This is a genomic window from Pseudomonas sp. LPH60, assembly GCF_030718165.1.
Lineage (GTDB): Bacteria > Pseudomonadota > Gammaproteobacteria > Pseudomonadales > Pseudomonadaceae > Aquipseudomonas > Aquipseudomonas danubii.
On the sequence record NZ_JAVAJH010000012.1, the window covers coordinates 57672 to 115342 of the forward strand.

44 protein-coding genes and 2 pseudogenes (1 of these 46 only partly in view) are annotated in these 57671 nt (G+C 65.7%); 21 read left to right on the plus strand and 25 right to left on the minus strand.

Annotated features, from left to right (window positions below; genetic code table 11):
* On the minus strand, nt 1-6117 hold the 5' portion of the coding sequence (locus Q8O96_RS30220; RefSeq protein ID WP_305950019.1) for a non-ribosomal peptide synthetase. Its footprint begins 3180 nt before the window's first position; only the first 6117 of its 9297 coding nucleotides appear in the window; its start codon is at nt 6115-6117; its stop codon lies off the left edge, out of view.
* Nucleotides 6118-6291: 174 nt separating this feature from the next.
* Here Q8O96_RS30220 and Q8O96_RS30225 point away from each other — a divergent pair, with 174 nt between their 5' ends.
* Nucleotides 6292-7260: a siderophore-interacting protein gene (locus Q8O96_RS30225; protein WP_305950020.1), complete on the plus strand. Its 969-nt coding sequence runs from the start codon at nt 6292-6294 to the stop codon at nt 7258-7260.
* Nucleotides 7261-7437: 177 nt separating this feature from the next.
* On the opposite strand, the gene Q8O96_RS30230 is transcribed toward Q8O96_RS30225, so the two are convergent.
* The 4 genes and pseudogenes from Q8O96_RS30230 to Q8O96_RS30240 all read right to left on the minus strand — a co-directional run bounded on the left by Q8O96_RS30230 (nt 7438) and on the right by Q8O96_RS30240 (nt 11350).
* A complete protein-coding gene (locus Q8O96_RS30230) occupies nt 7438-8178 on the minus strand; it encodes an alpha/beta fold hydrolase (RefSeq protein ID WP_250329997.1) in 741 nt (246 codons plus the stop codon).
* Between the two features lie 155 nt (nt 8179-8333).
* Nucleotides 8334-9197 carry a methyl-accepting chemotaxis protein gene (locus Q8O96_RS31405; RefSeq protein WP_371826215.1) on the minus strand — a complete coding sequence of 288 codons (864 nt, stop codon included), beginning with the start codon at nt 9195-9197 and terminating at the stop codon, nt 8334-8336.
* A pseudogene (locus tag Q8O96_RS31410) lies at nt 9189-9950 on the minus strand (MCP four helix bundle domain-containing protein); the annotation flags it as partial. The pseudogene Q8O96_RS31410 and the gene Q8O96_RS31405, both read right to left, overlap by 9 nt.
* A gap of 200 nt (nt 9951-10150) precedes the next feature.
* Complete coding sequence (locus Q8O96_RS30240; RefSeq protein ID WP_102861765.1) at nt 10151-11350, minus strand: MFS transporter; 1200 nt, start codon at nt 11348-11350, stop codon at nt 10151-10153.
* A 135-nt stretch (nt 11351-11485) separates the two neighbouring features.
* On the opposite strand from Q8O96_RS30240, the gene Q8O96_RS30245 reads away from it, so the two are divergent.
* The 9 genes from Q8O96_RS30245 (at nt 11486) to Q8O96_RS30285 (ending at nt 20225) form a co-directional block, all read left to right on the plus strand.
* The gene (locus Q8O96_RS30245) at nt 11486-12112 is read left to right on the plus strand and encodes a TetR/AcrR family transcriptional regulator (RefSeq protein ID WP_207166293.1); all 627 of its coding nucleotides are present in this window, start codon (nt 11486-11488) and stop codon (nt 12110-12112) included.
* A gap of 7 nt (nt 12113-12119) precedes the next feature.
* A complete protein-coding gene (locus tag Q8O96_RS30250) occupies nt 12120-13280 on the plus strand; it encodes a YiiX/YebB-like N1pC/P60 family cysteine hydrolase (protein ID WP_305950021.1) in 1161 nt (386 codons plus the stop codon).
* A gap of 65 nt (nt 13281-13345) precedes the next feature.
* A complete protein-coding gene (locus tag Q8O96_RS30255; protein WP_305950022.1) occupies nt 13346-13714 on the plus strand; it encodes a VOC family protein in 369 nt (122 codons plus the stop codon).
* A gap of 57 nt (nt 13715-13771) precedes the next feature.
* A complete protein-coding gene (locus tag Q8O96_RS30260; RefSeq protein ID WP_102861767.1) occupies nt 13772-14233 on the plus strand; it encodes a cysteine hydrolase family protein in 462 nt (153 codons plus the stop codon).
* Between the two features lie 115 nt (nt 14234-14348).
* Nucleotides 14349-14801: a hypothetical protein gene (locus Q8O96_RS30265; protein WP_207816279.1), complete on the plus strand. Its 453-nt coding sequence runs from the start codon at nt 14349-14351 to the stop codon at nt 14799-14801.
* A 57-nt stretch (nt 14802-14858) separates the two neighbouring features.
* A complete protein-coding gene (locus Q8O96_RS30270; RefSeq protein ID WP_305950023.1) occupies nt 14859-15764 on the plus strand; it encodes an alpha/beta fold hydrolase in 906 nt (301 codons plus the stop codon).
* A 76-nt stretch (nt 15765-15840) separates the two neighbouring features.
* Complete coding sequence (locus tag Q8O96_RS30275) at nt 15841-16314, plus strand: hypothetical protein (protein ID WP_102861770.1); 474 nt, start codon at nt 15841-15843, stop codon at nt 16312-16314.
* Between the two features lie 15 nt (nt 16315-16329).
* Nucleotides 16330-17772 carry a TIGR01777 family oxidoreductase gene (locus tag Q8O96_RS30280; RefSeq protein WP_102861771.1) on the plus strand — a complete coding sequence of 481 codons (1443 nt, stop codon included), beginning with the start codon at nt 16330-16332 and terminating at the stop codon, nt 17770-17772.
* Nucleotides 17773-17786: 14 nt separating this feature from the next.
* A complete protein-coding gene (locus tag Q8O96_RS30285) occupies nt 17787-20225 on the plus strand; it encodes an alpha/beta hydrolase (protein ID WP_305950024.1) in 2439 nt (812 codons plus the stop codon).
* Between the two features lie 15 nt (nt 20226-20240).
* Here Q8O96_RS30285 and Q8O96_RS30290 read toward each other — a convergent pair whose 3' ends face one another.
* Entirely contained in the window at nt 20241-21224 is a 984-nt protein-coding gene (locus tag Q8O96_RS30290; protein ID WP_115580571.1) for a GlxA family transcriptional regulator, read from the minus strand.
* A gap of 92 nt (nt 21225-21316) precedes the next feature.
* Here Q8O96_RS30290 and inhA point away from each other — a divergent pair, with 92 nt between their 5' ends.
* Entirely contained in the window at nt 21317-22003 is a 687-nt protein-coding gene (gene inhA, locus Q8O96_RS30295) for an isonitrile hydratase (protein WP_102861774.1), read from the plus strand.
* A gap of 21 nt (nt 22004-22024) precedes the next feature.
* Here inhA and Q8O96_RS30300 read toward each other — a convergent pair whose 3' ends face one another.
* Nucleotides 22025-22369: an antibiotic biosynthesis monooxygenase gene (locus Q8O96_RS30300; RefSeq protein WP_102861775.1), complete on the minus strand. Its 345-nt coding sequence runs from the start codon at nt 22367-22369 to the stop codon at nt 22025-22027.
* Between the two features lie 25 nt (nt 22370-22394).
* Nucleotides 22395-23027: a LysE family translocator gene (locus Q8O96_RS30305; protein WP_102861776.1), complete on the minus strand. Its 633-nt coding sequence runs from the start codon at nt 23025-23027 to the stop codon at nt 22395-22397.
* An 87-nt stretch (nt 23028-23114) separates the two neighbouring features.
* Here Q8O96_RS30305 and Q8O96_RS30310 point away from each other — a divergent pair, with 87 nt between their 5' ends.
* Complete coding sequence (locus Q8O96_RS30310; protein WP_305950025.1) at nt 23115-24440, plus strand: PLP-dependent aminotransferase family protein; 1326 nt, start codon at nt 23115-23117, stop codon at nt 24438-24440.
* Between the two features lie 369 nt (nt 24441-24809).
* On the opposite strand, the gene Q8O96_RS30315 is transcribed toward Q8O96_RS30310, so the two are convergent.
* Nucleotides 24810-25613, minus strand: coding sequence for an aminoglycoside phosphotransferase family protein (locus tag Q8O96_RS30315; RefSeq protein ID WP_305950026.1), 804 nt, complete (start codon nt 25611-25613; stop codon nt 24810-24812).
* A gap of 79 nt (nt 25614-25692) precedes the next feature.
* Entirely contained in the window at nt 25693-26151 is a 459-nt protein-coding gene (locus tag Q8O96_RS30320) for an SRPBCC family protein (RefSeq protein ID WP_305950027.1), read from the minus strand.
* A gap of 194 nt (nt 26152-26345) precedes the next feature.
* Here Q8O96_RS30320 and Q8O96_RS30325 point away from each other — a divergent pair.
* The 3 genes and pseudogenes from Q8O96_RS30325 to Q8O96_RS30335 all read left to right on the plus strand — a co-directional run.
* Nucleotides 26346-27167: pseudogene (locus Q8O96_RS30325) on the plus strand (ADP-ribosylglycohydrolase family protein); the annotation flags it as partial.
* 51 nt (nt 27168-27218) lie between these two features.
* On the plus strand, nt 27219-27668 hold the full coding sequence (locus Q8O96_RS30330) for a GFA family protein (protein ID WP_308412655.1): 450 nt from the start codon (nt 27219-27221) through the stop codon (nt 27666-27668).
* A gap of 36 nt (nt 27669-27704) precedes the next feature.
* Nucleotides 27705-28103 carry a lysozyme inhibitor LprI family protein gene (locus tag Q8O96_RS30335; protein WP_305950028.1) on the plus strand — a complete coding sequence of 133 codons (399 nt, stop codon included), beginning with the start codon at nt 27705-27707 and terminating at the stop codon, nt 28101-28103.
* 104 nt (nt 28104-28207) lie between these two features.
* Here the strand turns inward: Q8O96_RS30335 and peaD are convergent, their stop codons facing one another.
* The 4 genes from peaD to peaA form a co-directional block, all read right to left on the minus strand.
* Nucleotides 28208-29326 (minus strand): quinohemoprotein amine dehydrogenase subunit beta, encoded by a 1119-nt coding sequence (gene peaD, locus Q8O96_RS30340; RefSeq protein ID WP_102861804.1) that lies wholly within the window; start codon nt 29324-29326, stop codon nt 28208-28210.
* A gap of 23 nt (nt 29327-29349) precedes the next feature.
* Entirely contained in the window at nt 29350-29673 is a 324-nt protein-coding gene (gene qhpC, locus Q8O96_RS30345) for a quinohemoprotein amine dehydrogenase subunit gamma (protein ID WP_102861784.1), read from the minus strand.
* 1 nt (nt 29674) lies between these two features.
* A complete protein-coding gene (peaB, locus tag Q8O96_RS30350) occupies nt 29675-31108 on the minus strand; it encodes a quinohemoprotein amine dehydrogenase maturation protein (protein WP_207166302.1) in 1434 nt (477 codons plus the stop codon).
* Nucleotides 31109-31187: 79 nt separating this feature from the next.
* Entirely contained in the window at nt 31188-32768 is a 1581-nt protein-coding gene (gene peaA / locus Q8O96_RS30355; RefSeq protein ID WP_305950029.1) for a quinohemoprotein amine dehydrogenase subunit alpha, read from the minus strand.
* Nucleotides 32769-33148: 380 nt separating this feature from the next.
* Here peaA and Q8O96_RS30360 point away from each other — a divergent pair, with 380 nt between their 5' ends.
* Nucleotides 33149-34804: a WG repeat-containing protein gene (locus Q8O96_RS30360; protein WP_207166304.1), complete on the plus strand. Its 1656-nt coding sequence runs from the start codon at nt 33149-33151 to the stop codon at nt 34802-34804.
* Between the two features lie 101 nt (nt 34805-34905).
* Nucleotides 34906-35571, plus strand: a complete 666-nt coding sequence (locus Q8O96_RS30365) for an HAD family phosphatase (RefSeq protein ID WP_102861788.1) — start codon at nt 34906-34908, stop codon at nt 35569-35571.
* Between the two features lie 514 nt (nt 35572-36085).
* Here the strand turns inward: Q8O96_RS30365 and Q8O96_RS30370 are convergent.
* Nucleotides 36086-37801 carry a 2-isopropylmalate synthase gene (locus tag Q8O96_RS30370; RefSeq protein WP_115580580.1) on the minus strand — a complete coding sequence of 572 codons (1716 nt, stop codon included), beginning with the start codon at nt 37799-37801 and terminating at the stop codon, nt 36086-36088.
* 338 nt (nt 37802-38139) lie between these two features.
* Between Q8O96_RS30370 and Q8O96_RS30375 the strand changes: the two genes are divergently transcribed.
* Nucleotides 38140-38907, plus strand: a complete 768-nt coding sequence (locus Q8O96_RS30375) for a helix-turn-helix transcriptional regulator (RefSeq protein ID WP_102861806.1) — start codon at nt 38140-38142, stop codon at nt 38905-38907.
* Nucleotides 38908-38911: 4 nt separating this feature from the next.
* On the opposite strand, the gene Q8O96_RS30380 is transcribed toward Q8O96_RS30375, so the two are convergent.
* Genes Q8O96_RS30380 through Q8O96_RS30390 form a run of 3 tightly spaced genes read right to left on the minus strand, consistent with a single transcriptional unit; the run spans nt 38912 to nt 43078 of the window.
* The gene (locus Q8O96_RS30380; protein WP_305950030.1) at nt 38912-40501 is read right to left on the minus strand and encodes a DHA2 family efflux MFS transporter permease subunit; all 1590 of its coding nucleotides are present in this window, start codon (nt 40499-40501) and stop codon (nt 38912-38914) included.
* Nucleotides 40494-41603: an HlyD family secretion protein gene (locus Q8O96_RS30385; RefSeq protein WP_102861790.1), complete on the minus strand. Its 1110-nt coding sequence runs from the start codon at nt 41601-41603 to the stop codon at nt 40494-40496. The genes Q8O96_RS30380 and Q8O96_RS30385 overlap by 8 nt, the downstream gene beginning before the upstream one ends.
* Entirely contained in the window at nt 41600-43078 is a 1479-nt protein-coding gene (locus Q8O96_RS30390; RefSeq protein WP_305950031.1) for an efflux transporter outer membrane subunit, read from the minus strand. Before Q8O96_RS30390 ends, Q8O96_RS30385 begins: the two co-directional genes overlap by 4 nt.
* Before the next feature lie 320 nt (nt 43079-43398).
* Here Q8O96_RS30390 and Q8O96_RS30395 point away from each other — a divergent pair, with 320 nt between their 5' ends.
* Both Q8O96_RS30395 and Q8O96_RS30400 read left to right on the plus strand, forming a co-directional pair.
* Nucleotides 43399-44889 carry an aldehyde dehydrogenase gene (locus Q8O96_RS30395; RefSeq protein ID WP_305950032.1) on the plus strand — a complete coding sequence of 497 codons (1491 nt, stop codon included), beginning with the start codon at nt 43399-43401 and terminating at the stop codon, nt 44887-44889.
* Nucleotides 44890-45081: 192 nt separating this feature from the next.
* Nucleotides 45082-46965 carry an amidohydrolase gene (locus tag Q8O96_RS30400; RefSeq protein WP_102861793.1) on the plus strand — a complete coding sequence of 628 codons (1884 nt, stop codon included), beginning with the start codon at nt 45082-45084 and terminating at the stop codon, nt 46963-46965.
* A gap of 51 nt (nt 46966-47016) precedes the next feature.
* Here the strand turns inward: Q8O96_RS30400 and Q8O96_RS30405 are convergent, their stop codons facing one another.
* The 7 genes from Q8O96_RS30405 to Q8O96_RS30435 form a co-directional block, all read right to left on the minus strand.
* The gene (locus tag Q8O96_RS30405; protein ID WP_305950033.1) at nt 47017-48336 is read right to left on the minus strand and encodes an NAD(P)/FAD-dependent oxidoreductase; all 1320 of its coding nucleotides are present in this window, start codon (nt 48334-48336) and stop codon (nt 47017-47019) included.
* Entirely contained in the window at nt 48330-49004 is a 675-nt protein-coding gene (locus Q8O96_RS30410) for a S8 family serine peptidase (protein WP_305950034.1), read from the minus strand. The genes Q8O96_RS30405 and Q8O96_RS30410 overlap by 7 nt, the downstream gene beginning before the upstream one ends.
* The gene (locus tag Q8O96_RS30415) at nt 48994-50712 is read right to left on the minus strand and encodes an ABC transporter ATP-binding protein (protein ID WP_305950035.1); all 1719 of its coding nucleotides are present in this window, start codon (nt 50710-50712) and stop codon (nt 48994-48996) included. The genes Q8O96_RS30410 and Q8O96_RS30415 overlap by 11 nt, the downstream gene beginning before the upstream one ends.
* A complete protein-coding gene (locus Q8O96_RS30420) occupies nt 50712-52616 on the minus strand; it encodes a sigma-54-dependent Fis family transcriptional regulator (protein WP_305950036.1) in 1905 nt (634 codons plus the stop codon). The genes Q8O96_RS30415 and Q8O96_RS30420 overlap by 1 nt, the downstream gene beginning before the upstream one ends.
* Nucleotides 52617-52930: 314 nt before the next feature.
* Complete coding sequence (locus Q8O96_RS30425) at nt 52931-53956, minus strand: histone deacetylase family protein (RefSeq protein WP_305950037.1); 1026 nt, start codon at nt 53954-53956, stop codon at nt 52931-52933.
* Nucleotides 53957-53966: 10 nt separating this feature from the next.
* A complete protein-coding gene (locus Q8O96_RS30430; RefSeq protein ID WP_305950038.1) occupies nt 53967-55196 on the minus strand; it encodes a Zn-dependent hydrolase in 1230 nt (409 codons plus the stop codon).
* Nucleotides 55197-55215: 19 nt separating this feature from the next.
* Nucleotides 55216-56529 (minus strand): MFS transporter, encoded by a 1314-nt coding sequence (locus Q8O96_RS30435; RefSeq protein ID WP_102861800.1) that lies wholly within the window; start codon nt 56527-56529, stop codon nt 55216-55218.
* Between the two features lie 176 nt (nt 56530-56705).
* Here Q8O96_RS30435 and Q8O96_RS30440 point away from each other — a divergent pair, with 176 nt between their 5' ends.
* The gene (locus tag Q8O96_RS30440) at nt 56706-57641 is read left to right on the plus strand and encodes a LysR family transcriptional regulator (RefSeq protein WP_305950039.1); all 936 of its coding nucleotides are present in this window, start codon (nt 56706-56708) and stop codon (nt 57639-57641) included.
* Nucleotides 57642-57671 lie beyond the last annotated feature (30 nt).

Below are 57671 nucleotides of genomic sequence, written 5' to 3' on the forward strand. Positions count from 1 at the left end.
GGCCTGGGCGTTCAACTGGCCATAGTCCAGTTGCTCGCCATCGACCACCAGCGCCAGCGCCTCGGGCGTGGCCGCCGCCTGCGCGGCGATCCGCTGGTGCACCAGCGGCGCCTGGGCGGGCACCACCTCGGCCAGCTGGCTGTGCTGCAGCAAGTCCTGGCGCGCCTGTTCGCTCAACAACTGCAAGCCCCCCAGGGCCGCGTCGGGATCGGCCATGAACTGCAGCAGCAAATGCCGCAACTGGACACAGAAGCCCTGGACCTGATCGGCACTGAAACGACTGCGGTCATAGCTGAAGTCCAGGCTCAGGTGCTCGCCCAACTCGATGCCCAGGGTCAGCGGATAGCTGGTCTGCTCGTGGTTGGCCAGGCCGGAGAACTGCAGCCCGGCCGGAGCCCCCTCCTTGAGGGCCTGGGCCACGGGGAAGTTCTCGAACACCAGCAGGCTGTCGAACAAGGGGGCGCCCTGGTGCCCGGCCCAACCCTGGATCTCGTAGAGCGGCACGTGCTCGTGTTCGCGCAAGCCCAGATTGAGCGCCTGCATCTGCTCAAGCCATTGCCCCACGCTGCACTGCGAACGTGGCTGGCAAATGATCGGCAAGGTATTGATGAACAGCCCCAACTGCTGCTCGATACCCGGCAGCGGCGCCGAACGCCCCGCCACGGTGGCACCGAAGATCACGCACTGCTGCGCGCAATAACGCTGCAGCAACAGCGCCCAGGCGGCTTGCAGCACAGTGTTCAGGGTGACCTTCTGCTGCCGGGCAAAGCTGCCCAGGCGTTGTGTCAGCGCCTGGTCGAACCCTTCCAGGTGCTGCCCATGGCCGCTGCCCGACACCGGCTTGCGCACCCCGTCGGCGAGCAAGGTCGGCGAGTCCATGGCGTGCAGGCGCTCGCTCCAGAACTGTTGTGCAGCCGGGGCCGACTGCTGCTGCAACCAGCCCAGGTAGTCGCGATAGCGGCCTTGGGGCGCCGGCAAGCGAGCGCCGCCGTACAACTGGATCACTTCGGCCAGCAGGCTGGCATTGCTCCAGCCATCGAGCAGCAGGTGGTGGCAGGTGTAGATCAGGTGCCAGTGGTTGTCGGCGATGGGCACCAGCAGCAGGCGCAGCAAGGGCGCCCGATCCAGCTCGAACCCCCGGGAACGCTCTTGCGCGGCCAGTAGATCGAGATCCGCCGGGGCCGATGCCAGTACCTGCAACGGCACCTTGACCCGGTTCCTGACCAACTGATGGGCGCTGTCCAGCCCTTCCCAGTGCACGCTGCTGCGCAGGATAGGGTGGCGATCCAGGGCACTCTGCCAGGCATCGGCAAAGCGCTGGGGATCAAGGCCGTGGATGTCCAGGCGCAACTGGTTGATGTAGGCCTGTTCCTGGGACTCGTAGAGGGTATGGAACAGCATGCCCTGCTGCATCGGCGTCAGCGGATACAGGTCCTCGATGGCAACCGCCGGCACCGGCAGCGCGTCGAGCTGTTGCTGGGAGATCCGTGCCAGCGGGAAGTCCGAAGGCGTAGCTTGGGCCTGATCCAGCCCACAGCAGTGCTCGATCAGCAGGCGCAGCTCGGCGAGGTAGTCATCGGCCAGCCGCTGGATGCTGGAGTCGCTGAACATTTCCTCGCTGTAGCCCCACTGCAACGCCAGTTCGCCGCCATAGACCTGGCCTTCCAGGGTCAGCCAGTTGGCCAGGGGTGCCTGTGGGTCCTGAGCCTGCCCGCTGCTCTGGCTGGCCGGCGTCCACAACGCCTGCTCATCGAACTGGCGATCGAACTGGCCCAGGTAGTTGAAGGTGATCCGTGGCTGCGGCAATGCCGCCAGCGCCTGACGCTGGGCCGGGCTGCCCAGGTAGCGCAGCAAGCCGTAGCCCAGCCCCTTGCCGGGGATCGCGCGCAGTTGCTCCTTGATCCCCTTGATTGCAGCCCCAGCTTGCTCGGCCGGCTGCAGGCGCACCGGGTACAGGCTGGTGAACCAGCCCAGGGTGCGGGTCAGGTCCAGATCGTCGAACAGGTCCTCGCGACCATGCCCTTCCAACTGGATCAGGGCCGAAGCCTGCCCGGTCCAGCGGCACAGTACGCGAGCCAGGGCGGTCAACAGCAGGTCGTTGACCTGGGTGCGATAGGCGCTCACAGCCTGTTGCAGCAGTTTGCGGGTCAGCCCCACATCCAGTCGCGACTCGATCTTGCGGCCATGACGGTTCTGCAGGCCGCCCGCTGGGTTGTCACAGGGCAAGTCGCCGGCTCCGCTCTGCTGCGCCAGCCAGTACGGCAGTTCGGTCTCGCGCTGCGGCGCATGCTCCCGCAAGCGCCGGGCCCAGGCCTGATAGGCACTGGTCTTGGGTGGCAGTTGCACCGTCTGAGCCTCCGCCAACTGCCGGTAGGCCTGTTGCAGGTCCTCCAGCAGCACCCGCCAGGACACCCCATCCACCACCAGGTGGTGGATCACCAGCAACAGTTGCTGGCGACCCGACTCGTGCTCCACCAGGACCGCGCGTACCAGGGGGCCGGCTTGCAGGTCCAGGCTGCGCTGGGCCTCGTCGCACACTGCCGCCAGGGCCTGGTCATGCTCGACCCGGCACTGCCACAGGTCGAAGTGGCTGGCAGGCTCGGCATAGGCCTGCTGCCAACCCTGCTGCGTGCCGACAAAGCGCAGGCGCAAGGCATCGTGATGATTGACCACCTGCAACAACGCCACCTGCAACAGCGCTGGCTGCAAGGGCTGGCGCGGGTCCAGCAGCAACGACTGGTTCCAGTGCCCCGGTCGAGGCACCTCCTGAGCCAGGAACCAGTGCTGTACCGGGGTCAACGGCACCTCACCGGTCACTGGTCCCTGGTCGATCTGCGGCTGATCGTCGAGGACCGCGACCTGGGCCAGGCTGCGCACGCTCTGGTACTGGAACAGGTCCCGGGGCGCCAGACGGACCCCGGCCTGACGGGCGCGACTGACCACCTGGATCGAGATGATCGAATCACCGCCAAGCTCGAAAAAGTTATCGTCCAGGCCTACCTGAGCGAGCCCCAGCACATCGCACCAGATGCCCGCCAGGGCCTTCTGCATGGCGTTCTCCGGGGCCACATAGGCCAGTTGCGGCGCCGTCTCGGGCAGCGGCAAGGCCTTGCGGTCGAGCTTGCCGTTGGCGGTCACCGGCAAGCGATCCAGGGCCAGCAGGTGATGGGGCACCATGTACTCCGGCAGGCTGCTGACCAGCCAGGCCTTGAGTTCGTCGGTCCACCCCTGGGCCTGGGCGCCCTCTTGCAACACCAGATACGCCACCAGGTGCTTGGCGTTCTGCACCAGCACCACGGCCTCGCGCACGCTCGGGTGCTGCATCAGCCGGGCTTCGATTTCACCCAGCTCGATACGCAGGCCCCGCAGCTTGACCTGATGGTCCAGGCGGCCCAGGTATTCGATCACCCCATCGGCCCGCTGGCGCACCCGGTCGCCGGTGCGATACAGCCGCGCCCCCTGGTGGAAGGGGCAAGGTACAAAGCGCTCGGCGGTCAGGGCCGGGCGCCGGTGATAACAGCGAGCCAGCCCGAGGCCGCCCAGATAGAGCTCACCGGCAACACCCGCCGGTACCGGTTGCAACTGGGCATCCAGGACATGGGTACGCAGGTTGGCGATCGGCTGGCCAATCGGCACGCTGCTTGCGCCTTCGTCGACACAGGTCCAGTGGGTGACGTCGATCGCCGCCTCGGTCGGGCCGTAGAGGTTGTACAGGCCAGCGCCCGGCAATCGGGCGAAGACCTGCTGCTGGGCATCCAGGGGCAAGGCCTCGCCACTGCAAACGATGCGTTTGAGGCTGGCGCAGGCCGACACGCCCTGCTCATGGATGAAGGCCTGGAGCATCGAGGGCACAAAGTGCAGGGTGCTGATGCCGTGGTCGATGATGGTGTCGATCAGGCGCGCCGGCTCACGGTGGGCCCCCGGGGCCGCCACCACCAGCCGGGCACCGGTCATCAGCGGCCAGAAAAATTCCCAGACCGAGACGTCGAAGCTGAACGGGGTTTTCTGCAGCACCGCGTCACTGGCGTCCAGGCCATAGGCCTGCTGCATCCAGTACAGACGGTTGACCAGCGCCGCGTGGCTGTTGCCAGCCCCCTTGGGCTTGCCGGTGGAACCCGAGGTGTAGATCACATAGGCCAGGTTCAGCGGGTCGACCGGCGTCTCCAGCGGGCCGCTGTCATAAGCCAGCAGCGCGTCCTGATCCTGGTCCAGGAGGATGACCTTGAGCGCCTCTGCATCGGCTTGGAAATCCAGCAGCGGCAGCAGCGAACGCTGGCTCAGCAAGAGGCGGATGCCGCTGTCCTCGATCATGTAGGCCAAGCGGTCCCGGGGGTATTCCGGGTCCAGGGGCACGTAGGCGCCACCGGCCTTGTGGATCGCCAGCAGGCCCACGACCATTTCGATGGAGCGTTCGATGCAGATGCCCACCAGCACATCCGCCGCCACACCCAGTTCACGCAGCAAGCGGGCCAGCCGGTTGGCTCGGGCATCCAGTTCGGCGTAGCTCAGTTGCTGCTCGCCGAACACCAAGGCGCAGGCGTCGGGGGTACGCCGGACCTGAGCTTCGATCAGTTGCGGCATGCTCAACCCGGTGGGGTAAGCCTGCGCCGTGGCGTTCCAATCGTGCACCAGGGTCTGGCGCTCCCGGGCATCGAGCATCGGCAACTCGCCGATGCGCTGCTCGGCATCCTCCAGCATGCCTTGCAGCAGTGCGGTCCAATGCCGCGCCATGCGTGCGATGGTGTCAGCGTCAAACAGGTCTTCGGCGTAGGTCAGGGCGGCGTGCAGCTTGCCGGACTTCTCGTAGGTGTCCAGGGTCAGGTCGAACTGGGTGGTGCGGCTCTGCCATTGCACCAGGCTCAGCTCCAGCCCGGACGCTGTCTGTACCGTGCTGATATCCGCCACCTGGGGCTGGTGGTTGTACATCACCTGGAACAGCGGTGTGTGGCTCAGGTTGCGCTCCAGCTTCAAGGCTTCAACCAGTTGCTCGAACGGCAGGTCCTGATGAGCCTGGGCACCCAGCGCCGCCTCTTTGACGGCCTGCAGCAGTTCGCTGACCCGGATCTGGCCGGTGAGCTGGGTGCGCAGCACCTGAGTGTTGACGAAAAAGCCGATCAGGCCTTCGACCTCGGCGCGGTTGCGGTTGGCGATGGGTACGCCGACGCGAATGTCGTCCTGGCCGCTGTAACGGTGCAGCAGCACATTGAAGGCGCCGAGCAACAGCATGAACAGGGTCACATTGTGCTGTTTGGCCAAAGCCCGCAGTTGCTCGGCCAACTCCGGCGCCACGGCGAAGTCATAGCGGGTGCCACGGTAGCTGGGCATCGCCGGGCGTCCATGGTCAGTGGGCAGTTCCAGCACCGGATGCTCGCTCCCCAACTGCGCCTGCCAGTACTCCAGCTGCCGTGCCTGCTCCCCTGCCTCCAGCCAGCGCCGCTGCCACAAGGCATAGTCGCTGTACTGGATTGGCAACGCCGGCAGTTGCGGCTGATCGCCCCGTTCGAAGGCGTCGTAGCAACGGATGAACTCGTCGATCAGCACGTTCATCGACCAGCCGTCAGAGACGATATGGTGCAAGGTCAGGAGCAACACGTGCTCCTCGGCGGCCAGCCTGATCAGCTTGACCCGCAGCAACGGACCGGTTGCCAGGTCGAACGGCAGCAGCGACTGCTGCTGCGCCTGTGCCGCCACCGCCTGCTCCTGTTCCGATGCATCGGTTGCACTCAGATCCAGGTATTGCACGGCCAGCTCGACCTCTGCCGCAGCCTGTTCCAGGCGATCATCGGCGTGGCGCTTGAACACCGTGCGCAGGGTCTCGTGGCGCGCCACCAGGGCGGCGAATGCCTGCTCCAGCGCCTGGTGATTCAGCGCCCCCGTCAGACGCACCGCCCCCGGCAGGTTGTAGGCGCCACTCTCGGGGTCCAGCTGCCACAGGAACCACATGCGCCGCTGGGCGTAGGACAGTTCCTGACGGTCCTCCACGGCCACGTCGGCAGGGATTGGAAACAACGAAAAGTCGATATTTTCCGCCCGCAGACTATCGAGGAACAACCGGCGCTTCTCCAGCGGCAGCTCGATAAATCGGCGTGCAAGTTTCAGGGACTTTTCAGCGTTCATCTGGATTCATCCGTACATGTTGGGTATCGAGCGTTGGCTCGGCTATCCCTACGAAACGGATGGGCCTGGTGAAAAATTAACCCCCTGCGCGACAGGCAGATCAGGGCTTGCACGGTAAATTCCAGCGCTTGCGGCTCGTCAAATCAGGACCTTCCCCTTAATAAGGTCGCGATCATGTCCTCAGCCACTTCCCTGGCCAGCTCACTGGCAAATGGCTTGCGCAAGCTGGTAGGTGCCGGCGCCCAACAACCCCGGAGCTACCGGCTGATCAACGTCGAACTCAAGCAACGCATCGACCTCAGCCCCTCCATGACCCGCCTGGTGTTCGGCGGCGAGGACATCGCCCAGGCCCGCACCCTGGCCCCGGACCAGCGCATCAAGCTGCTGTTTCCCGGGGCCGACGGCACGCCTGCGCAATTGCCGGTGGAAGGCGACTGGCAAGCGGCCCGGCGCCAGTTGCCGGCCGAGCAGCAGCCACCGATGCGCACTTACACCATTCGTGCCTTGCGCATGCAGCCGGCAGAGATGGATGTGGATTTCGTGCTGCACGGGGTCAACGGCCCGGCCTCTGCCTGGGCCACCCACGCCCGGCCCGGCGACCGCCTGCAGATGGTGGTGCCGAACAAGGCCTACAGCGGCGACCCCGGCGGTTATGAGTGGCTGCCGCCGGCGGGGATTGGCAAGGTGCTGCTGATGGGCGATGAAACCGCCCTGCCCGCCATCGCCGGGATTCTGGAGGAGTTGCAGGATTACCCGGATTACCCGGACGTGCAGGTGTTCATCGAGGTGCCCTGCGAAAGCGACTGCATCGACCTGCGCTGCCATCCGCAGACCCGGGTCAACTGGCTGCCTCGGGACGTGCTCAATGCCCAACACGGTGAAACCCTGATCCATGCCGCCCGGGAGCTGGCCGAGCTGCCGCCGGCCAATAGCGGCCGACGGCAGCTCAAGGTTTCCGAGCGCCACGACGCGCAACGGCTCTGGGACACCGCAGCGCCAGCAGACAACCATTTCTATGCCTGGATAGCCGGCGAGTCGGCGACGGTGATGAGCATCCGCCGCCATCTGATCAACGAGCGCGGCCAGGAACGGCGCAACCTGACCCTGATGGGGTACTGGCGCCTGGGTATGTCCCTGGGTTGAGCCCACCAACCACCCCCTTTTCCCTATAGCCGCTGCCGAGCCCGCGAAGCTGCGCAAAGGCCCGAAGGCCCTTGCTTGGCGATCGCCAGTCGAACCTTTGGAGCCCTCAGGTTTTTTGCGTCCCTGCGGGCCGTGCGCAGCCTGCGGCAGCGGCTACAGGGAGCATGTCTGTAGCCGCTAGGAAAGCGCGGCTACCGGTTGCAGGTGGCGCCGGCGGTGCACTTCCAGGTGGCCCTTGATCAGGCTCAGCACCTTGGTTTCCTGTTCGTGGATGAAGAAGTGCCCGCCCGCGAGCATGTCCACGGAAAAGCTGCCGCAGGTTTCCTGGCTCCAGCCAATCAGTTGTTCGCTGGTGGCGCGGTCGGTCGTGCCCCCCAGCACATGCACCGGGCAATTGAGCAACGGGCGCTGCAGCGGGCGAAAACGCCCGCACAGCAGGAAGTCGGCCCGCAGGATCGGCAAGGTCAGGCTCATCAGTTCCTGGTTGGCCAGCACCTCTTCGCTGGTGCCATTGAGGGTGCGCAACTGCTCGATCAGCTGTTGGTCAGTCTTGGTCTCGGCAAACCCTCGGTCGTATTCGCTGCGCAAGGTCGGTGCCGCTGTCCCGGAAGCGAACAGCGCCACCGGTTCCGGACACCCCAGGGCGCGCAGGGCGTGGGCCAGCTCACAGGCCAGCAAGGCCCCCAGGCTGTGGCCGAACAGGGCATAGGGCGCGCGCAACGTGCTCTGGAGTTCCCGGGCAAGCTGCATCGCCAGCACCCGCATGTCGGTGTGCAGGGGCTCGGTGTAACGGGCGCCGCGCCCGGGCAGTTCCACGGGTGTCAGGTGCAGCCACTGAGGCAGCTTGCGCCGCCAGCGGCTGTAGACCATGGCGCTGGCGCCGGAATACGGCAGGCACAGCAGGTTCAATTGGGTCACGGTTTATCCCTCGACAGATGATCTGTTAAGGAAACGCAGTGCAAGGCGGAGAAATTAGGACGCGCTCGCCCCCGGCAAGCGGACGGCAACCCATGGGCCGGCGCTAACCGGTTGTCTGCGACGCCGCGTAAGCGTGGCGAGCCGGTCCAAGGTGCTCATAGCTGGAAGCGCTGGACCTGGCCATGCAGGTCTCCCGCCAGGCTCGCCAACTGGTCGCTGACGCTGGAAGTCTGTGCCGCGCTGTCGACGTTGTGTGCCGCCACGTCGCGAATCGCCAGCAGATTCTGATCGACTTCCCGGGAAACCTGCGCCTGTTGCTCTGCGGTGCTGGCAATTGCCTGGTTCATTTCGTTGATCTGAACGATGCGCTCGGCAATCTGCGCCAGCACCCCGTCAGCCTCCAACGCCTTCGCATTACTGCGCTCGACATACTCATTGTTCGCGACCATCGCCTGCACCGCCTCACGGCTGGTGGCCTGAACGGAGGTGATCATGCCTTCGATTTCCGCAGTGGAGCTCTGGGTGCGTTGCGCCAGCGCTCGGACTTCGTCGGCGACGACGGCAAACCCTCGCCCCTGCTCGCCTGCCCGGGCAGCCTCGATGGCCGCATTGAGGGCCAGCAGGTTGATCTGTTCGGCAATGGCGCGAATCACTTCCAGCACTCGGCTGATGGACAACACTTCATCGGCCAGCCGCGTGATGGTGCCCGAGGTCGTCTGCAACCGCTGTCCCAGCTGTTCGATGGTGAGGCAGGTCTGCCCCACCTGTTCACGCCCTGAACGGGCCTCGCGCTGCGCATCACGGGTGGAGTCGAAGGTCAGGTTGGCGTTGCGAGCGACCTGATCCACCGCCAGGGACATCTGGTTGACCGCTTTCGCGGCCAGCTCGATTTCCTGGTTCTGCTGGCTGATGCCCTGTTTGTTGCTGGTCGCGGTCACACGCAGCCCCTGGGCTTGCTTGTGCAATTGCGTAGCGCTGGCCTGAATCGCCTGCAAGGTATCGCGCAAGGTGTTCTGCATGCTCTGCAGCGACAGCTGAACCTGACTGATCTCGTCGCGACCGGCGACCTTCACCGGCTCACGCAAATCCCCCGAGGCGGTGCGGGCCACCGTCTTTTGCAGGCCATCCAAACGCTGGGTAATGCTGCGGCTGAGCAACCACGCAAAGCCGCCACCGCCACACAGGAGAATCAGCAGCAGTCCCCAGGTGAACAGCACATTGTTCTCGTAGACCCGCTTGCCCTGTTCGTAACTGCGAGACGACTCCTGCAGTTGCACGGCAATCAGTTGATTGAAGTCCTCTGACAGCGGATCAATCACCGGATACAGTTCCTGGGCGGTGAACAGCGCCAAGCCGGCCTTGTCTTCGCTGCCGAGCAAGGTCTTGAGCTTCTGCAATGGCTGCTTGGCCTGGACCATCAAGGGCTCGATGCGCTCGATCAGGCGCACCTCTTCATCGATCAGCAACGTGGCCTTGTAGGCCTTCCAGATGTCCGCGATCTGCTGCTCGGCCTCCTCCACCTGCTGCCGAGCTTCCTTGAATGACAAGCTGCCATTGCGGGCCTTGTGGCTGCTGTCGACGATATTCACCGCGTACAGATCAGCCACCTGCTTCAAGTCCCGCAAGGGCACCACACGATCCAGATAGACGCTGTTGAGCCGCCCCAGGACCCCCTCTACCCCCAGCAGACCCGAAACCCCTATCGCCAGGCTGCCCACCAGCATCAGAACGATAAGAACGATGAGCCGTGCTCGTATGCTGAAATAGTTCATGTGCAATCCCCGGCCAGAAAAAACGCGGCCGCGACGCACAGGTCAGGCAACGTGGGGCAAGTATGGTCGGGAAATACCCCCCTCGCCTGGCCGGATGAACGCACCGTCCACGCTCAGGCGCACGCCAGCAGGAGGCGCCCGCTCAGGCCGCACGCTTGCTGGTGGTTTTGAGGCGACGTCGGATTCAGCTGACGTCGGACTCAGGTGGCATCCGGCTCAGGGGCATCGCGCATCAGGCGTCGATAGCTCTGCAACGCCGCCCCCAGCACCACCGCGCCGCCGCCCAGGGCCAGCCAGAAGCCGCTGCGGGCGCCGAAATGGTCCACCAGGAACCCGGACCCCGCTGCCCCCAGGGCCACGCCAATGCTCAGGCCGGTGACCAGCCAGGTCAGGCCCTCGGTGAGCTTGGCCGGGGGCACGATGCGCTCCACCAGGGCCATGGCGACAATCAGGGTCGGGGAGAAAAACAGCCCGGCGACGAACACCGCCAGGGACAGGCCAAAGACATTGCTCGCCCAGAGCAGCGGCAAGGTGGCCAGGGCCGTGGCGATACCGCCGTACATGAACAGCCGGGGCAAGGGCGTAGCCAGTTTCAGCGCGCCGAAGGCAATGCCCGCCAGGCACGAGCCGATGGCGTACACCGAGAGCACGATGCTCGCCGCCGCCGGCTGCCCCTGGTGCTGGGCAAAGGCCACGCTGACCACATCCACCACGCCGACTATGGTGCCCATGGCCACCATCAACAGGATCAACAGGCGGATTTCAGCGGAGCGAATGATCGAGCCCGCATGCCCCTCCTCGTGGGGGTGCACCGGCGGCTCGGTGCTTTTCTGCATGACGAACACACTGACCCCCAGGGCCAGCATCAACAGCGCGGCCAGGGGCCCGGCCTCGGGGAACAGCCCCACGCACAGGCCCACCGACACCGGGGGACCGATGATGAAGCAGACCTCATCGAGCACCGACTCCAGGGCGTAGGCGGTCTGCAACTGCGGCTGGCCACGGTACAGCTCGGTCCAGCGGGCGCGGACCATGGCCGACATGCTGGGCATGCAACCGGCCAGGGCGGCGCAGATGAACAGAGTCCAGTGCGGGGCCTGCAAACGCGTGCACAGCAGCAGCGCCAGCAAGGCACCGCCTCCAAGGCCCGCGGCCAGGGGCAGCACCCTGCCCTGGCCGAAGCGGTCCACCCAGCGGGACACCTGGGGCGCGCAGAAGGCCGTGGCCAAGGCAAAGGTGGCCGCCACGGAACCGGCCAGGGCATAACCGCCATGGAGCTGCGCGAGCATGGTGATCAGGCCGATGCCGGTCATGGAGATCGGCATGCGCGCGATCATGCCGGCCAGGACGAACGCCCGACTGCCGGGGGCCTTGAACAGTTCGCGATAGGGGTTTGCCATTTACAACGACTCCTTGGGGGGCTGCAACTTGCCACAAAGTGCTCGCGCAGTAAAAATACATACGCCGCGTATGTCAAAAATCATGTAAACATACGCCGCGTATGTCAACCCACCCTTTGTTGGAGAACTGTGTTCATGAGCCGCCGCCCTCGCGCCGAGATGATCGAAGCCACCCGCGCCAGGCTGATTGCCAGCGCGCGCCAGGCCTTTGCCCGCCTGGGCTATGCCAAGACGTCCATGGACGACCTGACCGCCGAAGCCGGACTGACCCGCGGCGCGCTGTATCACCACTTCGGCGACAAGCAGGGGTTGCTGGCGGCGGTGGTGGAACAGATCGACGGGGAAATGGATCAACGCCTGGAGGCCATCTCCAGCGAGGTTGCCGATCCCTGGGAGGCTTTCTGCCAGCGTTGCCAGGCCTATCTGGAGATGGCGCTGGAGCCGGAAATCCAGCGCATCGTCCTGCAAGACGCACGGGCGGTGCTGGGGGACGTCACCCAGGCCGGCGAGGATCAGTGCATCGACACCCTTGGTGCCCTGCTGAGCCGGCTGATCCAGGAGCAGGTGATCGAACCGGCGTCGCCCCAGGCCCTGGCGCGATTGATCAACGGCAGCCTGGTGGAGGCCGCACTGTGGATTGCCAATGCACCGCAACCGGCACAGAAACTCGAAGAAAGCCGGATGGGCCTGCAACTGATCCTGCGGGGCTTGCGCCGCGACAATCGCTCGCCGAGCGCTGACACCACGCCTGCCTCGGAGTGACAGAACCATGGACAGCTTGACCCGACGCCCTGCCCAACCAGCCTCCTGCTGTTTTCTCCTCGATGTCTCGAAACTGCAGGTGGGCGACATTCTGCTCAGCCGCAACGATGCACTGCAAAGCAACCTGATCCGTTCCGCCACCGGCTCCGGATTCAGCCACGCGGCGCTGTTCGTACACGACGGGGGCGTACTGATCGAGGCCATCAAGACCGGGGTTAAGCTGAGTTCGATGCTGGGACGCGCCGCTCTCACCCGGGCCAGCATCAAGGTGCTCAGACTCAAGGAACAGATAATCCTGGACAAGGCCCGACTGGCCAGCGTCGCCAAGTCCCATGTTCACAAACGCTACTCGCTCAAAGGCGCGCTACTGACCCAGATCGCCACTGCTCGCGCCCCAACCGCCGATGAAGACCGGCTCTTCTGCTCGCAGTTGATCGCCTCCGCTTTTGCCCAGTGCGGGGTCCCCCTGAGCGGGCAACCTGCGCACTTGATGACCCCGGGAGACCTCGAACGCAGCGATCTGCTGGTTGATGTCACCGACTCGGTGATCATCCACAGCCAGGTCGCCGACCTGCTGTCAGTGAGTTTTATCGAACAGCACCAGGAACAGGACCTGAGCGACTTCTTTCACCAACTGAACATGAACATCGCCACGCTCACCCAACAGGCCTGCCCCTTTATCAAGCCGCTGAAACTGCGCTCACTGACGGATATCTGCGTGGCTCTGAAAATGGGCGACATGCTGTTCGCCCCCCAGCAACTCGACGAACTGGCCCAGGCCTTCAGCGAAGCCGTTGGCGACCGCCTGGAACACTTTCACCTGCGCTTTTGCAGCGAGCACCAAGGCTCGTTCCAACAGCCGCAGTTGATGCGGCTGTTTATCGACGATCCGCGTACCACCCGGGAACAACTGCTGGCCCAGCTGGACTTTCTGCAACACGCCGTCCATGCGCACCGCGCCAGCATCCGGGTCCGTCGGCAGCAGATTGAGGAGTCCCGGCAACTGGACCTGAAGCTGGCCGGCCATCCCTCATTTGCCATCGTCCGCAAGGTCGAGGACTTCTTTGCCCTGGCACTGGAAACGGAGCAGGCCCTGTTGCAGTCGGCCAGTTCCGGCGCCGAGCTGATTCGCCAGCATCTGTCCAACAGCGAGGCGCCCAGCCACTGACATGGCCGGCGGATCGAGCGCATCCGCTGAATACCCAAACCTCTTTATCTGATGGAGCAGGTCCCATGCCCGACTCTCCGATCATCGCCGTGATGATCCACGCCGCCGACTGGCGCGCCGCCACCCTGTGGTACGCCCAGGCCTTTCCCAACGCTCGCCGGGTGCTGCACGAGCCGGATGATTTCGGCCATTTGCAGCTCGATGGCTTGTCCCTGGAAATCGTCCCCAGCGACGCCAAGGTGGGCCAGGGCCCGGCGGGCACAGTGGTGTACTGGCAGGTCAGCGACCTGTCCGCCGAGGTGCAACGCCTGGTGGCCCTGGGCGGGCACCTGTATCGCGGCCCCCTGGCCATCGAAGGCGGTGAATGGATCTGCCAGGTGCAGGACCCCTGGGGCAACTGCATCGGCCTGCGCCAGCCAGCGACGCTCGCCTGACGTGTTAACTGGCGGCACACTGACGAGCTTTTCACCCGAGCCCCAAGGAGAAACGGCATGCATCAGGTGCTGCTGATCATTGATGTGCAACCCTGTTTCAACCCACCGCCATGGCTGGTGGAAGGCATCAACGCACTGCTGGGACAGATGCCCTCGGTGGCCACGGTGGAACGCCATGATGAAAGCCGCACGCCCTTCGCCCGGCAACTGGGCTGGCAACCGGCGGCGGACGACCAGAGCCTGGTGGCCGCCGATAAGGTTTTCATCAAGCACGGCTATGGGCCAACGGCAGAGATACTCGACTACCTGAAAAGCCTCTGTCCCGAACGCGTGCTGGTGTGTGGCATCCAGACCGACACCTGCGTGCTGGCCGCCGGCTTTGCCCTGTTCGATGCCGGATTGCAGCCGACCCTGCTTACCGACCTGACGGTGGGTTCATCCCTGGACCGCAGCGGCGGCCTGGGTATTGACCTGTGGCGACATCACTTCAAGCACCTGATCCGCAGCGACGAACTGTAGAAGCCGGCGTGCCGGCGAAGGCAGTGTGAGGCCATCGATACGCCAGGTGCCAAGCAGCGCTAGACTCCGCGCCTGCGCGCCGTTCGCCTACCAAAACGCAAGTGACTCCCCACCCATGAAAAAAATTGTCGCCCTGCTTGCCCTGTTGTTCTGCAACCCCGCCTTGTGCGCCTCGTTCAGCGATTCGCCCGAAGCGCTGGTCCGGCAATTCATTGCCGACTATCAGCAGTGGAGCGACAGGGCCAGCGCCCGCCAAGCGGACAACGCGCCCCTGCAATCGATGGATCTGGCACAGCAGGAGTACGCCCAGTTGCTGACCAAGTTCTGCCTGCCGGGCTTTCAGGGCCAGCCCATTGCCTTCAGTTCCCCGGCCAGCCACGGCACGGCGTACGAGCAGATCCTCTCCAGCAGCCGAACCGCGGATCGCGCGCTAGTGAAAACCCGGGCAATCAGCCCCGGCGAGGGCTTTGCTGCCGATTACCACTACCACCTGATCTTCAGCGGCCAGCGCTGGTACCTCAGCGAGGTGTTCTACGTCGACCAGGACGGCCAGTACGAGTCGCTCTAGATCAGCCGTAACCGTTTTGAGCTAGGGTGTTTCAAGTCACCGAACCCCGGAGCCACCATGCCCAGCTCAGCCACCCTGCATCAGGTCACGACCCCCAGCCTGCACCTTGCCTATGAAGCACACGGCCCGACCACTGGCGAGCCGGTGATCCTGCTCCACGGTTTTCCCTACGACGTGCGGGCCTACGACGAGATCGCCCCGCCCCTGGCCGAGCGCGGCTATCGGGTCATCGTTCCCTACCTGCGGGGCTACGGCCCGACGCGCTTTGTCAGCGAGCAGATCATGCGCTCCGGGCAGCAGGCCGCCCTGGCCCGGGACCTGCTGGATCTGATGGATGCACTGCAGTTGCCCCAAGCCACCCTCGCTGGCTACGACTGGGGCGGTCGCGCCGCCTGCATCGTCGCCGCCCTGTGGCCGCAGCGGGTCAAGGGCCTGATGAGCGCCGACGGCTACAACATCCAGGACATCCCCGGGGCCTGCGAACCCAGGGCGCCAGAGACCGAGCACCGGTTGTGGTACCAGTACTACTTCAACACCCAGCGCGGGGTGGATGGGCTGACGGCCAACCGTCGGGCCTTCTGCGAGCTGTTGTGGCGCCAGTGGTCGCCGACCTGGAAGCAGGGACCGCAGTGCTATGGCCTGAGCGCGCCGTCCTTCGACAACCCGGACTTTGTCGAAGTGGTGATCCATTCCTACCGCCATCGCTTCGGCTACGTACCCGGCGACCCCAGCCTGGAAAGCATCGAGCAGGCGTTGCAGGCACAACCGCCGATCCAGGTGCCGACCATCGCCCTCTGTGGCGCCGACGACGGGGTCGGCCCGGCCACCGAGCCGGACCCCGATATCGGCCTGTTCAGCGGGCCCTATCAGCGCAGTATCCTGCCCGGTGTCGGCCATAACCTGCCCCAGGAAGCCCCGCAAGCCACCCTCGACGCGCTGCTGGAGTTGCTCCAGAACGCCTGAGAAGAGCTGCAGGCTGCACGCCATGCCGGGGAAAAATCGGTACACTTCGCGCCTTTGATCCCCCACAGGACATGGAATGTTACCCGCCACGACTTCCCCCCGGCCCGGCCTGCGCCGGGCCCTGGTGCTTTGGCTCTACGCTGTCGGCGCCGGCCATCTGCTGGCCGGACTGCTGCTGACCTGGGCCGGCCACAGCGGCCTGTTCAACGACTACCTGGCCAGTATCGAACAGGCCTTCTGGGGCGCCGCCGCACCGGCGCCGGCCCGGGCCCAGCAGGTCTGGTGGCTGGGCCTGTTCGGCGCCACCCTGCAAAGCTATTCGTTATACCTGCTGGGCCTGGTGCACCTGGGCAACCGCCTGCGGGCACCGGCGGCCTGGGCCTGGCTGATGGCCGGGATCGTGCTGTGGGCGCCCCAGGACATGTGGCTGTCGTGGCAGATGAACATGACCGCGCACCTGTGGATCGACAGCTTCGCCCTGCTGGTGCTGCTGCCACCGTTACTGTGGCTGCAGCGCCACGACCGCCGTACCTCTCGTCTTCCCTCGTAAAAGGACTTCACCATCGTGGCTGATTTGCCAATCCTGCAGTGGGCCATCGCCCTGTTGCTCGCCCAGGGCGTGCTCGGCGCCCTGGACACGATCTACCATCACGAACTCACCGTGGCCCTGCCGCAACGCCACGGCGCGCGCAAGGAGCTGGCGATCCATGCCCTGCGCTCGTGCTTCTACGGCGTACTGTTCATGGGCATTGCCCACCTGGCGTTCCAGGGCATCTGGGCGCTGGTGATCGCCGTGCTGTTCGCCCTGGAAATCGGCCTGACCCTGTGGGACTTCGTGGTCGAGGACCGCAGCCGCAAGCTGCCGGCCATCGAACGCATCATGCACACCGTGCTGGCGATCAATGCCGGGGCCTTCTTCGCCCTGTACGGCCTGCAACTGCTGGAGTGGTCGCGCCTGCCCAGCGCCTTGAGCCCTATCGATCTGGGTTGGCAAGGCTGGGCCCTGAGCCTGTTCGCCGTCGGTGTGACGGCCTCGGGGATTCGTGACGGCCTGGCGGCGTTGCGCTTGCAACGCCAGGGCCAGGGCGCCAATCCCTTTGCCGGCGGTGCCGGCAAACGGGTGCTGGTCACCGGTGGCACCGGCTTTATCGGTGAAACCCTGGTCAACCAACTGCTGGATGCCGGGCACACCGTCAGCGTGCTGGCCCGCGATCCGCTGCGCGCCGCCTACCTGTTCGACGGTCGTGCCCGCTGCCTGCGCTCGTTGAGCAAGCTGGGCCATGGCGAGGCCTTCGACGTGATCATCAACCTGGCCGGCGCCCCGGTGGCCGGGCCGCGCTGGTCGGCCAAGCGCCAGGCGCAACTGTTGGCCAGCCGGGTCGGCACCACCGAGGCCCTGCTCAACTGGCTGCAACACGCACAGCACAAGCCGGAGCTGTGGATCCAGGCGTCGGCCATCGGCTTCTACGGGGTGCGCGACGCCAGCCAGAGCCTGGATGAAAACGCCGAGCGCGGTGAAGGCTTCATGGCCGATCTGTGCGCGCGCTGGGAGTCCTCGGCGGAACCGGCCACCCGTTTCGGCGTGCGCCAGGTGGTGCTGCGCCTGGGCATCGTGTTCGGTCCCGGCGGCGCCTTGAAACCCCTGCTGCTGCCCTTCCATTTCGGCTTTGGCGGACGCATGGGCGATGGCCAGCAGATCATGAGCTGGGTGCACCGCGACGACGTGTTGCAGGTGATGGCCCGGGCGATGAACGACGCGTCCCTGTCCGGCACCTACAACATGGTGGCGCCGGAAGCGGTGAGCCAGGGCACCTTCGCCACCACCGTCGGCAAGGTGCTCAAGCGTCCGGTGTGGCTGCATGTGCCGGCCGCGCCGGTGCGGGCCCTGGCCGGAGAAATGGCCGAGCTGTTCTTCGACGGCCAGAAGGTGGTGCCCGCGCGCCTGCTGCAGGCCGGCTACCGCTTCCGTTACCCGACCCTGGACGCGGCCCTGCGCGACCTGACCTGAGCTGAGGAATGCCCATGAGCAAGCCCCTGTTGTACCTGCTGGCGGGCAATGGCAGCGCCGCCGACTGGTGGGACGATGCCCTGCCGCACTTTCAGCGCTATCAGGTGCAGCCGCTGGAACTGCCGGGCTTTGGCGACAATCCGCTGCCTCCTTGCAATGACCTCGGCGAATACGCCGAGGCCCTGCTGGGCATGACGGCGCCGGGCAACGCGATTGTCGCGGTGGGGGTCAGCGCGTTGATCGTGCTGCACGCCCTGCAACGCCGCCCCGGGCATTTCTCGCGCAGTGTGCTGCTGTCGCCGGTGGGGGCCTTTCTCTGGCAACGGCGCCTGCCGGCACTGATGTCGCCGCTGCCGGCGCGCCTGCTGATTCATGGCTTGCTCAGCCATAAACCGACCCTGTTCGCCGGCAAGTTCTCGCGCCAGCCATGGACCCAGGAGCAATACCAGCGCATGGGCTCGGGCTATGCCCGCTGCCGGGCGTTCGTGCCGCTGTGGGAACAGCTGCGGGCCGACACCGCGCTGCCACTGCTGGAGTGGATCAAGGACCCGGTGCACCTGGTCTGGGGCGACCAGGACCGGCTGCTGGGGATGGCCCAGGCTGCGGCCTGGTCGGCGATCCTGGCCCGGGCCGACCTGCGGATCAGCCTCAAGCCGGGCTGGGGCCATTACCCCTGGATCGATGCGCCGACGGCGTTCGTCGACTGGCTGGAGTCCGGCGACCCGGGTTTCGTCGCCCACACCAAGGGCGGCCGCCTGCGCCTGGCAGAACTGGCCGGCCAGCCGGTGCCCAGCGCCCTGTCCCTGGACAGCGCCGGCGACCCGCGCTTGCCGGCCCTGCTCGCCAGCCAGCCGCAGGCCTTATGGGCGGTACGCTCTTCCAGCTACGGCGAAGATCAGGCCGACTCGGCCAATGCCGGGCTGAGCACCACTTACCTGCGGGTCGCCAGCACGGACGTGCCTGCGCGTATCAGCGAGCTGCGGGACGCCGGCGTCGAGGAAGTGGTGGTGCAGCGCTTCATCCAGCCGACCCTGTCGGGGATCGCCTTCGTGCGTCATCTCGCGGTGGAGCTGGAGTGGGTCGAAGGCCATCTGGAAAGCCTCGCCGACGGTCAGGTCAGCCCCCAGCGGGCGGTGCTCTCGCGGCTGGGCAGTGCCTGGGAAAGTGGCCACTTCGCCAGCACCCAGGGACTCGACGCCGGTGCCTTGTGGGACTTCCTGCAAGGGGTGCTGAAGGTCTTCCACTATGTGCCCGGCGATGTGGAATGGGCCTGGGACGGTCAGCAACTGTGGCTGCTGCAGTACCGCCCCATCAGCGACTACGGCTGGCGCCGGCACCTGACCGCAGCCAATATCGCCGAAATCCTGCCGCCGCAACCCAGCCGCTTCGTCGAGTACGGCCAGCGCCGGGCAGCGGTGAGTATCCCGGCGATCATGGCCCGCTGGGACAGCCGGGTGCTGCAGGACAACGAACCCTTCACCGCGGTGTTCGGCGGGGCTTCCTACATCAACAACGACCTGTTCCTGGCGCGCCTGGCCGACTGGGGCCTGCCCTCCTCCAGCTACGCCGGGGAAGTCGGTGGCGCCACCCCGGAGCTGCCCCTGCGCCCGCTGCGGCTGCTGCGCTCGCTGCCGCGTTTCCTGCGCATGCAGCACGTTGCCCGAGGCCATCTGCTGACCCTGGAACGCGGCCTGCGGCGCTTCGATGACGAGTTGGCGCAGTTGCATCAGAGCGCTGCCAACGGCCAGCAACTGGCGGACTGGTTCAGCCGTTTCTATGTGTTCGTGGTGCAGGGCAACCTGTGCATCGCCACCGCCCTGGCCAGCAGCGGCGGCGCGCTGCTGGGGCGCCCGCCCACCGCCTACGACAACCTGGACCACAGCCCCCATCGCCTGCCCTGGGAAACCGACCCCGGCACCCCGCGCCCGCCCTGCACCGAGTTGCCGCTGCAGGCTTTCCCGCACTGGAGCCCGGCCATCACCCTGGCCCACCGCCTGGGTTTGCCGGGCATGCGCGGCTACTACCTGCAAGTGCGCGAGTGGTACCGGGACAACCTGATGCGGATCTTTTTCCGCCTGCACCACGCCGTGCCCGAGGCCGATCGCGGCTACTGGTTCGCCCCCCACGAGCAGCCGCGCAGCCGCGGCGGCAGCTTCTGGCAGGACGGCCGCGAAGGCAGCGAGCAGGCCGCGGGCTTCATGATCTATCCGGGGCAGGTCCAGGGCGTGCTGGGGGTCGATATCCTCCTGGAAGACACCCTCGATCCCGGGCGCCACGCTCACTACCAAGCGGCCCGGGCCGTGATCGCGCGCATGGGTGGGCGCCTGTCCCACGGCTCCACGCTACTGCGGGAACTGCGCAAGCCGTCGGCGGTGCTGCCGCAAGTGGACACGGCCTGGGTCGGCCGCGAAGTGCTGTATAGCGACGGCCAGCTGAGCCTGGTCGAAGGCTGAACCGCGCCCCCGGGCTCAGACCTGCTCGGTGCTGGCAAAACGTTCGCGATAGGCCTGGGGCGTCACCCCCAGGGCCCGCAGCAGGCTGCGGCGCAGGGTTTCTTCACTGCCAAAACCGCATTGGGCGGCGATGCGTTTGATCGGCAGGCCGGTGTCGGCCAGCAGGCGCCGGGCGGTTTCCACGCGGATCAGTTCGATGGCCCGGGCCGGGGTCTGGCCGGTGTCGGCGCGGTAGTGACGGACGAAGCTGCGCTCGCTCATGCCCGCCTGCTGGGCCAGGATCGGCAAGGTCAGCTCGCGACTGAGATTCTCGGCAATCCAGGCGTGCAAGCCATCGAAACGCCCGCCGCTGTTTTGCAGCGACAGGGTCACGCTGAACTGCGACTGGCCGCCCGGGCGCTTGAGAAACACCACCAGTTGCCGGGCCACATCCAGCGCCGCCTCGCGCCCCAGGTCGGCCTCCACCAGGGCCAGGGCCAGGTCGATACCGGCGGTGACTCCGGCCGAGGTCCACACCGGGCCATCGTTGATAAAGATCGGATTGGGCTCCACCCGCAGCTGCGGGTATTGCTCGGCCAGTTGATCGCAGCGGGTCCAGTGGGTCACCACCCGGCGCCCGTCCAGCCAGCCACTGGCGGCCAGCAAAAAAGCCCCGGTGCAGACCGAGGCCACCCGCCGCGAGGCCGTTGCGCGCTGGGCGACCCAGGCCACCAGCTGCGGGTCCCGAGCCGCCTCGTAGACGCCCCAACCGCCGGCAATGATCAAGGTGTCGCAGGCCACCTCCGGCGCCGGCAGGGCCTCGGCCAGCAGCGCCAGCCCCGATGAACTCAGGGTCGCCCCGCCCGGGTTGGCAATGACCCTGGGGTTGTAGGGCAAGGGCAAGCCCAGGCCACGGGCCCGGTCATTGGCCGAGGCAAACACCTGCAACGGGCCGGTGACATCCAGCAACTGGGCATTGGCGAAGGCCAGGACAAACACATTTTTCGCGGAGCTGGACATGATTGGCGTAAATCGAGGGCAGGTTGGCGTATGCGCCAAATCCTAGAACGCTAGAGTCAAGCCGTCCACCCCACCCACACAAGGAACAGGCCATGACAGTGCAGATAGGTTTTCTGTTGTTTCCAGAGGTTCAACAACTGGACCTGACCGGTCCCCACGACGTGCTGGCCTCGCTGCCCGACGTACAGCTGCACCTGCTCTGGAAGGAAACCGGGCCGGTGATCGCCAGCTCTGGCATGGTGCTGCAGGCCACCACCGGCTTTGCCGACTGCCCGCCCCTGGATGTGCTCTGCATTCCCGGGGGCGCCGGTGTCGGGCCCTTGATGGAAGATCCCCAGACCCTGGCGTTCATCCGTCGGCAAGCGGCCCGGGCGCGGTATGTGACCTCGGTGTGCACCGGCTCCCTGGTGCTTGGCGCCGCCGGCCTGCTGCAGGGCAAGCGCGCCACCACCCACTGGGCCTACCACGAACTGCTGGCGCCCCTGGGGGCGATCCCGGTGCGCGAGCGGGTGGTGCGTGACGGCAACCTGCTGACCGGCGGCGGCATTACCGCCGGCATCGACTTCGCCCTGACCCTGGCCGCCGAACTGTTCGACGCCGCCACCGCGCAGCGGGTGCAACTGCAACTGGAGTACGCCCCGGCGCCGCCGTTCGAGGCCGGCAGCCCGGACACCGCCCCGGCCAGCGTGGTGCAAGAGGCCCGCAGCCGGGCAGCGGATTCCCTGCACAAGCGCCGGGAGATTACCCTGCGGGCGGCTGCCCGACTGCAAGCCGGCTGAGCCGCGCAACGCCTCCTCCCTTCAGGCGCGGCGTACCTGCCCATGGCGATCATTGCTCAGCAACTGAGCAATGGCGCCGTCACCATAAGTGCGTTCGACTTTGGAAATCACCACCTGATAACCGGCGTACCAGCGCCGGTACTGGCGCTTGGCTTCCAGGTGCCTGGGGTGACGGGCAAAGGCCTGGATCGAAGCCTCATCCTCCCAGTAATAACTGGCATTGATCAGCGCCTGATCCGCGCTGGTCCAGGATTGGGCGCCGACAAAGCCCGGCAAGCTGATGGCAATTTCGTCGATCAGCGCGCTGAGGCGATGGAACTCCTCGTCCCGCTGGCCCGGCTTATAGATAAAGGCGGCGATGTACATGCTTGAACTCCGTTGAGGTGATAAGTCAGACCGGCCGGGCCAACAGTGCCAGGCGCAAAGCCAGCGCCAGCAACACCGCCGCCAGCAGCCAGGATTGCAGCCGGGCAAAACGTGCCGTCGTGCCGGAGAAGCTCCGTGTCAGGAGCGCGCCGAAGATCCCCAGGCTGGTGTGAAAGATTCCGCTGACCAGGGTCAGCAACAGTCCCAGGACAACCAGCTGCAAGGCGATGCTGCCGTGAGCCGGCCGGACGAATTGCGGCAGGAACACCATGAAGAACAACAACGCCTTGGGGTTCAGCAGGCTGTTGCACAGGGCCCGGACAAACACCGTGGACAGCGGCACCCGGACGGCATCGACGAGGTTCAAGGCGCCGTTACCCGCCAGGGCTTTCCAGGCCAGCCACAGCAGGTAGGCGACCCCGGCATAGCGGAGCAGATCGAACGCCGGTGGCCAGCTGGCTACCACGGCGGTGACGCCTGTGGCCGTGAGCAGGGTCAGGCCGATATCCGCCGCGCCAATCCCCAACCCCGACGCCACCCCACCGCGCCAGCCATAGGCCACGCCATGGCTGATGACAAAGGCCATGTTGGGCCCCGGCGACAGCAGCAACAGCAACACGGCGCCCAGGAAGATCGACAGAGTGGAAAGGTCCGGCATGTGCGCGCTCCTGCGCAAAAGCCGCTAGATTAGGCCCCCTATCTGATACAAACAAAAAAGTGTTCTAGATACACAAGGTGGCCGAGCATGCGCCGTACCCGCTACAAAACCATCGTCGATCACTTCGCCCAGCGCATCCGCGCCGGCCAGCTGTGCCCAGGCACCCAGCTACCGACGGTTCGGGCGCTGATGGCCAGCGAGCAGGTGGCACTGGCCACGGCGCTGCGGGTCTACCACGAGCTGGAAGCCATCGGCCTGGTGGTGGGCGAGCCCGGGCGCGGCACCTTTGTCCGCGACACCAGCCTGCCCCGGGGCATGGGCCTGGAACAGCACCCCGCCGGCGCCGCCTCGGTGGACTTGTCGTTCAACTACCCGTCCCTGCCCGGCCAGGCGGAAAGCCTGCGCGAGGGCCTGCGGACGATTGCCGCCTCCGGCGACCTGGATGCCCTGCTGCATTCCGCGCCCCAGGGTGGGCGTCCCCATGAGCGCCAGACCGCAGCGCGGCACCTGCGCAACCGCGAGATCCGCGTCGCCGCCGAGCAGGTACTGATCGTCAACGGCGCCCAGCAGGGGCTGGCGGTGAGCCTGCTGGCGCTGCTCCAGCCCGGGGATATCCTGGCGGTGGACGCCCTGACCTACCCGGGCCTCAAGACCCTGGCCCAGGTCCAGCGCCTGGACCTGGAACCACTGCCGCAACACAACGGCCAGATGGACCTCGACGCCCTGCAGGCCCTGTGCCGCCGGCGCCCGGTGCGGGCGCTGTACTGCATGCCGACCCTGCACAACCCGCTGGGCACAGTGATGCCCCTGGCCGAACGTCGACGCCTGGCGCAACTGGCCCGCGAGCATGACCTGCTGCTGATCGAGGACGGCGCCTACGCTTTCCTCGCCGAACCGGCACCGCCGCCGCTGCAGACCCTGGCCCCGGAGCGCACGCTGTACATTTCCGGGCTGTCGAAAAGTGTCGCTTCGGGATTGCGCCTGGGGTTTATCGTCGCGCCGCCGGAGATGATCCCGGCCCTGGAGCGGGCTATCCGCGTGTCGACCTGGAGCACCCCGTCGCTGACCGTGACCCTGGGCTGTCGCTGGATCGAGTCGGGGCTGGTGGACAGCCTGGAAGAGCAGAAGCGCAACGATGCCCGCAGCCGCCAGCAGCTGGCCAGGCGGGTACTCAAGGACTGCGATGTTCAGGCCTGGCCATCGTCGTATTTTCTCTGGCTCACATTGCCTGAAGGCTTGCGAGCCGAGGCCGTGGTGTCGGCCCTGGAGCATCAGGGGGTGACGGTGACTTCGGCAGAACCCTTCGCCACCACCGCTCACGTGCCCCAGGCTTTGCGGGTAGCCCTGGGCTCCATTGGCCTGCCGCTGCTGGAACAGGCCCTGGTAAAAGTCCGCAACGAAGTCACCCGCTGAGCGTGAGCACTCCGGGTTGCGGCCAGCACATCACCCGCCGAACTCAACCACTATTCGTAGGAGCCGGCTTGCCGGCGAAAGCGACCTGAACAGCCCCTTCGCCGGCAAGCCGACTGCAGGGTTTATCGAGGACTGCGGTACTGGAAAATGCAGACGAAAAAAAACCCGCCGAAGCGGGTTTTTTCCAAGACCATCATGACTTCCTGTCTGCAGCATCCGTGCTAATGGTCGATCTTCCTTGATCCTGAGCGCTTCCTGCGCTGCAGTTGTGGGAAAGAAGATTAAACACAAAGCCCGGTGCGCAGAAGGCGCATTGAATTACAGCGCGTGTAGGAAATTCGCTATAGCTCACTTACGCAAACCCCTAGCTCAACACGCCAGTGCCTGAATGGCCAAAGCCGCGACTTTGAGCTGGTGGCGGGCTCCGGCCTGGTGGTCATCCTGGAGGAACCAGGCGGCGGACAGGCCACTGAACGCCAGCACCCATTGCACCAGGCGTCGAGGATCGAGCTGCGCCGCCGCGGCGATCACCTGCACCTGCCGGGCAAAGCGCAGTGGATCAGTGGCACTGGGCAAATCCGGATTGCAGATCAGGTTGGCAAAGTCGAAGGTGCGCTCGCCGTATACGCGTTTTGGGTCAATCACCCGCCAGCCGCGCTCGCCGAAGTCCAGCACATTGTCGTGGTGCACATCGCCGTGCAGTACCACGAGGTCCCGAGGCGCGGCCAACAGTTGCTCGGCCATGGCCAGGCTATTGAGCAACAAGCCACCCTGCTGTTGCGCTGCCTCGCGCAGATCCTTGAACCAATGATCCAGGGGCAGCAACGCCGGCCAGGGTTGCGCACGTGGCGCATGCAGGCGCGCCAGCGTGGCGCAGACAATGTGGCTGACGGCGTCGTGCTCGCCCGCCAGGGCCATGCGCATCAATGAACGCGAGCCCAGCGCGCGTTCCATCAACAGCGCCTCATCCTCCTGGGCATAAACCTGCGCCGCGCCCTCCCCGGCCCACCAGGCCATCAGGCGGTTACCGCCCTGCTCGTCCTCATCCAGGGCGAGTTTCAGCATCGCTGGCGCGCCGTCTTCCAGGCGTACGGGCAGCAAACGGCTGCCCGGGGTGACGATGGCCTCGCCATCGGGCAGCAGACGCCAACGTTCGAGATAGGTTGCGAACAAAAGAACAGCTCCAAGCGGTAAGCGGCAAGTTTCAAACACCACGACTCGATCCGCAACGTGCCGCTTGCCGCAAACGACTTCAGCGCAGCTGCAAGTGATTTTCTATGTTGCTCATCTGCTCGTCCCAACCACGGCTGTTCATGCGAAAGGCCTTGAGCCGACGCTCGCTGGGAATGCCGTCGAAGCCCGATTCGACCACCCGCAGCAAGGTGCCGCCGCCATGGGGTTCCAGTTCGAACTGCACCAGGGTGGTGGGCTCCGCCGAGTAGTCATGGCCCGGGTCAACGGGGTAGGGATGCCAGCGAAAGGAAAACAGCTCTTCGGGCAGCATCTGCTCCACCTGCACATCCCAGGTCAGGTATTCATAACCTGGGTAAGTGACCGCCCCCCGGGTGCGTTGGCCGGGGGCGAAATGCTGGCCCTGCAGGGCCACGCCGAACCAGCGACCGAAGGTCTCGGCTTCACTCAGTGCCGCCCATACCTGCGCCGGACTGGCATGCAGCAGGATCTTGCGTTCGATGCGATCTGAAGAGTTCATGGATCACCTCCAGTGATGAGCACTAGCTCTGTACGGAAACTACCTGATCTTCGTTCGGCGGGTTTTCGTACAGACCTTAGACCTCTGTGAGTCCAGCGCAACCTTTATCTGGCCGAAGGCGCGACTGATCGTCCCCAACGAAAAATGCTACTGTCGCCGGCGCCACTGCACCTCTACTTTGCAAAGGATCTGCCATGCCCCTCTCCCTGATCGACCGCTACCGTGGCAGCCTGCTGGGCCTGGCCTGTGGCGACGCCGTCGGCACCAGCGTCGAATTCAAGCCCCGTGGCAGCTTCACGCCAGTCACCGATCTGCTGGGCGGCGGCCCCTTCAACCTCAAGGCCGGGCAGTGGACCGACGACACCTCCATGGCCCTGTGCCTGGGGGAAAGCCTGTTGCGCAAGGACGGCTTCGACCCGGCCGACCAGATGGGCCGCTACCTCAATTGGTGGCAATGGGGCTATTTGAGCGCCACCGGCGAGTGCTTCGATATCGGCATGACCGTGCGCCAGGCCCTGAGCGACTTCCAGGAACACGGCCAGCCCTTCGCCGGCGCAACCGACCCGCAAACCGCCGGCAATGGTTCGTTGATGCGCCTGGCGCCCGTGGTGCTGTTTCACTACCCCGACCTGGCCCGGGTCCGTGAATTTGCCGGCGCCAGTTCCCGCACCACCCACGGCGCCGCCGAAGCCGTCGAATGCTGCCAGTTGTTCGCCGGGCTGATTGCCAAGGCCCTGGGTGGCGCCAGCAGGGTGGAACTGCAACAGCTCGATGATCAGGCGTTCAGCCAGCCCAAGGTCGCGGCATTGGCCCAGGGCGGCTACCGGGAGAAAAGCCGCGAGCAGATTCGCGGCAGCGGCTACTGCGTCGACTCCCTGGAGGCCGCGCTGTGGTGCTTCCAGCACACGGACAGCTACGCCGAAGCGGTGCTCGCCGCCACTAACCTGGGGGATGACGCCGACACCACTGCCGCCATCGTCGGTCAGCTGGCCGGAGCCTTTTATGGGGTCCAGGGGATACCGCCGCACTGGCTGGCCCAACTGCACATGGGCGATGAGATCCAGGCCATGGCCGACGACCTGCTACAAGCCTCGCAACGCCACGCCTCTGCCCGACCACTCAACGGCAGTTGCCTGTGCCAGGGCGTGCAATATCAAGTGCAACGCCTGGACATGCCCATCGGTCACTGCCATTGCCGGACCTGCCGCAAGGCCCATGCCGCGGCCTTTGCCTCCACCGCCGGGGTGATGCGCGAGCACTTTCGCTGGACCCGGGGCCAGGAGCTGCTGAGGGCGTTCGAGTCCTCGCCGGGCAAGCTGCGGCACTTCTGCTCGGTCTGCGGCTCTCACTTGCTGGCGGAGCGGCCGGGCCAGCCCCACGTGATCCTGCGGGTGGCGACCCTGGACGATGATCCGGGGCAGACGCCACAGGTGCATATCTGGACCTCCCACGATGTGCCCTGGCTGGCCGACGAAGCGCTGGAGCGCTGGCCCGAGTGGCAACCCAGCCGCGGCTAGACTGTTTTTTCTCATTGACCGATTGCGAGACTTTCCATGCGTCCGATCCTGCTTCTGGCCCTTGCGCCGCTGCTGCTGGCTCCATTGGCCCAGGCCTACGACTGCAACAGCAGCACCCAGACCGATATGAACCTGTGCGCCAACGCCCTGAACAAGGCCGCGGACAAGGAGCTGAATACCCTTTACCAACAGATCAACCAGCGCCTGAAAGACCAGCCACACAGCAAAAAGCTGCTGGTCAGCGCCCAACGCGTCTGGCTGGCGTTCCGCGATGCCGAGTGCGGTTTTTCCACCTCGGGGGTGGAAGGTGGCAGCCTGTATCCGGTGGCCTACAGCAACTGCATCACGGCCTTGACCAAGACTCGGGTGGAAAGCTTCAAGCAATACCTGAAGTGCGAGGAAGGGGACTTGAGCTGCCCGGTACCCAGGCAATAGGTACGGGCTTGTCCGCAAAGCATCGGTGAGGACGCCCCACAGCGTGCGGGCCTGTTCGCCGGCCCGCCGGCTCCTACCACAGGAGCCGGCGGCGGGAGACGCAGTCAGCGGATGAAGATCTGCGCGGTGGTGATGGCCATGTCGCCCCCGGGCAAGGTGATCTTGCCGATCTGCTGCATGCTCTGCACATCGAAGATCGCTACGTCGTTGAAGGTCCCCGACAGGTAGATCTTGGTCCCCGCCCGGTTGAACGAGATGCAGTAGTAGGAGTGTTCCAGGGTTGCAGCCTGGAGCAGCTTCTTCTGCTTGATGTCGTACTTGGCCAAGCGGTTGAGCACGCCGAACATCAGGTTCGGGTCCTTGGGCGAACGCATGCCGCTGAAGTAGATTTCGGTCAGGGGGCCGAAGTCGGTGGTCTCGGTCTTGCCGGTCGCAAGGTCGACGCTGAACAGTCCGTACAGCGGCTCGGCGGTGGCCGGGTCCTGCTGCTTGTCCTTGAACTTCGCGGCGGTGTAGAGCAGCGAGAAGTCATGCCGGTAGGTTTGCTGGTTCCACACGTAGAGCACGTCCGGAGCGCTGTAGTTGGGACGTTGCCAATGGCGGCTGGGGATCAGCACCTCGAACTTGCCGGTCTTGACGTCAACCTTGTACAGGTCCGGCCCGGCCACATACAGGGTACCGTCATCGCCGCTCTGCATGATGGTCAGCTGGCGCGGCGCGGGGAAGCTGCGCACCGGCTTGGCATTGAGCCCGGCGTCGGTGGCGTAGACATCCAGCCGCGGTTCCTTGACCTCGTAGCGATCATTGAGCAGCAAGGTCGGGTTGGCCACGGTGTACAGCTCCTTGCCGTCGTGGCTGACGGTGAAGGCGAACATCGAGCGCGCCTTCTCCCCCGGGTGCTGGGTGATGCTGGCGTGGAACACCTGCTTGCAGCTGTCGAGCTCGACGCCGTAGACATCCGCGTAGTGGTTGTTCAACACGTAGGCGATCTTGCGGTCCGGCGACAGCTGCACGGTGCCGGGGCCGAAGGCGTCGGGCATCTTGCAGGTCTTGTACAGGCTGTCGCTGGCCAGATCGATGACGTGCAGGTTGTTCGGGTAATTGGTGGTCACCATGTATTCGTGGCCACTGTTGAGGGCCAGGCCTTCATCGGCCAGAACGCTGAACGAGCAGGCGCCGAGAACCGCGAGTGCGACCAGGCCGCAGGCTTTGATGCTGTGCATGCTAGAATCCTTCTTCTTGTTCATCACTTGTCTTTCGGGAAGACAGTGCCGAGGTTGCGCCAGTTGTCGTTGGAGGCCTGGGCGTCCTTGTTCCAGTCGGGGTAGGTGCTCATCATGTCCGGCACCTGGGCCGGCCACCAGCACGGGTCGGAGCAGCCATAGAGGTCGGCCTCCATGGGCTGGCACAGGGACGAGACCCCGCCAAAGGCGTCGATTTCCCAGCCCGGGTCGGTGGTGGAAGCGCAACCGGCCACGGAGTTCATCGCCAGCACGTCTTCGATCCGGTCCTGGGCCGCAGCCTCGGTCAGTTTCTGAGCTTTGTTATTGATCGGCTTGAGATGTTTCATGTCAGTGGGCCTTGCGCGGAGTGATGTAACTGCTGATGAACGCAGGGTTGTGCGCCATGATCCGGCTGTAGACTTCGATGCCGAAATCCACCCAGTCACGCATCAGTTCGCAATAGTGATACGTCGGGTGCGCCGGGTCGCCGTAGCGGGCGTAGCTCTCGTGGTAGCAGCCACCGGAACACAGGTTGCGGATGCGGCAGCTGTCGCAACCTGTGTGGGTCCGGTCCAGGCGCTGGGACAGAAAGTCGTTGAGTTGCACCTGCTTGACCCCGCCGTCATGCACGTTGCCGAAGGTCGGCAAGGATGAGCCGGTGAAGCGGTGGCACAGGTTCAGTTCGCCCTTGTGGTCCACCGCCAGCATCTTCAGCCCGGCGCCGCAGGGCAGCGCCTTCTTGTGGCCTTCGTGGATGTCGGTGATCAACTGGTGCAGGTTGGAGAAACCGATATTGCGGTGCTCCAGCGCCGCCTCCAGATAACGCCGCCCCAGGCGCTTCATGCTGGCGAAGACCTCGATCAACTCCTCGCTGCTGAGGTTGAAGCTGCTGATGTCGCCCGAGGTCACCGGGGCGAATCCCACCTCGGCAAACCCCAGCTCGTTGAACAAGTGGTCCCAGATGGTCTCAAGGTCGGTGACCCCGGTGGTCAGGGTCACCCGCGCCCCCACCGGGCGGCTGTTGTAACGCGCCAGGAGCATCTGCGCCTTGCGCCGCACCACGTCATAGGTGCCCTGCCCGCCCACGGTGATGCGGTTGCGATCGTGCACGGTCTTGGGCCCGTCGATGCTCACCGACAGCCCGAAACGATGAGCGTTGAGGTAATCCACTACCTCCTCGGTCAGCAGGGTGGCGTTGGTGGTCATGACGAACTCGACGAACTTGCCGGCCGCGCTAAAACGCTGTTCGCAGTAGTCCACCATGGCCTCGATCAGCGGCCGGTTGCTCAGGGGCTCGCCGCCGAAGAACACCACGGTGTAGCGCTCTTCGTCCGGGGATTCCTGGAGCAGCATCTCCACCGAGGCGATGGCCGTGTCCAGGCCCATCTTCTTGCCTGCCGAGGGCTTGTCCAGGTCTTCCTTGTAGCAGTAGGTGCAGCTCAGGTTGCAGCCAGTGTTGACGTTGAGCACCACGGTATTGATTGCCGTGCGCTCGACCCGCTTGACGCCGATTTCCGGGGTCAGGGGCGAGCCGTCGCTGACCAGCTCCAGGGCGATCAGCTCGCGCAGGGTGTCGCTGACATCCAAGCCGTCGTAAGCGCCAGCCAGCTGTTGGATCAAGTCTTCCGGGGTACAGCCGGGCCCGCGCAGGGCATCGATGATGCTGCAGGTCAAGGCATCGCTGGCGAACAGCGAACTGCTGGGGATATGGAACAGCATGCGGTCGGCGTCCACCTGCACTTCATGCAGGTTGCGCTCCACCAGATTCAGAATTGCGCCCATTACAACCTCCTGTGCAAGCCCCGCTTTCGGGGCCTGCGGTCATTGCCTGAAAGTGTCTGTCGGTAGCGTTCGACGGCCTTCAGGGAATGGGTGGATTGTTCCAGCGTTGCACGGTGACGATCAGTTGGCCCTCGCCGGTCAGGGCCTTGCCGGCGTCATCCACGGCGGCGATCACCTTGAGGTTGCCGGCGTTGTTGGTGGACATCTTGCGCTGCGGGTTGGGCCCCGCATCGCCGGGGGTGAACACCCCGCTGTCGGCCTGCATGCTGCCGGCGTACTTGACGTCTTCGTCCTTGGCCGCCTGCTCGTCGAAGGCCTCGACCTTCCATTGCGCCGGCATCACGCCGATGCGATAGGCCTTGCCGTCGGCGCCCTGGCCCCAGGCCTCGGCATCGAAACGCCCCTGGACCTTGGGCGTCGAACCGCCACCGTCGCCAATCCGCGCCACCGAGAACGCCGGCACCACCTTGACCTCGGCGATGCGCTGGTACACCGCCAGCGTGGCGCCCTTGAGGCTGCCGACACTGACTTCGCGCAGCCCCGGCTGGGCGCTGGCCGCCGCCTTGAGCCTGAGGCGGATGCGCTCCGGGCTCTGCTCCAGCACCTGCACCACCTCGACGCCCTTGCCGAAGCTCGGAGTGCCCGCAAGGCCGGCGCCCACCAGGGTCACTTCGGCCTCCTCGCCAGCCTTCAGGTAACCCGGCTGCACCGCCAGCAGCCGGCTGCTGCCCTGCCTGGCGGCAATGAAGTCCAGGCCGCGCTCGTCATGCTCGGCCTCGAACATCCGCCCTTGCAGGGCGTTGCCCTGGGCCGCCAGCACCTGGCGCATGACCACGCCGTCGACGGTGACATTGCCGCGCCATTCATAACCGTTGTAGAGAATCGCGCTGCCCTGGCCATTGAACGGGCTGCCATCGGCGTACTGGCCCTTGACGCTGACCTTGAACTGATCGCCCTCGCCGGCGCTGACGCTCATCACCCCGGCCAGTTCGCCCTTGCCCGGCAGGTGGCCGCTGAAGCTCCAGTCGCCGGCCAGTGCCGCCGCTGGCGGGCGGGCCTGTTGCCAGGCCTTCCAGGCCGGGTTGTCGAGGGGGTAACGCTGGGCCAGCAAGGGCACCATGTCCTTGAGGGCGGTGGGCAACCACTCGCGGTCCCGGGACAGGGCCTGGTACTCCAGGGACGGCCACTGGCCGAGGTGGAAGTTCACCAGGCGCTCCCATTCCTGGGCCGGACGCCGTTGCAGGGCAATGCGCGCGCCAGAGTGACAACGGGCGCACATCTGGGTGGTCTGCTCGTCGAAGTGCTCGACGGTGTTCAGGCGCCGCTCCAGGGCGTAGCGCACGCCGTCGGTCTCGCTGGGGGCCAGGCCCTGGGTATCGGCGAGGTACTTGACCAGGGTGCGGCGCTCGTCATCGCTGATTTGCAGCCCGTGCATGACCTGCATGCGGGCAATGCTCATCAGCCAGCCTTCCGGGGTCTTGCGCTGATGGCTGATGCGGCTCAGGGCGTCCCCGGCCTCGGGGGTGTGGCAGCCCTGGCAGGTTTCCTTGAGGATGCTCTGCGCATCCCGGGCGGCGAAACTCGAAGGGGCATGCAAGGCGCTACAGGTGGCAATGGCCAGCAGGCTGGCGCTCAGCCTAAGGCGGAGTTTTCTCTTCATCAGGGTCGAACCTCCCACGGTGCTTTCTTATTTTTAGCGAGTCGTTTTTTTGGTTTCTGCCATGTCCGGCGATACCGGCCATGGAGGCAAGAGAAACGTCTGAAGCTATGCAATACACGGAGCGTGCCAGCTTACAAACCAGCGCCCGATCAATGACTTAGACAGATGCCCGGGGCGCCATCGGGCTGATGGGTGTTACTCGACGTACAATTTCGCGACAAACGTCTCAGTCTGAGACAGGGTTTAGCGCTGTACCTGTGGTTTTCTTTGCAATTGGATCTTGCATTTATCCGGCGCCACCGCAGAATCTCCCGCGCTTTGCCCGCCCCGTGTTTCGGGGCGCTCTGCACTACCCCTCATTTACAAGGAACCTGAAGTTCATGGATAGAAGCGCCTGTGCCCGTCTCGGCTCGCTGATCCTCTCGTTGTCTGCTCTGACCCTGGTTGGATGCAAGGAAGACTCCAGTCCCAAAACCACCACCCTCGCGCCGGCCCCGGCTCCGGCGGCCATGGTCATGCCGATCTGCGCCAATGGCGAATGCGCCGTACTGGACCAGAACGGTGCGGTACTGGTCAGCGCCGACAATGACTACGACGCCGTGGTCGCCATGCCCCTGGAAAAGAGCTTCCTGTTCGCCAAGGACGGCACCTGGAACCTGGCCAGCGCCGATGGCAAGCAAATCATCAAGGCCGACTTTACCGATGACCTGCGTCTGCTGACCCCCGGCCTCTTCGGCTTCGGCCAGGACGGCAAGCTGGGGATCATCGACCAGGCCGGCCAGCAGATTCAGCCACCGCGCTTCGACGATCTGTACGTGGGCGGCAACGACGATTTCATCGTCTACGAGATCGGTGGCAAGCGCGGCATTCTCAGCGCCACCGGGCAGGTGCTCACCGAAGCGGTGTTCGACAGCAGCATGGTCCGCGACGATTTCGCCAAGCGCGGCTGGTGGATGATCGCCGAGCGTGGCAGTGACAAGTGGGCGCTGAACCTCAAGACCGGCGAGCAGAAAAAGATCGACTTCGACAGCATCGACGACTTTGCCAACCAGCATATGGTGGTCAGCACCGAACAGGGCAAGGCCCTGGCCGATGCCAAGGCCCAATTGATCAGCGCCGCCACCTATAACTGGATGGGCGAGCCGGGAGACGGCCTGGTGGCCTTCCGCGAACAATACGACAGCCCCTGCGGCTACATGGACTTCCAGGGCAAGACCGTGATCCAGGCCCAGTTCGGCACCTGCCAGGTGTTCGGTAAGCAGGGCGCGCTGGTCACCGCCAAGAATGCCGACGGCAGCTCCGGCAAGGCCGGGTTCATTGACCGTCAGGGCCAGTGGAAGGTGCAGCCGGTCTATGACTCGGCAGACCCGGCCGGCTTCAGCCCCCTGGGGATGTTCAAGCAGGTATCGGGGCTGAACCAGGTCGCGGTGCTGCAGAACGTGTTCAGCGCCACCTTCGGCATCTTCGATGTGGACAAGGGCGTCGAGCTGTTCAAGCCCACCTACGCCCAGATCGGTGCGATCAACGCCGACCTGTTCGTCTTCAGCACCGCCAACAGCCCGACCAAGCAGGCCACCCTGTTCGGCCAGGCCACCCAAGTGCGCACCGTGGGCCTGATGGACGCCAGCGGCAAGGTGCTGGTGGAGCCGGGCCAGTACGTCGATATCCATCTGGATGCCAGCGGCCACTACCTGCTGGCCACCGACGACACCTCGCCCCTGGCCACCTCGGCCCTGTATGACCTCAAAGGCAAGCGCCTGATCGCCAGCAAGTGGCAGGAGCTGGTGGTGGACCAAGCCCGCGGCGCAATCTTCGGCTATGCCGTGGAAGGCCTGGGCGACGACCAGACGCGCAGCCTCAAGGCCCTGTATCGCCTGGACGGCACCCCGAGCTTCCAGGTCAGCCAGGTGGAGTGCGGCGCCGAGCAGGTGCGTGACGGCCAGGACAAGGTGCTGTGGCCGGTCAACCCGCAGGAGCACTGCCCACAACCGGACGAAGAAGAAGACCAGGGCGAAGGCGACAACGCTCAGGGCTGAGGCCCTGGGCGAGCTGGTCACGGTGGCAATCAAGCCTGCTAGGATGCGGGCTTGATCGATTCAGCCAACCGGCCCGGATGGGGCCCGACAGGAACTGTCCCATGCTCAACGCTCTGCTTTTCGACCTCGATGGCACCCTGACCGACACCGACGCCCTGCACCTGCTGGCCCTGCAACAGTTGTTGCAGGAGGAGGACGGCCGGGTGTTCACCGAGCAAGAGTTCGCCGCCCACGTCAGTGGCCAGGCCAACGCCAACATGTGCCGCTACCTGTTCCCCGAGCGCAGCGTGGCGGAACATGAAGCCTTCGCCGAACGCAAGGAAGTGCGTTTTCGTCAATTGTCCCCCCAACTCAAGCCCATGCCCGGCCTGCTGCGCCTGCTGGACTTTGCCGCCGAGCACGGCATTGGCGTGTGTGTGGTGACCAACGCCCCGCGGGCCAACGCCGAGCACATGCTCAAGGTGCTGGGCCTTGAGGAGCGTTTCCAGACGGTCCTGGTGGCCGAGGAACTGCCCCGGGCCAAGCCCGATCCCCTGCCCTACCTCAGCGGCCTGGAATGCCTGCAAGCCAGGGCCGAGCATTCCCTGGCCTTCGAGGACTCGGTCCCCGGGCTGACCGCCGCGGTCAAGGCCGGCATCTGCACCTTCGGCCTGGCCACCAGCCAGCAACCACAGACCCTGCTGAATGCCGGCGCCCATCGGGTGATCCAGGACTTCGACGACCCGCAACTGTGGGCCGAGATTCATCGCCGCCTCAACCTGGCCTGAAGGACGGGCCGCCACCAAGCCGGGCACCCATAAAGGCGCGAGCATGGATCAGGTCTTGAAAGGAATGTCGCTGGAGCGTGCAGCGGGACGGTTGGCGCAGGCCAATCAGAGCGGAAACAACAGGTGAGGAGCGATAGCTGGGAAGCAAACAGGTGGGAAACAGCAGGTGGGAAACGAGAAGCAGGAAAAGGCAGGAAGGAAAAAGTGCTCGCCCATCACTTCGGCAGTGGCACCTAAGCCGAAGTACCCCCTTTGGCTGGGCGAGCAGGGAGGAATATACGCAGGTGCTGGGGACGGTCCTATCGGACAGATCCTAAAACGCCGTGCGATCTGGACAAATGACTTTAGGCTTTTTCCTCAGCACGACCTTTTTTTCACAGGACTTTCACCTCGCCTCCCTTAGATTGATTGCCATTCCTGAACGAATCCCATTTGGCCCGCCTATAGCGGGCTTTTTTTTGTCCGGGCATCCGGCGGCCGGCACAACAAAGGGCCGGCCACGGACCTGAGTCGCTCAGCGAGTCGCGGGCTCCAGGACGGATTTCGAGGCTGGGGTGAACCTCAGCACTGGTTCCGGATAAAACCGCGCCGCGGCATTGATCACCGCCTGCACCGAAGCGGTGACGGTATTGGCATGGCACCCGGCGCCAAAGCGGGAACCGGCAACCCCTGGCCACGCCGCTTCAACAATGGCCAGCGCCTGTGCATCGGCCCCTGCTCCCAGGTTGCGCTCTTCAAAACTGTCGATGCGCAGGGGCAAGCCCAGGGCAGCCGAGGTCGCGGCGACAGGTCCGTTGCCCACTCCACGCAAGCACAGCGCCGGGTTCCCGGGGGTGGCGATCCGCAACTCGATGCCCTGCCCCTCGGGGGCATCGAACAATCGGTGACCGAGATACTGCAGGCCGGCCGTTGCCTGCGTGCAAGCCAGATAGGTGCGCTGGAACACCTCCCATAAAGCGTCACTGCTCAATTCGGCATCACTGGCATCGGCCAGCTTCTGCACGATGGCGCTGAATTCGATCTGCATGCGCCGAGGCATGACGATGCCGTGGTCGCGCTGCAGCAGGAAGGCGATTCCACCTTTGCCGGACTGGCTGTTGACGCGCACGATGCTGTCGTAGGTCCGCCCCAGATCCTGCGGATCGATGGGCAGATAGGGCACCTCCCAGAAACCGTCGGCCGCCTGGGCGGCAAAGCCCTTGGCGATGGCGTCCTGGTGCGAGCCGGAAAAGGCGGTGAACACCAGATCGCCGACATAGGGATGGCGCGGGTGGATCGGTAGCGCCGTGCACGCCTCGGCGACCCGGGCCACCGCAGCGATATCGGAAAAATCCAGCCCGGGGCTGATGCCCTGGGTATAGAGATTCAGGGCCAGGGTCACCAGATCCAGGTTGCCACTGCGCTCGCCATTGCCGAACAGGCAACCCTCGACCCGCTGGGCCCCGGCCAGCAACGCCTGCTCGGCACAGGCCACGCCGGTGCCCCGGTCGTTGTGCGGGTGCACCGACAACGTCACCTGATCACGGCGCTCCAGGCGCTTGTGCATCCATTCGATCTGGTCGGCAAAGACATTGGCGGTGGCCACCTCGACGGTGGTCGGCAGGTTGATGATGATCGGGCGCCCGGGGCCGGCGTCCCAGGTGCGGATCGCGGTGTTGCACATGCGCAGCGACACCTCAAGCTCCGCCATGCAGAAGGTTTCGGGGGAGTACTGCAACACCCATTGGGTTTCCGGGTGCTGGTCGGTCAAGTCGCGCAACAGCCTTACATGGCGCTCCACCAGGGCCTCGACCTCGTCCACCGAAAGCCCGAACACCACGCGCCGCCAGACCGGGGCGATGGCGTTGTACAGGTGGACGATGACCCGGCGCGCGCCCTGCACACTGCGTACGGTTTCGCGGATCAGGTCCTCGCGCAGTTGGGTCATCACCATGGGCGTGACGTCGGCGGGAATCCGTTGCTGTTCCACAAGCTCACGAACCACCTCGAAATCGGTACGCGAAGCGGCGGGGAATCCCACTTCGATTTCCTTGAAGCCCAGGCGCACCAGCTCCTCGAACAGGCGCAGCTTGCGCTCGCGGTTCATCGGCTCGAACAGCGCCTGGTTGCCATCGCGCAGGTCGGTGGAGAGCCAGATCGGCGCCTGGGTGATGGTGCGTGACGGCCACTGGCGTGAGTCCAGGTCCACGGGGGCAAAGGCACGATATTTGGTATGGGGATGGGCGAGCATACTGACCTCGAAAGCACAATGGAGAACGCGATGGATCTCCCCCGCTTTCAGCATGGAAAGCGCTTCGAGGCCGGAGTCTGGGGGAGATCAGCCTGGGTGCCAGCTTCCTGGCAGCACCGGCAGACCCCGGCCGTAAGGCAGGGGTAGGGCTAGTAGCAGGGTCAGGAACCGGGGATTCATGGGCGGTGGCAACCGTCTGGACGAAAGGAATGACTGGCAGTCTAGGGGGCTGCCATCTGAATGTACTGCGCTAAACAGCCTTTTATTATCGCGAAATGGACATTTGAATTTATGATGGTCGCCCCATGATCCCTTCCGCTCCGGAGGCGCTGCGCTGCATGTCCGATCTGCTGGTTGTCTCGTCCATCGATAGCCTGGCGCTGCCGGTCACCAGCATCGCCGTGGATTACCCCAACGGCCATGCAATACCGGCCCACAGTCACCCTCGCTCACAACTGGCCTATGCCATCGAAGGCGTGCTGGTGATCGACACCGAATCCGGACGCTGGGTGGTACCGCCCAGTCGCGGGGTGTGGCTGCAGGCAGGCGTCGAACACCGGGTGCGGATGCGCGGCGCAGTGCGCATGCGCAGCCTGTTCATCAACGCTGATGCCATAGACGGCCTGCCCGAGCATGACTGCGTGATCGAGGTCTCGCCTTTGTTGCGCGAGCTGATCCTGGCCGCCGCCCAGGTCGGCACCCAGTATGCGCCGGACAGCCGCGACGGCCGCCTGATGCGCCTGATCCTCGATGAGATGCGCTCGCTGCCGGTGCTGCCGTTCAGCCTGCCCTGGCCCCATGAGCCGCGCATGCTGCGGGTGTGCCAGGCGCTGGCGGACGACCCGGCGGACAATCGCACCGCCGAGCAATGGAGCGACTGCCTGGCCATGAGCGCCAAGACCTTCCATCGCCAGTTCCAGCGCCACACCGGCATCACCTTTGGCCGCTGGCGCCAGCAGGCGCGCCTGCTGATGTCCCTGGAATGCCTGGCCGAGGGCATGCCGGTGGTGCAAGTGGCGCTGCAACACGGCTACGACAGCCAGAGCGCCTTCGCTGCCGCCTTCAAGCGCCAGTTCGGCACACCACCGTCGGAGTTCTACCGCTGAGGGCTCAGGCCCGGCGCAGCAACAGGCCGGCCACCACGCACAACAGCATGGCCAGCCCCGCCAGCAGGAAGGCATCGCTGTAGGCCAGCAGCAAGGCGTCGCGGTGCAGCACCTTGTCCATCAGGCCCAGGGCTTGCTCACGCAACGGCGCCAGCGCCGCCGAGTGCAGGGCCCTGGCGGACTCCACCGGCGCCTGGGCCAGCAGCCGCACCAGCTCCAGCAAACGCTCTTGGGTGGCCTGGGCAAACAGGTTGATGGACTCACCGATGCGCTGGGCATGAAGCTTCTCGCGCTCCACCACGATCTGGCTGGACAGCGCGATACCAATCGCCCCACCCACGTTGCGCACCATGGAGAACAGCCCGGAGGCCGAGCCCACCTGATCCTTTTCCAGCCCCTGGATCGCCATCACCCCCAGCGCCACCACCACCAGCGATTGGCCGATACCGCGCACCACCAGCGACGGCACGATGACGTTGACCGAGGCATCGGGGTTGAGGTGGATGTTCATCAGGCAGCCGATGCCGGTGATGGCGAAGCCGGCAATGATGATGGTGCGAGCGCTGGTCCAGCGCATCAGGCGCGGGGTGGCGAACGACATGACGAACTGGATCAGGCCATAGGGAATCATCATCAAACCGATCTGCCGGGCGTTGTAGCCATGGATCTGGGCAAAGTAGTTGGGCACCAGGAACACCACGCCGAACACCACCGCACCGAAGGTGAATTGCATCAGGCTGGCAATGCCGAAGTTGTAGCGGCCCAAGAGGCGCAGGTTGATCAGCGGCTGCTCGCGGCGCAATTCGATGGCCACGAAGGCCAGTAGGCCGAGCGTGGCCAGGACCGCGCAATTGAGGATGAAGCCCGAGGCGAACCAGTCATGACGGCCGCCCTCCTCCAGCATGATCTGCAACGCCGAGAGGCCCACGGCCATGCTGGCGATCCCGCCCCAGTCGCCCTGGCGCAACCTTGCCAGGACCATGGGCTGGGGCCGCACCGACCAGCCGATGGCCGCCAGCAGCAACAGCCCCGGCGGCACTTGCAGGTAGAAGATCCAGCGCCACGAATAGGCATCGGTGAGCCAGCCGCCCAGGGACGGCCCCGCCGCCTGGGCCACGTTGTTGGCCACCGCGAACAGGGCCATGCCCATGGGGTGCCGGGCCGCCGGCAGCTCGGTGACGATCAGCTGGAACGACAAGGGAATCAGCACCCCGCCAAAGGCCCCTTGCAGCACCCGGGCGAAGATCAGGCTGTGGATATTCGGTGCCAGGGAGCAGGCAATCGAGAACAGCACGAAACCGGCGGTGCCCACCATCAGCACCCGGCGCATGGAAAACACCGACACCAGCCAGCCGGTCATGGGAATGATGATGATCTCCGCCACCAGGTAGGCGGTGGTGATCCACGAGCCCTCCTCGAAGGTGGCGCCCAGGGAACCGCGTACGTCCGGCAATGAAGCGTTGGTCACGTGCACGTTCATCCCGGCCATGAAGCAGCCCACCACGCTGCCCAGCACCGCCACCCAGGTGCGCAGGGAAATCGCCTGCGCGCCCACCTCGCCCGCGGTGTCCTGTACCGCCTGGGCACTAGTCATGACGGGTATCCACGCTCACCACCACCGACATTCCGGGGCGCAGTTCTGCCTGTCGCGCCTGCCCCGGATCGAGGCGGATGCGCACCGGCATGCGCTGCACGATCTTGGTGAAGTTGCCGGTGGCGTTGTCCGCCGGCAGCAGGGCGAATTCGGCACCGGAGGCCGGGGCAAAACTCTCCACCCGGCCCAACAGCACGTGGCCGCCCAAGGCATCGACCTCGACCCGCGCCGGCTGCCCGGGGCGCATGCCGTCGACCTGGGTTTCCTTGTAGTTGGCCACCACATAGGCGTCCTCGGGCACCACCGCCAAGAGTGGCGCGCCGACTTCGACGTACTGCCCCAGGCGCAGGCGGCGCTGGCCGGCGATACCGGCCACCGGGCTGCGGATCAAGGTGCGCGCCAGATCGATACGGGCCAGCTGCCGCTGGGCACTGACCCGGGCCACGCCCGCTTCGAGCTTGTCCAGTTGCGCCCGGGCGCTTTGCTGCTCGGTATCGAGCACCTGCACCTGCTGGCGCCGCGCCGCCAGCGTAGCCCGGGCCGCCCCCAGCGCGGCATCGGCCTGACGCGCCAAGGCCGCGGCGCTTTCCAGTTGCTGCACGCTGCTGACCTGCTGGCTGGCCAGGTGCTGCTGGCGCCGCCCTTCCTGGCCGGCCCGTTGCGCCTCGGCCTCGGCAGCGCCGACCCGGGCCTGGGCCTCGGCGATCAGGCTCTGTTGCTGTTGCTGACGGGCTGCCAGATTGGCCAGCCGCGCCTGCCCGGCACGCTGTTCGGCCAGGGCCTCGCGCAGCGCCGCCTCGGCCTGTTCGACCCGGGCCCGATAGTCGCTGTCATCGATCCGCGCCAGCAGGTCGCCGGCCTTGAGCGACTGGTTGTCCTGGACCTCGACCGTCGCCAGATAACCGGCCACCCGGGGCGCAATGGTGACGATGTCCGCCCGCAGGTAAGCGTCGTCGGTCTCCACCAGGAAACGCCCGCTGAACCACCAGTTCAGGCACCAGGCCAGGATCAGCAACAACACCAGCGCCAACCCGGCATAACCGAGCAAGCGACGGCGGGTGACGGCTTGCGCCGGGGAAACGGAAACAGGGTTCTGGGTCATGGCACAGGCTCGTCGGAAGTTCGCAGGAAAGGGTTGGCCGCCACCCGGTTCGGCGGCGGCAGGACAATCGGCGGCGCGCTGCGCCAGCCACCGCCCAGGGCCTTGAACACCAGCACCTGGGCATCGATCACCGCCGCGTCAGCCTGCGCCGCCGCGGCCCGGGTGCGCACGGCGCTGCGCTGGGCGTCGAGGTAATCCAGGGCGCTGGAAGCACCGGCCGCGCGGGCCAGCCCGGCCAGGTGCAAGGCCTGGTGGTCGCGCTCGGCCGCCAGGTGCAGGGCCTCCTGGCGCTGCAACGCGGCCTGGTAGTCGCTCAAGGCTTGCTGCTGCTCTTTCAAGGCCGCCAGGATGCTGCGGTCAAAATCCGCCAGCGCCGCGCTTTCCCGGGCGTCGGCCTGGGCGATGCGCGCGCGGGCGGCATTGAGGTTGGGCAAGCTCCAGGACAACAGCGGCCCCAATTGCCAGACCGAAGCGTCGCGCTCATCGAAACCCGAGGGCTGGTGCGCCGACGTGTAGACCCCAGCCCCCAGGCTGACCCGCGGATAGAGGTCGGCCCGGGCCACGCCGATGCGCGCCGTGGCCGCTGCCAGCCGGCGCTCGGCCTGGCTCACATCGGGACGCCGGCGCAGCATGGCCAGGGCATCGCTTTGAGGCATGGGCGAACCCAGGCGCGGGGCCTGGTGACAAGCCTCGGCCGCCGCCGGTGCATCGCCCGGGGGACGCCCCAGCAGTACCGCAAGCTCAGCCAGGGCCCGCTGCCGCCCGGCCTGCAACGGCGGCAAGCTGGCCTGCACCTGGCCCACCAGGCCCTCGGCGCGCACCACATCCAGAGTCACCGCGGCGCCGGCCTGATACAGCTGGGCGCTCAGGGCCCGGCCCTGCTCCACCAGTGCCAGGGACTCGCCGGCCACCTGCAGGCGCTGGCCGTAGCTGCAAGCCTGCAACCAGGCGCGGGTGGTTTCCGCAGCCACCACCACCCGCAGGCCGTCCTCGGCGGCCCGCGTCGCCTCGGCATCGGCCCGGGCAGCATTCGCCAGACCGTGCAGGCGGCCGAACAAGTCAGCCTCCCACTGCACATCCAGGCCAAGCCCATAGCGGCTGCCGGTGCGAATCCGCTCGCTGTCCTGCAAGGCGGCTTCCAGCTGATCATCCGCAGTACTGCCGTAGCCGGCCCGGGCCGTCACCTGGGTGGCGGGCTGGCGCAGGGTATCGGTCTCGCGCAGCAGCGCCCGGGCCTGCAGCAGGTTGGCCGCGGCCATCCGCAGGTCGCGGTTCTGGCTCAGGGCCTCCTGCACGGCGGCATTGAGCCCCGGGTCACGGTAGAGCTGCCACCATTGATCGAGCCCCTGCTCGGCCGCTGCATCCAGCTGGCTCACAGGCAGGGGCACAGTGCTGCCGGGCGGCCGTTCCGGCCCCAGGGTGCAACCGGCCAACAGGGCGCACAGGGCCCATGCAGGCCTTGGGTAAATGGGCATGGGAAGTACTCACGGATTCAAAGCGGCTACTGTAGAAACCCTCACTGGCGACCGTCTAACGAGAACCTCCTTTCAATTAGCGTGAAATGGTCAACTTTCACTCTGAGCCGCTTCGCCCCAGGCTTGCGGTCATGGGCCCAGACCGACGAACCGGCGCGTCTCTTGAATCTCACCGGGCTGTCGCAGTTTGCGAAAAGCCACCGCCGCGCCAGCCTCGGCAGCGTGCCCAAGCCCCCGCAATCCCGGGGCCACGCCGCCACGACGGAACTGGCATAGCCATTGCGAAAGACCCTGCCTCACCTACAACAAGAGGCTTCGCCATGGCTATTGCCCCACTGCTCGCCGCTACCACGGCGTTTATCCAGCGCGCCCCGCGCATGTTGATCGGCGCCCACTGGGTCGAGGCCGCCGATGGCCAGACCATGCCCCTGCGCAACCCCGCCACCGGCGAACAGCTGTGCCTGGTGCCCCGGGCCACGGTGGACGATGTCGACCGCGCAGTGCTGGCAGCGCGCCAGGCTTTCGACGACTCGCCCTGGACCCGCACCCGTCCCCGGGAGCGGCAGAACCTGCTGTGGAAACTCGCCGACCTGATGCAGCGCGACGCCGAACTGCTGGCCCAGCTGGAATGCCTGAACAATGGCAAGAGCGCCGCTGTGGCCCAGGCCATGGACGTGCAATTGTCCATCGACTTCTTGCGCTACATGGCCGGCTGGGCGACCAAGATCGAAGGCACAAGCGTCGAGGTCTCGCTGCCGCTGATGCCCGACGATCAGTTCCACAGTTTCATCCGTCGCGAAGCGGTGGGCGTGGTCGGCGCCATCGTCGCCTGGAACTTCCCCCTGCTGCTGGCCTGCTGGAAACTCGGCCCGGCCCTGGCCACCGGTTGCACCCTGGTGCTCAAGCCGGCGGATGAAACCCCGCTCAGTGCGTTGAAACTGGCAGAACTGGTGCAGGAAGCCGGCTACCCCGACGGCGTGTTCAACGTGGTCACCGGCACCGGCATCACCGCCGGCAGCGCCCTGACCCACAACCCTCTGGTGGACAAACTGACCTTCACCGGCTCCACCGCCGTGGGTAAGGAAATCGGCAAGATCGCCATGGACTCCATGACCCGGGTCACCCTGGAGCTGGGGGGCAAATCGCCGACCATCGTCATGGCCGACGCCGACCTGGGCAGTGCCGCCGCCGGGGCCGCCAGCGCGATCTTCTTCAACCAGGGCCAAGTGTGCTGCGCCGGCTCGCGGCTGTATGTGCAGCGCAAGCACTTCGACAACGTGGTGGCCGACATTGCCGGCATCGCCAATGCCATGAAGCTGGGCAACGGCCTGGACGCCAGCGTCGAGATGGGCCCGCTGATTTCCGCGCGCCAGCAGGAACGGGTCTATCGCTACATCGAGATGGGCCGGGACAGCGGCGCCACCATTGCCTGTGGCGGCGAGCAGTTCGGTCCGGGGTATTTCGTCAAGCCGACGGTGATCGTCGATGTCGACCAGAAGCACTCGCTGGTCCAGGAAGAAATCTTCGGCCCGGTGCTGGTGGCGATTCCCTTCGACGACGAGGCCGACGCCCTGCGCCTGGCCAACGACAGCCCCTATGGCCTGGGCGCAAGCATCTGGTCCAACGATCTGGCAGCGGTGCACCGGATGATTCCGAAGATCAAGTCCGGCTCGGTGTGGGTCAATTGCCACAGCGCCCTGGACCCGGCACTGCCGTTCGGCGGCTACAAGATGTCCGGGCTCGGCCGGGAAATGGGCCACGCGGCCATCGAGCACTACACCGAACTGAAATCGGTGCTGATCAAGCTCTGATCCGTGGCTGGCACAGCCTCCCCCCTCCGGACGTTCAGCGTCCTCGCCAGGGGCGCCCGATTTTTTTCGGCGCCCCCCGGCCTTCACTCAAAGCGCTGCTACGCTCAGCCCGGGCCCGCTCGACAGCTGGTACAAGGAGCCCGGCCCCTCTTCCTGTACCCCTCATACCATCGCACCGCCGAGGAACGCATCATGGGATCGAATGGAAATGATCACGACCACATCCAGTGTGGATGCCACAACCCGATCTGGGAGGCCTTGAAGCACAGCCTGAACCCCGCCGGCCATCTGACGGGCCAGCCTGCCAACGCCCATGGCCCGGGCCTTGAAACGGGTGGCGAATCCATCGTCTTCACCCATGGCCACATCTATCCGCTACGCAACGGCAACATGGACGAGCGGGTCGAGGCACTGGGCATCCACGCCGGCGATGTGGTCGCCTCAGGCACCCTGGCCGACGTCGAATCCCGCCTGCGAGCCCTGGGCATCGCCTACAGGGTCCAGTCGCTGGAAGGCAGGACCCTGCTTCCGGGCCTGGTCGAGCCCCACGCGCACATCGTGCAGAGCTGCGCCATGGAAGACTGGATACCGGTGGGCGCGTTCGATCAAGAGCGACAACGCCTGCGAGAAACCTACGATTGGAACTGGTTGGTCGAGACCCTGCGCAGTGCCCCGGTCAAAGACCCTTCGTCATGGATTCTCGGGCGCATGGTCGATCCGGCCTTGATGCCGTTCAAGAAGGTGGAAGGTGGCCTGAACCAACTCATAACCCTGGGCTGTGGCTTCGATGAAGAGATCGGTAACCTGGACAGCATCGACGCCGAGCGCCCGATCCTGCTGATCAGTGCGTCGATGCACACCGCCTACATGAACAGTGCGGCGAGCGAAGCGGTCTTTCGCAAGACCGGCGTCAAAGCCAACAAAGGCCTGTTGCAGGAGCGTGAAATCCTGCACGCCATTCGCTCCATTCCGGTCCAGCAGCAGTTGCAGATGCTGAAGATCTTCAAGCACCTCGAAGACTACTTCAACACCGCCACGCAACGCGGAATCACCCTGCTGTACGACGCCATGATGGACCCCATCTCAAGACTGGTGCTAGACGCCTACTTCCTGACTCATCCCAGGAATCTGCGGATCGGTTACGCCGCCGCCTGCGACGGCTCCGCCAAAAGCCTGCAAAGCCTGCCACCCTATCGACCCGCCACCCGCGAAGAAGCCAAACGCATCTACCAGGGCTCGGTGAAGCTGGTATCAGACGGCTCCAACCAGGGCCTGACCGGCTACCAGAGCGTGGACTATTGCTGTGAAACCACCCCCCGCCGGGGCAATTTCAATGTCTGCGACGAGCAGCAGCCAGACCCGCAAACCCTCCCCGTGGCCTACCAGACCCTGGTCAGCAAAGCGGTCGAGACCGGCTGGCCCCTGATGATTCATGCCAACGGCGACCGAGCCATCGACTTCACCCTGCAAGCCTACGCAGGGGCCTTCAAGGACGGTAACGGCCTGGAAAAGCGCCATCGCATCGAACACTGCTCGCTGCTGAACGCGGACAGTCTTGAGCGCATGAACCAGCTGGGGCTGTCACCGAGCTTCCTGATCGGGCATGTCGGTTACTGGGGCTACTCCTTCCAACAGGCGATTTTCGAGCAGCGGGCCGAGACCATGCTCGACCTGTGCAAATCGGCCCTCAAGCACAATCTGCGCATTTCCCTGCACAGCGACTGCACGGTCACCCCACTGGGCCCCCTGCGCTCCATGGAGCAGGCCGTGACCCGCAAGATGGAGGGCATCCGTAGCACACAATCGCCGTATCCGGTCCTGCAGAACCCTGAAGACTACCCGGTGCTCAACGCTGGCGAATGCCTGTCTCGCCAAGAGGCGCTGAAAGCCATCACCTACGATGCCGCCTGGCAATGCCACGCCGAGCGCTGGATGGGGTCGTTGCAGGACAACAACTTCGCCGACCTGGTGATTCTCGAACAGGACCCGCTCGACGAAAACATTCCGGCTACCGGCATCAGGGACATCCAGGTCTACCAGACCTGGAAAGGCGGCCAGCGGGTGTACCAACGCTAGCTGAACCTACCGGGCAGTGAACCTGAGCCCGCTCGCTTGTGCACGGCGGGTTCAGGGTCGATAACCCTGGGCCAGCAACCAGCCCCGCACCACCCGCCCCTGCTCCGGGCTCAGGTCCGCCAGGGCCTGGTTCGGGGGCTGGTGCTGCAAGCGGCGCAACAACGGCGCCAGCTCCACACCCTGCACATGCCAGATACCCAGGGGCTGGTCCGGGGTGATCACCACTTCGGCTTCATCCACCAGGCCATCGCGCAGGACCGGGGCGTGCTCGATACGCAGGGCGGCAAAGTCCACGGCCGCGTGCGCCGGCTGCTGGTCCGGCCAGTGCCGACGGGCCTGCCAGAACGGTTGCTCGGGCCAGCGCTGCTCGTCGGCGTAGAAATCCCGGCCAATACGCGCAAAGCGCAGGAACAGCTGCTCCACCCGTTGCTGATGAAAGCGCCCGGCCAGGGCTCTGCGCTCCGGCCGTTGCAACAGGGTGTTGATCACCGCCGGTGCCTGCAGGGCCGAGGACAGGGACTGGAAGATGCCATTGCCAGACAGCGGGTCCACCGCCATGGCCGCATCCCCGACCCGCAACCAGTTAGCGCCGCACACCTGGGGGCAGAGAATGGCCGTGCTGCTACGGGCGTGCAGCTGCAGATCATGTTCGACACCACCGGCAAAAAAATCCGCGACCAGGGCAGACGCCTGACGGCGCTGACGGCAGTACTCCAGCAACTGCGCCTTGCCCGGCAGTGCAGCGCTGGCCACATCCAGGGTCAGTTGCCAATAGCACTGGCCGTCGCTGCGCCGGGCCATCCAGGCCCAGCCGTCCTCCAGGCTGTGCACGGCACTGGCGGCAGTGCCAGACGGCCCTTGCCAGCGGTTGAGCAGGCTGAGGGTTTCCGGGCCTCGCCGGCCGTTTCCGACGCCGTGCTGCAGGGCCTTGTCCAGCGCAGGCGCCTGACGCCCGCGGGCTTCGACCAGGAACTCGCCGAGCAGCTCCTCGTGCCCCTGCACCTGCACCCGGTGCCCGAGCGCCGTGGACTGCACCCTAAGTACACGGCCCTGGATCAGCGTCACCCCGGCCTGATGCAGGGCATCGCGCAGGCCACGGTCGAACGTCGGGCGATCCAGCAGGTATTCGATGTTCTGTGCATGCTGCGCGCCGTTCCACGCCACTTGCCGCTGGGAAGGATGCAGGGCCTGGGCCAGTGCCGACTCCAGACCGGCGCCGCGCAAGGCTTCCAGCACCCGCAGCGAGACCCCTTCCAGCGCCGCAAAACGCCGCCAGTCGCTGATCAGGGTCACCGAGTAACCGAGGCGCCGCAGCCCCAGGGCCACCGCCGCGCCGGCCGGCCCCGCCCCCAGGATCAGGATCGTTAGCATGGCACGCTCCGGCGCTCGGGCCCCTGGTAGGCGGCCTGCTCCTGCAGCCACTGGCGCACCTGCAGATTGCTCGCGCCGGGCTGGGTCTTGAGGTAGGCACCGATATGCCCGCTCAAGGCGGCACAGCCCAGGCTGGCGCCGGACGGCCCCGGGCGGCCGGCGCGCACGCAGGCGGCGAAATCGGCCTGGGCCGTGTTCAGCCAGGACCATTGCTGCGCACTGCAACGCGCATCGCCGGTAACCCGCAACACGCCGGGATAGCGGGCCGGGAATACCGGCTCGCCCTGGGCCGGGCTGGACGCGCAGAGCAGCACGCCGCGTGCCACGGCCTCGGCGCAGGCGGCGCGCAGTGAATCGCGATCCTGGCGCAGCCCGAGGCTGAGGTTGATCAGGCGTACATCCTGTTCCAGCAGCCAATACAGGGCGGCACTGACTTGCGCGGCACTGGTGACTCCGCGCTGATCGAACACCTGGGCCAGATACAGCTGGGCATCGGGCGCGCGCTGCCCGATGGCCTCGATGATCGCGCTGCCATGACCGAGGGCGTCCTGCTGCAACTCGCCCTCGCCCATGCCTTCGCCCAGCAGAAAGAAACGCCGACCGGCCGCCACCCGTTGATGAGGGGCATGGCCGCTGTCGATCACGCCGATGCGCAGCTCAGGCTTCATGGGCCACCACCACGCTGTGCAATACACCGTCGAGCAACTCGAAACGCAGGTCGGCGTCAGCCAGGGTCGAAGGCCGGTGGCTGATGAGGATGCGCGTGCGCCCGGCGAACAGGCGGTCGATGGCGTCGATCACCTCGCGCTCGGTGGCCTCGTCCACCGCCGAAGTGGCTTCGTCCAGCACCAGGATCATCGGGTCCTGGAGCAATGCACGGGCGATGGCGATGCGTTGTTTCTGCCCGCCGGACAGCTGCTGGCCACGCTCGCCCAGAGGGCTGTCCAGGCCCTCGGGCAGGGACTCGATCAGCCCCTGCAGTTGCGCCAGCCGCGCCACTTCGGCCACGGCCTCGCGGCTGGCAGCGGGCACGCTGTAGGCCAGGTTGTCCGCCAGGCTGCCGCGAAACAGCACGATGTCCTGGCTGACCACCGCCACCTGACGGCGCAGTTGCGCCAGGTCCAGTTGACGCAGGTCGATGCCCCCCAGCAGCACCTGCCCGGACTGGGGGTCGTGATGGCGCTGCAAGAGGTCGATCAGGGTGCTTTTACCGGCCCCCGAAGTGCCGCTCAGGGCGACCTTGAGGCCATAGGGAATCCGCGCTTCGATGCCCTTGAGGGTCGAGCCGCGCCCCGGATGACTGAAGTGCACATCCTTGAAGTGCAGCTCGCCGTTGTCCGGCACCGGCAAGGGCGCTACGGGGGCGCTGATGTCCGGCTCCTCACCGCGCAGCTCCATGACCCGGCCCAGGCTCACGGTCATGCGCTGGATCGCCACATACAGTCCCAGCAGGCTCTGCACCGGTCCCACCGCCATGCCCAGGTAGGTGGAGAAGGCAATCAGCGCCCCCAGTTGCCAGGTGCCCTGCACCACCCAGTAACCGCCAATCAGGAAGGCGCAGGCCCGGGACAATGAGGTCAGGGTGCCGGGCACCGCCTGGGTGAAGAACTCGGTGACCTGCAGCTTGAGCAACTGGCTCATGTAGCCCTGGCCGAGGCGGTCCAGGCGCTGAGCCTCCCGTTGCTGCTGGCCGGCGCTCTGGATGAACTTCATCACCGGCAGGGTTTCCACCATGAACGAAGACATGTCCGCGGAACGCTCGCGCAACTGGCGCACATCGCGCTCCACCTTGCGCCGCATCCAGCGCAGCCAGAGCACGTCCAGGGGAATCAACACCAGGGCCAGCAGCGAGAGTTGCCAGGACAGGGTCAGGAGCATGGCCAGGGCGACGACAAGACCGATCACGCTGGACACTGCGGAAAACAATGAGTCGACGGCAAAGCGCTGGATCTCCGCCACATCGCCGTCCAGGCGCGACATCAGGTCGCCGATTCGCCGCTGCCCGTAGAAGCTCGGCGACAGTCGTTGCAGATGGCGGTAGAGGTCGTCGCGCAGGGCGAACAGGATGCGTCCGGACAGGCGCGTATGCAGGTAGCGATTGACCCCGGACAACAGCGTGCCCAGCAGACCGGCAAGGATCATCAAGCCGGCGATCAGCACCAGTTTGGAGAAGTCCCGGGCCAGCAGGCCGTCGTCGATCAGCAGCTTGGTCAGCCAGGGTTGCACCAGCACCAGCAACGAGGCGCACACCGACAGCCCCAGCAGGCCACCGATGGCCAGCCGATGGGGCCGCACGAAACTGTAGAGCCAGCCTAAGGCGTCACTCAGGGCCTGGGGATCGCGGCTGTCCACCAGCCGGGTGATCAGGCGCCGCATCAGGCGCGCAACTGCTTGAGCTTGCGGTACAGGGTCGCGCGGCTGATGCCCAGGGCGTCCGCAGCCGCCGAGACATTGCCCTGATGGTTGTCCAGGGCACTGCGGATCAGCTCCAGCTCGTTCTCGCGGATGCTCCCGGTCTGCGGCCGCTCGCTGGCCTGCAGATCGTCGAGCATGCTGTCGGGCAGATGTTCCAGGCCGATGTGGCACTCGCCTTCTTCGCGCAGGGCCAGGGCGGTGCGCAGGACCATCTCCAGCTGGCGGATATTGCCCGGCCAGTGGTAGTCCGTCAGCAGCCGGCGCAGTTCGTCGCTGAGGCTCACGTCGGCGCCGCCGAGCCTGGCCAGCAGGCTGTCCACCAGCGGCTGCAGGTCTTCGCGTTCACGCAGGGCCGGCAGCAGCACGCTGATGCCGTTGACCCGGTAGAACAGGTCTTGGCGAAAGGCCTGGTCCTGCACTTGCTGCTTGAGGTCGCGGTGGGTGGCGCAGATCAGGGCAATGTCGATGTCCTGCTCCTCGCCGGCTCCCAGGGGCGCTACCTTGCGGTCTTGCAGCACTCGCAGCAGGCGGGCTTGCAGGGCCAGGGGCATGTCGCCGATCTCATCGAGGAACAAGGTGCCACCGTGGGCCTGTTGCAGGCGTCCGATCATGCCGCCGCGGCGCGAGCCGGTGAAGGCGCCTTCGCGGTAGCCGAACAGCTCCGACTCGATCAGGCCTTCGGGAATCGCCGCGCAGTTGACCGCGACAAAGGGTTTCTCGGCACGACTGCCCGCACGATGCAGGGCCCGGGCCAGGACCTCCTTGCCGGTGCCGGTCTCTCCCAGCAACAGCACTGGCAAGCCGTTGGCCAGGCCCTGGCGGGCCATGCGCAGGGTGCGGGCGTAGCGGCTGTTGCCCCCGGCCAGGGCTTCCAGGTCCTGGGGCATGGGCGTGGCTTTCGGTGTGCTGCGGGGCGTGCGGTGCAGGTTCAGCGATGGCTGCGGTGCCCGCAGGGCCTTGTAGAACAGCTCGCCCTTGGCGGTCTGCAGGTTGCCCACGGCGCCTTGCTGCAGGCGGGCCAGCAGTTGCAGGCCGTCGAGCCCGAGGAACTCTTCGCAACGCCGTCCCACCAGGGCCGCGCGCGGGGCGTTGAGCAACTGGCAGGCCTGGCCGCTGACCGCAAGAATCTGCCCGCCCAGGCTCAGGGCCAGCAGGCCTTGCCAGGGCGATTCGAGGTATTGCCGACGACTGTGGAAGGCCAGGACGATCTGCTCCGGGTAGGACGCGTGGAACACTCGCGCCTCGATCTGGCTGACCGCCATGGACAACAGCGCGGTGCTGTCCTGGACGCGGCCCAGGGGGCCTTCGCGGGTCAGGTCAAGAACGCCGAGCATCTCGCCCTGGGGGCATTGGATGGGCACCGATGTGCAGGAGAAATGGCTGAGGCGATCCAGGTAGTGTTCGCCGCAATCGATCAGGGTCGGCCGGGCTTCCACCAGGGCCGTGCCCAGGGCGTTGGTGCCACGGGTGGCCTCGCTCCAGCAGGCGCCGAGGGTGATGTCCTGCACCCCGCTGTCCTTGAGCCGGTCGGCACGGCCCTCGATGGCCAGGATGGTGGCGTCGGCATTGGCGAGGATGATCAGGCCGTCCTGGCCCTGATGCTGGGTCAGGTAGTCGATGGCCGGGGTTGCCGCGTCCAGCAACAGGCGATTGCTGGCCAGCAGCACCTCAAGGCTGGCGCCAGATTCCAGGGTCAGTTGATGCTGACTGCCAAAGTGCACGCCATGGCTGAGGCTGCGCCGCCATGAGGCATCGATTTCCGCACGCAGGACCCCGTCGGGGATCTCGCCTTCCAGGTGCAGCCGCTCCCGGGCCAGCCGGGCTTCGTGTTGCTGCTCACCCTTTGTTGTTTTTATAAGAGTCATCAAGCGCTCCGAATCGGTCCGCCCGCTATACCCGCTCCACTCCCTTGGATTGCGCGAGGCACGCAAGCCGTGGTCAATGTCTACACCGGGTTCAGAGGGCAGTAAAGGGGCTTTGCCCGGATCATCGGGCAGCCCTGCATTGCTTACCCTGTCATTCGAGATCAAGCAAAACCTGCGCCAGTGGGACGGGCGCCCGAGCATCTTGACGTTAACGTAAAGCAAATGGCAAGTACCCTACGCCTCCTGCCAGCCCCTGCTGCAGGAGCTGGCTTGCCGGCGAAAAGGCCTTCGGGCGAAACGCCGTCCGGCCGGTCCTAAAGGGACCAGGCGGCGCTGTCGGCAAAGAAGGCGCGGGCGTTGTCTTCCAGGCTGTCAAGGTGGTAACCCCCCTCCTGGACAATCAGGCACGGTAGGCCAAGGCTGCGGATGCGCTGGCCAAGGATGGCGAAGCCGTCTCGGGTCACCGCGACCTTGCTTTGCGGATCGAGCTCGTAGATGTCGAACCCCAAAGACAGCACCAGCACCTCGGCGCCGAATGCCCTCACCGCGGCCAGGGCCTGTTCCAGGCGGGCGAGAAAGTCCGCTTCGCTGGCGCCATGGGCCATCGGCAGGTTGAGGTTATAGCCCTCCCCCGCGCCGCTGCCGCGCTCTTCGGCAAAACCGCTGACCCCGGGGTAAAAGTTGGTGGGGTCACCATGCACCGACACGTAAAGCACGTCGTCCCGCTCGTAGAAGATTTCCTGAATGCCCTGGCCGTGATGCATATCGGTATCCAGCACCGCGACCCGGGCGAATTTTTCCCGCAGAACCTGAGCGGCGATCGCCGCGTTGTTCAAGTAGCAGAAACCACCCGCGGCTTCGGCCCGGGCGTGGTGGCCCGGCGGGCGGCACAAGGCATAGGCAGCAGCTTCGCCATCCAGCAGGGCACGGGCCCCGGCGATGGCGCTCTGCGCCGACCAGTAGGCCGAGCGCCAAGTCTGTTCGCCCACCGGACAACTGCCGTCGGCCAGATAGCAAGCGGCCTGGGCGAGGACCCCGCGCAGGGCATTGGGCTCACGCACGAAGATGTTGGACATGACTTCGTCACCCCAGTCCTCGGGAATTTCATTCCAGTGCGGGTAAGCCTCCTCCAGGAATTTCAGGTACGGCGCACTGTGCACCGCCAGCAACGGCTGCAGACCGGCGTCCTCGGGTTGGCACACCGCAAAGCTCAGGGAATGCGCCGCCTGCACCAGGCGCTGGGCGCGCTCGGGGACTTCCTGAGGCGTGCGCAGCTGGCCCCGGGAGTAATAGCTGCGGGGATGGTGAAGCAATTGTTCAGGGTGGAAAAAACTGCGCATCAAGGTCTCCTCAGGCCACCCGGCCGACACGGGCCAGCACGGCATTAAGCAATACATCGGCGCCCTGGCACACGTCCTCGGGCAACACGTCTTCGGCTTCGTTATGACTCAAGCCACCGACACAGGGAATGAACACCATGGCGGTGGGGCAATAGCGCGCCAGCAAGATGGCGTCGTGGCCCGCGCCACTGACGATGGACTGATGAGGATAGCCCAGCCCGTCCACCGCCTGCTGCACCGCCGCCACGCACTCGGCATCAAAGGGCGTGGCCGGGCTGAGCCAACGGCGGTCGATGCGGACCTTGAGCCCGCGCTGCCGGGCAATGCGCTCCAGGCGTTCCTCAACCTGCTGCTCCATGGCGGTGATCTGTTGATCATGGTGGTGGCGCAGGTCGACGGTGAAGGTCAGCAACCCGGGAATGGTATTGCGCGATGACTTGGCAACGCTCAGCTCACCGACAGTGGTCAGGCCTTGCGGGGCAAAATCCGCTGCCACCTGCTCCACGGCGAGGATCATCTGCGCGGCGCCATACAGAGCATCCTTGCGCAGTGACATCGGCGTGGTGCCGGCGTGGGCGGCCCTGCCTTCAACCTGAACGTCGAGCCAGCGGATCGCCTGACCGCCACTGACCACGCCGATGCTCTTGGCGTTGTCTTCAAGGATCGGGCCCTGCTCGATATGGGCTTCGAAATAGGCATCCACGGCCCCGCCCAAAGGCCGATTGCCGGCGTAACCGGTGCGCTGCAGGGCCTGGGCAACGCTGATGCCATCGGCGTCGCGTACCGCCAGGGCGGCGTCCAGGGACATGGCCCCGGTGAACACCGCCGAGCCGAACATCGCCGGGGTGAAACGCGCGCCTTCCTCGTTGGTCCACACCGCCAGCTCCAGAGGCTTGCGCGTCTGGACTCCGAGATCATTGAGCGTGCGCAGCACTTCCAAGCCGGCCAGCACACCGTAGACACCGTCGAAACGCCCGCCCTCGGGCTGGGTGTCGAGGTGGCTGCCCATCATCACTGGGGCTGCGTGCGGGTCACTGCCGGGCCGCCGGGCAAACAGGTTGCCGATGGGGTCGACGCTCAGGGTCATGCCGGCTTCTGTACACCAGTGAGCGAAGAGCTCGCGCCCGGCCCGGTCCTCATCGCTCAGGGCCAGGCGGCAGCTGCCGCCGCGAGCGGTGGCGCCGATTTCGGCCATGGCCATCAGGCTCGCCCAGAGGCGTTGGCCATTGATTTTCAACATCGATCGTGTCTCCGGACAATCAAGCGTGGGACGCCATTTCCAGGCGATGGGCGTGGGCGTGACGGCGCGACAGGGCCAGCACGCAGATCAGCGAAACGGCAGCGATCAGGCTGTAGAACAGCGCCATCGGCCACCATTGGCCGATGAACCTGTGGGCCAGCCAGGTGCCGATCAGCGGGGTCAGGCCACCGGCCAGGGCACCGCAGACTTGATAGGCCAGGGAGATCGCGGTGTAGCGCACCCGCGTCTCGAACATGCCGCTGACGTAACCGGCGATCACCGCGTAGAAGGAGGCCATGCACACCACTGCCAGGGCGATGCCGAGGATCATCAGCGGCGCCTGGCCGGAACTCACCAGGACGAACATCGGATAGGGCGAGGCCATGGCCAGTACTGACACCAGGCATAGAAAGCGCGTGGCGCCGATTTTCTCGGCGGTCCAGGCCGCCAGGGGCTGGATGCAGAACTGGATGATCGCCACCACGAACAGGCATTCGAGAATCAGCGAACGGGGAATCTCCAGTTGCTGGGTGGTGTAGGCAATCATGAAGGTGTTGGTGAAATACACCCCGGCGATCCCCAGGGTATTGGCGCCGATGCACAGCAGCAGTGGACGCCAGGCCGTGCGCAGCACTTGCATCACAGGTGCCTGTTCGTTGCGCAGCGATTTGGCCGCCTGCTCGCGGCTGGCGAGAAACTCCGGCGACTCGTTGACCCCCAGGCGAATCGCCAGGCCTACCAGCAGCAACAACGCGCTGGCGAGGAACGGCAGGCGCCAGCCCCAGCTCATCAACGCGTCCTCGGGCAGGCGGGTCACGGCGCTGAAGGCCAGTAACGAGAGGATCAAACCCGCTGGGCTGCCCAATTGCGCGAAGGAGGCGAAGAAGTTGCGCCGGCCCTTGGGCGCATGTTCGCCGGCCATCAGCACCGCCCCACCCCACTCGCCTCCCACGGCAATGCCCTGGACGATGCGCAGCAGGATCAGCAGCACCGGGGCCAGGGCGCCGATCTGTGCATAAGTCGGCAACAGGCCGATGCACACCGTGACCACGCCCATCATCAGCAAGGTGATGACCAGGGATTTCTTGCGGCCGATACGGTCGCCGATATGGCCGAAGATGATGCCCCCCAGGGGCCGGGCGAAGAAGCCCACGGCGAAGGTTCCGAAGGCGGCCATGGTGCTGAACAGTTTGTCGTCGGAGGGGAAGAACAAGGCTCCGAACACCAGCGCCGCAGCGGTGGCGTAGATGTAGAAGTCGTACCACTCGATCATGGTGCCGATAAAGGCGGCGGCCGCGGCCCGACGTGGCTGCGGCGAAGCGGAAGGCTTCATGGTTGGCTCCTTTGGTTATTTTTGTGGCAGGAGAAAGGGTCAAGCGCAGGGGCTTCTGTGGGCGTCCGTCTGGGGGGATTTATCCGTTTCGCCGGATAATTAGTCAATTTTCTATTGGTTATCTCGATTATTATCCTTACTTATTATTCGCCTAGATCCCGATCCAGAGCCCTGCCATGTCCGACCGCGATGCCCGACGCCTGCTCAATGACCGCCTCGACTGGAACCTGCTGCGCACCTTCCGGGTGATCGGCCAGGAACTGAGCATCAGTCGCGCAGCGGCGCGCCTGCACCTGACCCAACCGGCAGTGAGCCAAGCCCTCAAGCGCCTGGAAGAACAGCTGGGACGACAGTTGATCGCCCGGCGCGGGCCGCGTTTTGCCCTGACTGAAGTGGGCGAACAGATCTTTGCCCTGGCCGGGGAAATCTACGGCCAGATGTCCCAGGTCAGCAGCGTGCTGGAGCAACCCGCCGACGAGGTGATCGGCAAGGTGCGGCTGTTGATCATCAGCCGGATCCTCAATGAGCGTTTCGATAACTTTCTGGCCGACTTCCATCGCCAGCATCCGCGCGTCGACCTGGAGGTGGAGGTGATGCGCAGTTCGGACATCGTCAGCGCCCTGCAAGAGAAGACCGCGACCCTGGGCCTGAGCCTTAATCGGCGGCCACAGCCACGCCTGGAACAACGGCTGTTCCTGCGGCAGCGCTACGCATTTTTTTGCGGCAAGCATCACCCGTTGTTCGGGCGCCAGGACGTGGCCGAGGGCGATCTGCAGCGAGAGAACTTCGTCAGTTTTACCAGCGACCAGATCGGCGGCATGCTCTCGCCGCTGACCATCTTCCGTGACCAGCAAGGCTTCAGCGGGCGCATCGTCGCGTCGTCGCCGAGCCTGGAGGAGGTACGGCGCCTGGTGATCGCCGGGTTTGGCATCGGCTGCCTGCCTGAGCACGTGGTGGCGGCCGATGTCGACGCCAGGCTGCTGTGGCGTCTGCCGCCCCACGACGGCATCGCCGATGTCGACATCCATCTGCTGTGGAACCGTGAACAACGCATGAGCCGTGCCGAGGTGCTGTTCCTGGAGCTGCTGCAGGAACGCCTCACCGCTCAGTGAGGCAAGGGACGCTCGGGCGGACTCACAAGA

Coding starts and splice junctions, on each gene's coding strand:
- Q8O96_RS30390 (WP_305950031.1), bottom strand. CDS start 43,078: ATGCCCATTTACCCAAGGCCTGCATGGGCCCTGTGCGCCCTGTTGGCC.
- Q8O96_RS30255 (WP_305950022.1), top strand. CDS start 13,346: ATGCCCGACTCTCCGATCATCGCCGTGATGATCCACGCCGCCGACTGG.
- Q8O96_RS30330 (WP_308412655.1), top strand. CDS start 27,219: ATGGCCGACGACCTGCTACAAGCCTCGCAACGCCACGCCTCTGCCCGA.
- Q8O96_RS30290 (WP_115580571.1), bottom strand. CDS start 21,224: ATGTCCAGCTCCGCGAAAAATGTGTTTGTCCTGGCCTTCGCCAATGCC.
- Q8O96_RS30435 (WP_102861800.1), bottom strand. CDS start 56,529: ATGAAGCCTTCCGCTTCGCCGCAGCCACGTCGGGCCGCGGCCGCCGCC.
- Q8O96_RS30250 (WP_305950021.1), top strand. CDS start 12,120: ATGGACAGCTTGACCCGACGCCCTGCCCAACCAGCCTCCTGCTGTTTT.
- Q8O96_RS30300 (WP_102861775.1), bottom strand. CDS start 22,369: ATGTACATCGCCGCCTTTATCTATAAGCCGGGCCAGCGGGACGAGGAG.
- Q8O96_RS30385 (WP_102861790.1), bottom strand. CDS start 41,603: ATGACCCAGAACCCTGTTTCCGTTTCCCCGGCGCAAGCCGTCACCCGC.
- Q8O96_RS30410 (WP_305950034.1), bottom strand. CDS start 49,004: ATGAAGCCTGAGCTGCGCATCGGCGTGATCGACAGCGGCCATGCCCCT.
- Q8O96_RS30425 (WP_305950037.1), bottom strand. CDS start 53,956: ATGCGCAGTTTTTTCCACCCTGAACAATTGCTTCACCATCCCCGCAGC.
- Q8O96_RS30395 (WP_305950032.1), top strand. CDS start 43,399: ATGGCTATTGCCCCACTGCTCGCCGCTACCACGGCGTTTATCCAGCGC.
- Q8O96_RS30265 (WP_207816279.1), top strand. CDS start 14,349: ATGAAAAAAATTGTCGCCCTGCTTGCCCTGTTGTTCTGCAACCCCGCC.
- Q8O96_RS30430 (WP_305950038.1), bottom strand. CDS start 55,196: ATGTTGAAAATCAATGGCCAACGCCTCTGGGCGAGCCTGATGGCCATG.
- Q8O96_RS30260 (WP_102861767.1), top strand. CDS start 13,772: ATGCATCAGGTGCTGCTGATCATTGATGTGCAACCCTGTTTCAACCCA.
- peaA (WP_305950029.1), bottom strand. CDS start 32,768: ATGAAGAGAAAACTCCGCCTTAGGCTGAGCGCCAGCCTGCTGGCCATT.
- Q8O96_RS30405 (WP_305950033.1), bottom strand. CDS start 48,336: ATGCTAACGATCCTGATCCTGGGGGCGGGGCCGGCCGGCGCGGCGGTG.
- Q8O96_RS30305 (WP_102861776.1), bottom strand. CDS start 23,027: ATGCCGGACCTTTCCACTCTGTCGATCTTCCTGGGCGCCGTGTTGCTG.
- Q8O96_RS30245 (WP_207166293.1), top strand. CDS start 11,486: ATGAGCCGCCGCCCTCGCGCCGAGATGATCGAAGCCACCCGCGCCAGG.
- Q8O96_RS30285 (WP_305950024.1), top strand. CDS start 17,787: ATGAGCAAGCCCCTGTTGTACCTGCTGGCGGGCAATGGCAGCGCCGCC.
- Q8O96_RS30275 (WP_102861770.1), top strand. CDS start 15,841: ATGTTACCCGCCACGACTTCCCCCCGGCCCGGCCTGCGCCGGGCCCTG.
- Q8O96_RS30335 (WP_305950028.1), top strand. CDS start 27,705: ATGCGTCCGATCCTGCTTCTGGCCCTTGCGCCGCTGCTGCTGGCTCCA.
- peaB (WP_207166302.1), bottom strand. CDS start 31,108: ATGGGCGCAATTCTGAATCTGGTGGAGCGCAACCTGCATGAAGTGCAG.
- Q8O96_RS30380 (WP_305950030.1), bottom strand. CDS start 40,501: ATGACTAGTGCCCAGGCGGTACAGGACACCGCGGGCGAGGTGGGCGCG.
- Q8O96_RS30375 (WP_102861806.1), top strand. CDS start 38,140: ATGTCCGATCTGCTGGTTGTCTCGTCCATCGATAGCCTGGCGCTGCCG.
- Q8O96_RS30320 (WP_305950027.1), bottom strand. CDS start 26,151: ATGAACTCTTCAGATCGCATCGAACGCAAGATCCTGCTGCATGCCAGT.
- Q8O96_RS30240 (WP_102861765.1), bottom strand. CDS start 11,350: ATGGCAAACCCCTATCGCGAACTGTTCAAGGCCCCCGGCAGTCGGGCG.
- Q8O96_RS30420 (WP_305950036.1), bottom strand. CDS start 52,616: ATGACTCTTATAAAAACAACAAAGGGTGAGCAGCAACACGAAGCCCGG.
- Q8O96_RS30310 (WP_305950025.1), top strand. CDS start 23,115: ATGCGCCGTACCCGCTACAAAACCATCGTCGATCACTTCGCCCAGCGC.
- inhA (WP_102861774.1), top strand. CDS start 21,317: ATGACAGTGCAGATAGGTTTTCTGTTGTTTCCAGAGGTTCAACAACTG.
- Q8O96_RS30365 (WP_102861788.1), top strand. CDS start 34,906: ATGCTCAACGCTCTGCTTTTCGACCTCGATGGCACCCTGACCGACACC.
- Q8O96_RS31405 (WP_371826215.1), bottom strand. CDS start 9,197: ATGCAGAACACCTTGCGCGATACCTTGCAGGCGATTCAGGCCAGCGCT.
- peaD (WP_102861804.1), bottom strand. CDS start 29,326: ATGCACAGCATCAAAGCCTGCGGCCTGGTCGCACTCGCGGTTCTCGGC.
- Q8O96_RS30370 (WP_115580580.1), bottom strand. CDS start 37,801: ATGCTCGCCCATCCCCATACCAAATATCGTGCCTTTGCCCCCGTGGAC.
- Q8O96_RS30225 (WP_305950020.1), top strand. CDS start 6,292: ATGTCCTCAGCCACTTCCCTGGCCAGCTCACTGGCAAATGGCTTGCGC.
- Q8O96_RS30415 (WP_305950035.1), bottom strand. CDS start 50,712: ATGCGGCGCCTGATCACCCGGCTGGTGGACAGCCGCGATCCCCAGGCC.
- Q8O96_RS30360 (WP_207166304.1), top strand. CDS start 33,149: ATGGATAGAAGCGCCTGTGCCCGTCTCGGCTCGCTGATCCTCTCGTTG.
- Q8O96_RS30400 (WP_102861793.1), top strand. CDS start 45,082: ATGGGATCGAATGGAAATGATCACGACCACATCCAGTGTGGATGCCAC.
- Q8O96_RS30440 (WP_305950039.1), top strand. CDS start 56,706: ATGTCCGACCGCGATGCCCGACGCCTGCTCAATGACCGCCTCGACTGG.
- Q8O96_RS30270 (WP_305950023.1), top strand. CDS start 14,859: ATGCCCAGCTCAGCCACCCTGCATCAGGTCACGACCCCCAGCCTGCAC.
- qhpC (WP_102861784.1), bottom strand. CDS start 29,673: ATGAAACATCTCAAGCCGATCAATAACAAAGCTCAGAAACTGACCGAG.